General features: G+C 44.4%; 62 protein-coding genes and 3 pseudogenes (1 of these 65 running past the window's edge). 44 read left to right on the top strand and 21 right to left on the bottom strand.

The genetic code is table 11. The features are described 5' to 3' along the window. Positions 1-246: transposase (locus L1D11_RS14440; protein ID WP_239833705.1), on the top strand; the 246-nt coding region annotated here is incomplete at its 5' end. Positions 247-661: 415 nt separating this feature from the next. Here L1D11_RS14440 and L1D11_RS14445 read toward each other — a convergent pair. Both L1D11_RS14445 and L1D11_RS14450 read right to left on the bottom strand, forming a co-directional pair. After that, a complete protein-coding gene (locus L1D11_RS14445) occupies positions 662-1,885 on the bottom strand; it encodes a biotin/lipoyl-binding protein (RefSeq protein ID WP_239833706.1) in 1,224 nt (407 codons plus the stop codon). Then, a complete protein-coding gene (locus L1D11_RS14450) occupies positions 1,879-2,229 on the bottom strand; it encodes a hypothetical protein (protein ID WP_063523845.1) in 351 nt (116 codons plus the stop codon). Before L1D11_RS14450 ends, L1D11_RS14445 begins: the two co-directional genes overlap by 7 nt. 133 nt (positions 2,230-2,362) lie before the next feature. On the opposite strand from L1D11_RS14450, the gene L1D11_RS14455 reads away from it, so the two are divergent. Next, positions 2,363-3,370: an AraC family transcriptional regulator gene (locus L1D11_RS14455; protein WP_239833707.1), complete on the top strand. Its 1,008-nt coding sequence runs from the start codon at positions 2,363-2,365 to the stop codon at positions 3,368-3,370. Positions 3,371-3,377: 7 nt separating this feature from the next. Here L1D11_RS14455 and L1D11_RS14460 read toward each other — a convergent pair whose 3' ends face one another. Together L1D11_RS14460 and L1D11_RS14465 are read right to left on the bottom strand one after the other, a co-directional pair. Then, positions 3,378-4,268 carry an urea transporter gene (locus L1D11_RS14460; RefSeq protein ID WP_239833708.1) on the bottom strand — a complete coding sequence of 297 codons (891 nt, stop codon included), beginning with the start codon at positions 4,266-4,268 and terminating at the stop codon, positions 3,378-3,380. A gap of 82 nt (positions 4,269-4,350) precedes the next feature. After that, positions 4,351-5,010 carry a pyridoxamine 5'-phosphate oxidase family protein gene (locus L1D11_RS14465; RefSeq protein WP_239833709.1) on the bottom strand — a complete coding sequence of 220 codons (660 nt, stop codon included), beginning with the start codon at positions 5,008-5,010 and terminating at the stop codon, positions 4,351-4,353. A 90-nt stretch (positions 5,011-5,100) separates the two neighbouring features. On the opposite strand from L1D11_RS14465, the gene L1D11_RS14470 reads away from it, so the two are divergent. Beyond that, positions 5,101-6,561: a PLP-dependent aminotransferase family protein gene (locus L1D11_RS14470; RefSeq protein WP_239833710.1), complete on the top strand. Its 1,461-nt coding sequence runs from the start codon at positions 5,101-5,103 to the stop codon at positions 6,559-6,561. A gap of 15 nt (positions 6,562-6,576) precedes the next feature. Here L1D11_RS14470 and yjeH read toward each other — a convergent pair. Next, positions 6,577-7,843 (bottom strand): annotated as a pseudogene (yjeH, locus tag L1D11_RS14475) (L-methionine/branched-chain amino acid transporter). Positions 7,844-8,081: 238 nt separating this feature from the next. On the opposite strand from yjeH, the gene L1D11_RS14480 reads away from it, so the two are divergent. From L1D11_RS14480 to L1D11_RS14490, 3 genes are all read left to right on the top strand, one after another. Continuing rightward, positions 8,082-8,543 carry an Lrp/AsnC family transcriptional regulator gene (locus L1D11_RS14480; RefSeq protein WP_239833717.1) on the top strand — a complete coding sequence of 154 codons (462 nt, stop codon included), beginning with the start codon at positions 8,082-8,084 and terminating at the stop codon, positions 8,541-8,543. After that, a complete protein-coding gene (locus L1D11_RS14485) occupies positions 8,537-9,457 on the top strand; it encodes a LysR family transcriptional regulator (protein WP_239833711.1) in 921 nt (306 codons plus the stop codon). Before L1D11_RS14480 ends, L1D11_RS14485 begins: the two co-directional genes overlap by 7 nt. Before the next feature lie 113 nt (positions 9,458-9,570). Further along, the gene (locus L1D11_RS14490; RefSeq protein WP_239833718.1) at positions 9,571-10,185 is read left to right on the top strand and encodes a LysE family translocator; all 615 of its coding nucleotides are present in this window, start codon (positions 9,571-9,573) and stop codon (positions 10,183-10,185) included. A 92-nt stretch (positions 10,186-10,277) separates the two neighbouring features. Here the strand turns inward: L1D11_RS14490 and L1D11_RS14495 are convergent, their stop codons facing one another. Together L1D11_RS14495 and L1D11_RS14500 are read right to left on the bottom strand one after the other, a co-directional pair. Beyond that, positions 10,278-11,441: an alpha/beta fold hydrolase gene (locus L1D11_RS14495; RefSeq protein WP_239862599.1), complete on the bottom strand. Its 1,164-nt coding sequence runs from the start codon at positions 11,439-11,441 to the stop codon at positions 10,278-10,280. A gap of 47 nt (positions 11,442-11,488) precedes the next feature. Next, positions 11,489-11,719, bottom strand: a complete 231-nt coding sequence (locus L1D11_RS14500; protein WP_008217274.1) for a hypothetical protein — start codon at positions 11,717-11,719, stop codon at positions 11,489-11,491. 273 nt (positions 11,720-11,992) lie between these two features. On the opposite strand from L1D11_RS14500, the gene hcp reads away from it, so the two are divergent. Then, positions 11,993-13,654: a hydroxylamine reductase gene (gene hcp / locus L1D11_RS14505; RefSeq protein ID WP_239833713.1), complete on the top strand. Its 1,662-nt coding sequence runs from the start codon at positions 11,993-11,995 to the stop codon at positions 13,652-13,654. Between the two features lie 101 nt (positions 13,655-13,755). Further along, positions 13,756-14,811: a hybrid-cluster NAD(P)-dependent oxidoreductase gene (locus L1D11_RS14510; protein WP_239833714.1), complete on the top strand. Its 1,056-nt coding sequence runs from the start codon at positions 13,756-13,758 to the stop codon at positions 14,809-14,811. 179 nt (positions 14,812-14,990) lie between these two features. Here the strand turns inward: L1D11_RS14510 and L1D11_RS14515 are convergent, their stop codons facing one another. Further along, entirely contained in the window at positions 14,991-16,427 is a 1,437-nt protein-coding gene (locus L1D11_RS14515) for a glyceraldehyde-3-phosphate dehydrogenase (RefSeq protein ID WP_239833715.1), read from the bottom strand. 855 nt (positions 16,428-17,282) lie between these two features. Between L1D11_RS14515 and L1D11_RS14520 the strand changes: the two genes are divergently transcribed. Beyond that, positions 17,283-19,871, top strand: a complete 2,589-nt coding sequence (locus tag L1D11_RS14520) for an ATP-binding protein (protein ID WP_239833719.1) — start codon at positions 17,283-17,285, stop codon at positions 19,869-19,871. 74 nt (positions 19,872-19,945) lie between these two features. On the opposite strand, the gene L1D11_RS14525 is transcribed toward L1D11_RS14520, so the two are convergent. From L1D11_RS14525 to L1D11_RS14535, 3 genes and pseudogenes are all read right to left on the bottom strand, one after another. Beyond that, positions 19,946-20,182 carry a hypothetical protein gene (locus L1D11_RS14525; RefSeq protein ID WP_239833716.1) on the bottom strand — a complete coding sequence of 79 codons (237 nt, stop codon included), beginning with the start codon at positions 20,180-20,182 and terminating at the stop codon, positions 19,946-19,948. A gap of 162 nt (positions 20,183-20,344) precedes the next feature. Continuing rightward, a pseudogene (locus tag L1D11_RS14530) lies at positions 20,345-20,659 on the bottom strand (hypothetical protein); the annotation flags it as partial. 401 nt (positions 20,660-21,060) lie between these two features. Then, positions 21,061-22,431 (bottom strand): L-serine ammonia-lyase, encoded by a 1,371-nt coding sequence (locus L1D11_RS14535; RefSeq protein WP_239833765.1) that lies wholly within the window; start codon positions 22,429-22,431, stop codon positions 21,061-21,063. A gap of 338 nt (positions 22,432-22,769) precedes the next feature. On the opposite strand from L1D11_RS14535, the gene L1D11_RS14540 reads away from it, so the two are divergent. Next, on the top strand, positions 22,770-23,645 hold the full coding sequence (locus tag L1D11_RS14540; RefSeq protein ID WP_239833764.1) for a YdcF family protein: 876 nt from the start codon (positions 22,770-22,772) through the stop codon (positions 23,643-23,645). Positions 23,646-23,767: 122 nt separating this feature from the next. Here L1D11_RS14540 and L1D11_RS14545 read toward each other — a convergent pair whose 3' ends face one another. After that, entirely contained in the window at positions 23,768-24,022 is a 255-nt protein-coding gene (locus L1D11_RS14545) for a DUF333 domain-containing protein (protein WP_239833763.1), read from the bottom strand. Positions 24,023-24,327: 305 nt separating this feature from the next. Here L1D11_RS14545 and L1D11_RS14550 point away from each other — a divergent pair, with 305 nt between their 5' ends. Continuing rightward, positions 24,328-24,846, top strand: a complete 519-nt coding sequence (locus L1D11_RS14550; protein ID WP_239833762.1) for an NUDIX hydrolase — start codon at positions 24,328-24,330, stop codon at positions 24,844-24,846. A 30-nt stretch (positions 24,847-24,876) separates the two neighbouring features. On the opposite strand, the gene L1D11_RS14555 is transcribed toward L1D11_RS14550, so the two are convergent. Continuing rightward, a complete protein-coding gene (locus L1D11_RS14555) occupies positions 24,877-25,947 on the bottom strand; it encodes a tyrosine-type recombinase/integrase (RefSeq protein WP_239833761.1) in 1,071 nt (356 codons plus the stop codon). A gap of 133 nt (positions 25,948-26,080) precedes the next feature. Between L1D11_RS14555 and L1D11_RS14560 the strand changes: the two genes are divergently transcribed. The 3 genes from L1D11_RS14560 (at position 26,081) to L1D11_RS14570 (ending at position 29,026) form a co-directional block, all read left to right on the top strand. Continuing rightward, entirely contained in the window at positions 26,081-26,461 is a 381-nt protein-coding gene (locus L1D11_RS14560) for a hypothetical protein (RefSeq protein WP_102444965.1), read from the top strand. Between the two features lie 162 nt (positions 26,462-26,623). Beyond that, positions 26,624-28,285 carry a TaqI-like C-terminal specificity domain-containing protein gene (locus tag L1D11_RS14565; protein WP_239833760.1) on the top strand — a complete coding sequence of 554 codons (1,662 nt, stop codon included), beginning with the start codon at positions 26,624-26,626 and terminating at the stop codon, positions 28,283-28,285. 3 nt (positions 28,286-28,288) lie between these two features. Continuing rightward, the gene (locus tag L1D11_RS14570) at positions 28,289-29,026 is read left to right on the top strand and encodes a PaeR7I family type II restriction endonuclease (RefSeq protein WP_239833759.1); all 738 of its coding nucleotides are present in this window, start codon (positions 28,289-28,291) and stop codon (positions 29,024-29,026) included. Positions 29,027-29,087: 61 nt separating this feature from the next. Here the strand turns inward: L1D11_RS14570 and L1D11_RS14575 are convergent, their stop codons facing one another. From L1D11_RS14575 to L1D11_RS14595, 5 genes and pseudogenes are all read right to left on the bottom strand, one after another. Beyond that, complete coding sequence (locus L1D11_RS14575; protein WP_108092042.1) at positions 29,088-29,582, bottom strand: hypothetical protein; 495 nt, start codon at positions 29,580-29,582, stop codon at positions 29,088-29,090. Further along, a pseudogene (locus tag L1D11_RS14580) lies at positions 29,583-29,666 on the bottom strand (bacteriocin); the annotation flags it as partial. It abuts the gene before it with no gap. A 179-nt stretch (positions 29,667-29,845) separates the two neighbouring features. Further along, on the bottom strand, positions 29,846-30,766 hold the full coding sequence (locus L1D11_RS14585) for an HNH endonuclease signature motif containing protein (protein WP_239833758.1): 921 nt from the start codon (positions 30,764-30,766) through the stop codon (positions 29,846-29,848). 3 nt (positions 30,767-30,769) lie between these two features. Further along, complete coding sequence (locus L1D11_RS14590) at positions 30,770-32,137, bottom strand: hypothetical protein (RefSeq protein WP_239833757.1); 1,368 nt, start codon at positions 32,135-32,137, stop codon at positions 30,770-30,772. After that, positions 32,134-32,754 carry a phage repressor protein CI gene (locus L1D11_RS14595; protein ID WP_239833756.1) on the bottom strand — a complete coding sequence of 207 codons (621 nt, stop codon included), beginning with the start codon at positions 32,752-32,754 and terminating at the stop codon, positions 32,134-32,136. Before L1D11_RS14595 ends, L1D11_RS14590 begins: the two co-directional genes overlap by 4 nt. Positions 32,755-32,844: 90 nt before the next feature. Here L1D11_RS14595 and L1D11_RS14600 point away from each other — a divergent pair, with 90 nt between their 5' ends. The 10 genes from L1D11_RS14600 (at position 32,845) to L1D11_RS14645 (ending at position 38,756) form a co-directional block, all read left to right on the top strand. Then, on the top strand, positions 32,845-33,057 hold the full coding sequence (locus tag L1D11_RS14600; protein ID WP_004742462.1) for a hypothetical protein: 213 nt from the start codon (positions 32,845-32,847) through the stop codon (positions 33,055-33,057). Between the two features lie 114 nt (positions 33,058-33,171). After that, on the top strand, positions 33,172-33,711 hold the full coding sequence (locus L1D11_RS14605) for a phage regulatory CII family protein (protein WP_016793057.1): 540 nt from the start codon (positions 33,172-33,174) through the stop codon (positions 33,709-33,711). Between the two features lie 11 nt (positions 33,712-33,722). After that, positions 33,723-34,016, top strand: coding sequence for a hypothetical protein (locus L1D11_RS14610; RefSeq protein ID WP_239833755.1), 294 nt, complete (start codon positions 33,723-33,725; stop codon positions 34,014-34,016). Positions 34,017-34,126: 110 nt separating this feature from the next. After that, positions 34,127-34,633 carry a hypothetical protein gene (locus L1D11_RS14615; protein WP_239833754.1) on the top strand — a complete coding sequence of 169 codons (507 nt, stop codon included), beginning with the start codon at positions 34,127-34,129 and terminating at the stop codon, positions 34,631-34,633. After that, positions 34,630-35,082: a DUF3850 domain-containing protein gene (locus L1D11_RS14620; protein ID WP_239833753.1), complete on the top strand. Its 453-nt coding sequence runs from the start codon at positions 34,630-34,632 to the stop codon at positions 35,080-35,082. Before L1D11_RS14615 ends, L1D11_RS14620 begins: the two co-directional genes overlap by 4 nt. After that, positions 35,079-35,480, top strand: a complete 402-nt coding sequence (locus L1D11_RS14625) for a hypothetical protein (protein ID WP_239833752.1) — start codon at positions 35,079-35,081, stop codon at positions 35,478-35,480. Before L1D11_RS14620 ends, L1D11_RS14625 begins: the two co-directional genes overlap by 4 nt. Continuing rightward, positions 35,480-35,710: a hypothetical protein gene (locus tag L1D11_RS14630; RefSeq protein WP_239833751.1), complete on the top strand. Its 231-nt coding sequence runs from the start codon at positions 35,480-35,482 to the stop codon at positions 35,708-35,710. The genes L1D11_RS14625 and L1D11_RS14630 overlap by 1 nt, the downstream gene beginning before the upstream one ends. Further along, entirely contained in the window at positions 35,707-35,892 is a 186-nt protein-coding gene (locus L1D11_RS14635) for a hypothetical protein (RefSeq protein ID WP_239833750.1), read from the top strand. Before L1D11_RS14630 ends, L1D11_RS14635 begins: the two co-directional genes overlap by 4 nt. Continuing rightward, positions 35,892-38,423 (top strand): replication endonuclease, encoded by a 2,532-nt coding sequence (locus L1D11_RS14640; RefSeq protein WP_239833749.1) that lies wholly within the window; start codon positions 35,892-35,894, stop codon positions 38,421-38,423. Before L1D11_RS14635 ends, L1D11_RS14640 begins: the two co-directional genes overlap by 1 nt. A gap of 111 nt (positions 38,424-38,534) precedes the next feature. Then, positions 38,535-38,756: a hypothetical protein gene (locus L1D11_RS14645; RefSeq protein WP_239833748.1), complete on the top strand. Its 222-nt coding sequence runs from the start codon at positions 38,535-38,537 to the stop codon at positions 38,754-38,756. Here the strand turns inward: L1D11_RS14645 and L1D11_RS14650 are convergent. Continuing rightward, entirely contained in the window at positions 38,753-39,004 is a 252-nt protein-coding gene (locus L1D11_RS14650) for an ogr/Delta-like zinc finger family protein (RefSeq protein ID WP_239833747.1), read from the bottom strand. The two genes, L1D11_RS14645 and L1D11_RS14650, sit on opposite strands and share 4 nt — an antisense overlap. A gap of 320 nt (positions 39,005-39,324) precedes the next feature. Between L1D11_RS14650 and L1D11_RS14655 the strand changes: the two genes are divergently transcribed. Both L1D11_RS14655 and L1D11_RS14660 read left to right on the top strand, forming a co-directional pair. Then, positions 39,325-39,945 carry a hypothetical protein gene (locus L1D11_RS14655; RefSeq protein ID WP_239833746.1) on the top strand — a complete coding sequence of 207 codons (621 nt, stop codon included), beginning with the start codon at positions 39,325-39,327 and terminating at the stop codon, positions 39,943-39,945. Between the two features lie 286 nt (positions 39,946-40,231). Continuing rightward, the gene (locus tag L1D11_RS14660; RefSeq protein ID WP_239862601.1) at positions 40,232-40,636 is read left to right on the top strand and encodes a hypothetical protein; all 405 of its coding nucleotides are present in this window, start codon (positions 40,232-40,234) and stop codon (positions 40,634-40,636) included. 513 nt (positions 40,637-41,149) lie between these two features. Here L1D11_RS14660 and L1D11_RS14665 read toward each other — a convergent pair. Both L1D11_RS14665 and L1D11_RS14670 read right to left on the bottom strand, forming a co-directional pair. After that, positions 41,150-42,169, bottom strand: coding sequence for a phage portal protein (locus L1D11_RS14665; protein WP_171762919.1), 1,020 nt, complete (start codon positions 42,167-42,169; stop codon positions 41,150-41,152). Between the two features lie 4 nt (positions 42,170-42,173). After that, positions 42,174-43,952 (bottom strand): terminase family protein, encoded by a 1,779-nt coding sequence (locus tag L1D11_RS14670; RefSeq protein ID WP_239832713.1) that lies wholly within the window; start codon positions 43,950-43,952, stop codon positions 42,174-42,176. Between the two features lie 176 nt (positions 43,953-44,128). Between L1D11_RS14670 and L1D11_RS14675 the strand changes: the two genes are divergently transcribed. The 18 genes from L1D11_RS14675 to L1D11_RS14760 form a co-directional block, all read left to right on the top strand. Further along, positions 44,129-45,004 carry a GPO family capsid scaffolding protein gene (locus L1D11_RS14675; RefSeq protein WP_239832710.1) on the top strand — a complete coding sequence of 292 codons (876 nt, stop codon included), beginning with the start codon at positions 44,129-44,131 and terminating at the stop codon, positions 45,002-45,004. Further along, positions 45,005-46,015 carry a phage major capsid protein, P2 family gene (locus L1D11_RS14680; RefSeq protein ID WP_239832707.1) on the top strand — a complete coding sequence of 337 codons (1,011 nt, stop codon included), beginning with the start codon at positions 45,005-45,007 and terminating at the stop codon, positions 46,013-46,015. A gap of 9 nt (positions 46,016-46,024) precedes the next feature. Further along, complete coding sequence (gene gpM, locus L1D11_RS14685; RefSeq protein WP_171328119.1) at positions 46,025-46,741, top strand: phage terminase small subunit; 717 nt, start codon at positions 46,025-46,027, stop codon at positions 46,739-46,741. Between the two features lie 129 nt (positions 46,742-46,870). Then, positions 46,871-47,290, top strand: coding sequence for a head completion/stabilization protein (locus tag L1D11_RS14690; protein ID WP_102455143.1), 420 nt, complete (start codon positions 46,871-46,873; stop codon positions 47,288-47,290). Further along, positions 47,287-47,778 carry a phage tail protein gene (locus L1D11_RS14695; RefSeq protein WP_065682351.1) on the top strand — a complete coding sequence of 164 codons (492 nt, stop codon included), beginning with the start codon at positions 47,287-47,289 and terminating at the stop codon, positions 47,776-47,778. Before L1D11_RS14690 ends, L1D11_RS14695 begins: the two co-directional genes overlap by 4 nt. Further along, on the top strand, positions 47,762-48,418 hold the full coding sequence (locus L1D11_RS14700; protein WP_239832706.1) for a virion morphogenesis protein: 657 nt from the start codon (positions 47,762-47,764) through the stop codon (positions 48,416-48,418). The genes L1D11_RS14695 and L1D11_RS14700 overlap by 17 nt, the downstream gene beginning before the upstream one ends. A 15-nt stretch (positions 48,419-48,433) precedes the next feature. Continuing rightward, positions 48,434-49,555 (top strand): DUF2586 domain-containing protein, encoded by a 1,122-nt coding sequence (locus tag L1D11_RS14705; RefSeq protein ID WP_016793040.1) that lies wholly within the window; start codon positions 48,434-48,436, stop codon positions 49,553-49,555. A gap of 2 nt (positions 49,556-49,557) precedes the next feature. Continuing rightward, positions 49,558-50,013: a phage protein gene (locus tag L1D11_RS14710; RefSeq protein ID WP_016788149.1), complete on the top strand. Its 456-nt coding sequence runs from the start codon at positions 49,558-49,560 to the stop codon at positions 50,011-50,013. Positions 50,014-50,039: 26 nt separating this feature from the next. After that, positions 50,040-50,258, top strand: coding sequence for a TraR/DksA C4-type zinc finger protein (locus tag L1D11_RS14715; RefSeq protein WP_083994932.1), 219 nt, complete (start codon positions 50,040-50,042; stop codon positions 50,256-50,258). Next, a complete protein-coding gene (locus L1D11_RS14720; protein WP_239832705.1) occupies positions 50,255-50,677 on the top strand; it encodes a DUF5675 family protein in 423 nt (140 codons plus the stop codon). Before L1D11_RS14715 ends, L1D11_RS14720 begins: the two co-directional genes overlap by 4 nt. A gap of 3 nt (positions 50,678-50,680) precedes the next feature. After that, positions 50,681-51,265 carry a 3TM-type holin gene (locus L1D11_RS14725; protein WP_239832704.1) on the top strand — a complete coding sequence of 195 codons (585 nt, stop codon included), beginning with the start codon at positions 50,681-50,683 and terminating at the stop codon, positions 51,263-51,265. Beyond that, a complete protein-coding gene (locus tag L1D11_RS14730; protein WP_065107107.1) occupies positions 51,266-51,502 on the top strand; it encodes a hypothetical protein in 237 nt (78 codons plus the stop codon). Then, the gene (locus L1D11_RS14735) at positions 51,499-51,762 is read left to right on the top strand and encodes a putative phage tail assembly chaperone (RefSeq protein ID WP_016798804.1); all 264 of its coding nucleotides are present in this window, start codon (positions 51,499-51,501) and stop codon (positions 51,760-51,762) included. The genes L1D11_RS14730 and L1D11_RS14735 overlap by 4 nt, the downstream gene beginning before the upstream one ends. A 41-nt stretch (positions 51,763-51,803) precedes the next feature. Further along, complete coding sequence (locus L1D11_RS14740) at positions 51,804-51,947, top strand: hypothetical protein (RefSeq protein ID WP_016788155.1); 144 nt, start codon at positions 51,804-51,806, stop codon at positions 51,945-51,947. Positions 51,948-51,974: 27 nt separating this feature from the next. After that, the gene (locus tag L1D11_RS14745) at positions 51,975-54,089 is read left to right on the top strand and encodes a phage tail tape measure protein (RefSeq protein WP_239832703.1); all 2,115 of its coding nucleotides are present in this window, start codon (positions 51,975-51,977) and stop codon (positions 54,087-54,089) included. Beyond that, positions 54,089-54,421, top strand: coding sequence for a DUF2590 family protein (locus L1D11_RS14750; protein ID WP_016788158.1), 333 nt, complete (start codon positions 54,089-54,091; stop codon positions 54,419-54,421). Before L1D11_RS14745 ends, L1D11_RS14750 begins: the two co-directional genes overlap by 1 nt. Continuing rightward, positions 54,414-55,601: a baseplate J/gp47 family protein gene (locus L1D11_RS14755; RefSeq protein ID WP_239832700.1), complete on the top strand. Its 1,188-nt coding sequence runs from the start codon at positions 54,414-54,416 to the stop codon at positions 55,599-55,601. The genes L1D11_RS14750 and L1D11_RS14755 overlap by 8 nt, the downstream gene beginning before the upstream one ends. Positions 55,602-55,620: 19 nt before the next feature. After that, positions 55,621-55,796, top strand: partial view of a hypothetical protein gene (locus tag L1D11_RS14760; RefSeq protein WP_016796839.1) — the 5' end (the start) only. It continues 325 nt past the right edge of the window; the window shows 176 of its 501 coding nt (coding positions 1-176); its start codon is at positions 55,621-55,623; its stop codon lies off the right edge, out of view.

The following is a 55,796-nucleotide window of genomic DNA, read 5'->3' on the forward strand; positions in this document are numbered from 1 at the left end:
GGGCTCTGGGAGGTGTGGTGGGCACAAGTACAGGAGAGTGGAATTAAGCCATTGCAAGAGTTCGCACGAAAACTGAGTCCTTATCTTCACGGCATTATCGCATCGGCAAGTTATCCGCTTAACACCTGCACATTGGAAGGGATAAACAACAAGATAAAACTAATCAAGCGAATGGGATATGGGTATCGAGATACAGACTACTTCTTCTTGAAGATAAAAGCGGCTTTCCCCGGAAAGCCGCGATGAACCAAAAAAATAGCCAATCGCAATAATCGCAATTGGCTTATATATTTTGTGAACAAGAGTAGGTTCACTAACAACGTCAGTTGGCTAGGTGACCCTCGGCTTAAGAAGGGTCAATATACACAGAGCAGTTAGTGTGCCAACTTTTAAAACCACGTAAAACGGCAGTTTTATAGCAATCTGGTGCGTATTTGAACGTTTAATTTGCGTTTTCGTAATGCTTTATTGCAAAATGCAATTGCGATTTGCAACTTTAGAGTATTGCTCGGGAATAAAGTTAATAGCACTGAACGCTGCATGCTGATTCGTTTTTCGAATTTGTGTTCTTTCTGGCGACGAATAGTAAAATTGGAATAAACAAAAAGCCCGTGTGATCTAAGAGCGCACGGGCTTAGTATTGTTTCACCAATGGGAAGTATTAGATGGAGTAGAAGAAGTACAGTTGAGACTTCATTCGAATGATGATCCCGCGTATGATATCTAGGAACGCCATAAAGCTAACCGGCTTCTCACCACTAACCCAAGCAAGCCCTACTGACCCGACAGGGATGTCGTAACCTTCTGTTTCATCAATCTTCAAACGAACAAAGTGGTGCTTGTTCTGAAGGTTTCGACCTGTGGTTACTCGAACCTGTTCATCGATACCTAATAAACTGGCTTGTGCCTCCCCCGTTGCTTCCACAATCCCTTCAACTGTCGCAGAGAAGATTTTCCCTGGGTATACCGCTGTTGCAAACTCCGCAGGCAGACCTACTTTGATGTTGCGAATAGCTTGGTGGTTGACTCGCATTAACACGTATTTCTCTTGGGTATACATTTGTATACGAGGCATCATTGAAACACGTTGACCTTCACGAAGAATAAAGTTGGTAACAAAGCCATCTGATGGCGCCGTCACTTTTGTACTATTCAAGTCCCACTGTGCCTGTGTCAATGTGGCTTTTGCAGAGTCGACCTCGGTTTGCTTCTTACTTACATTGGTTTCCGCTTTGTGGATGTTTAACTTGGCGTTCTCCGCATCCACCTCTTTCTTACTCAACTGAGATTCAAGTGTAGTCACATTATGAGTCGCTATTTCCACCTTTGCGGTTTGTTGGTCGATATCAGACTCTGTAATGGTGTGTTCAACCACACTGTTTTGCTTTTGATAACGATCCAGTGTCTTAGACTGCAAAACTAAGTCGGTCTTTGCTGACTCAATTTGTGTTATCGAAGTTTTGATGTCTTCAAGCGCTGATTGGTAGCTGACTTTTGCAATGCTGACTTCTTGGCGAGCTGTGTCTAACGCTACCTCTGCTGACTCAAGTTGGACCTTCGCCTTATCTCGAGCGATCACATATTTGGTGTCGTCAATCTCATAGATCAACTGACCTTCAGCTACGTCTTGGTTTGGGTGAATATGAACTTTCGTGGTTTTTCCCGTCACATTGGTTGAATCTGGACGCAATTGAATATGGGGCGATTGAACCACAGAGCCCCCAGAGAGATCCATCGGCGTGAAGTTAATCAGTCCTACCCACACAAACAGCAACCAAGAAGTACCACCAAGGTACGCAAAGGCTTTTGTTCCTTTATTCCAAGGCATGCCAATCAGCCTCAGTAAATAGATGAACAGTGCCCAAATAGCTAAGCCTTCTAACATGCTTGGTTCTCCTCGTCTTTGTTATCAGTGTTGCTGGTTTCTTTCGGTGTTGCGGGGGCTTTCCATGTGTCCCTGAGGTTGATGATTGCTTTTTCCATATCAACGAATGCCAAAATGACTGCGAGTACCCACACCCAGTGCCATAAAAAGCCAATCCAAGTGAGCGCGGTGATCAAACCGAGTTGTTGATGCTCTTTACTGTGAGCCTTGTTTATTGGTAGTTCATGGACACGCCAGAACCCGTAACATGCAGCTGCAATCGTTGCGACGAGTACAACACCTGCGACCACATGTAGCGCTGTGTCAGCGCCAGTTCCAACAAATGGGACACTTACTAAACTCATTGATATACCCTAGGTTAAATTAAGCGCTGAGTGTGATTGATATCAGATTTATAGGTTGCAAAATTACTAATTACTTTAATAATGGCACCTATACGATGTGATCTGTAATTGTGTTGGCAGGGATTTGCGACGAATGAATAATTGTAACTTCTTAAGATCATTAGGAATTTTAGGTATATACCAGTACGCAGCGGCGAATCGAGAGCTAGATATGGATTCTTTAGGTATTCCCAAATCAGTATTTGCTAACGCTATGAACCTGATTCCGGTCAATGAAGTGGATAAGTGGTATGGCTTACTTGAGCAGAAAACGGATGAGCCAGACATCATCTTAAAGCTTGCTGCTAGAGTCGATATAGAGAAGTTAGGCCCGCTTGCTAACTGGTTTTTCTCCGGACATGACCTAGCTTCGACCATTCGACGCGTTAACATCGGGCTGCATTGTTTGCAGTCCGGCGCTTTCTTATATGGCGCGCAAGTGGGTAACCTGATTAAGTGGTGTTATGACAACCCTGAATACTCTGAGACTGGCAGGGTTCACGATTCAGTGCGTGTCGCGATCTTTATGATGAAGATATTAAGGCGTTATCTTGGGCCTGATTTCGTGCCTTCTGCGGTTTCTATTGCTGGATATCGAGAAAATACTGAGCTGTATCACGAGTACTTTGGTTGCAATATTCAATGGGGACAACCAAGAACTGAGGTATGGATACCGAGTAAATCTAGGCTATCTGTGAATCACTCGCCGTCAGTCGGGAAAATGAGTTTAGCTATGAATTTCAATGATTTAGATAACTATCTCAATATGCCAGACGCAGGTGATGAACATAAGGTGACCTATGAAATGATCAATTATAGTCGCCACTTTGGCTTGCCGACGTTGAACAAGGTGTCGAGTTTACTTGGTTTGTCTGAGCAACAGTTTCAGCGACGACTGCACAAACTCGGGGTGAACTTTTCCACGATTATGGGTTACGCGTTGAGTAATATTGCTGTTGAGTTGCTGAGTTATTCATTGCCCGTTGAAGAAGTGGCGAGACGTCTTGGCTATACCAACGTGGCAAGCTTTACGCGAATGTTCAAAAAGCACCGTGGCTTGACCCCAAAGCAATATGTCGAAAGGTTTAGAACTGACTTATAGAGCGTTATCAGGTGTGCCGTTTGCTCGATAAGTACACCATGGCCCAAGTGCTGAGAATGAAAGGTGCGGTTAGCGGCAGTAAGCTAAGAGTGTAGAATATGAGTGTAAAGAGGCAACTAAACACACCGCCTAATATCACCCAAACCCACGAAACTCTTGGATAGAGAACCAGTGCGAGTGTTGCTAGCACGGCGTTGTATCCATATAGCCCTTGAGCGATCAGTTCGTCATCTGCGCCAATTACCTCGCTAAACAGAGTACTGACGGCTACTGCTAACACTACCCAAAGAGCGTGTTGGATGTTGTTAAGCATGATCGCCACTAAAATAATCAGCCCCGTCCACGTATTGTTGATAAAGCTGACTTGGCTGACTCCTTTTAGCATGGTCACGATAAAAGGGGGTAGGTGAGCCTCTAAATTTGTCGCTATGTGGGTGTGTGGAGCTTGCTCAACGGCAGAAGGAGAAAATACCGTTATATCCAAGCTCCACTGAGCCACATAAATCCACCAAGATGTTATGACGAAAGCGCTGGTATAGCCGAGGTACTTTTTAAAGCCAAATACCACGGTTGCTATGGGTACAGTGAACAATGCACCTAAGAAAGTAACCATCACTAAGACGGGTGTTATCTCGAGCATATTTCCGATAAACAGTGCGACGAGTGCACCATTCAACGCATACATTCCATTATAGATATTGTCGATTGGCTTTCTGGTATAGCAAGCAAATACATAACTGCTCGCTGCACCGAATAGTGTAAGGGCTGAGAGGGAAAAGGATTCGACTGAGATAGCAATCAGAAATAAAACAGACGTGATGATTGTTGGAGTGAAGTAGATTTGCCCAATACCATTGAGCAAGCCTTGATGTTGTTGAAAGTCCTTATTCGTCTGCATCGCTCGGCTACGTTATTTACTGATGTTAATTTTTTGATAACCAGATTGTATACAATTTTAACGTGTTGACCATTTCGGTCTGTTAATTTTGGTACCAGCGTTCACCATAAGCTTGTTGATAATCTGGCTTTTCAATGAGCCCCTCTTGCTCGGGTACAGTTTCTAGTGGCCCCACAATGGTTCGATAGGGAAGTACACCCGCCCAAACCGGGATATCCATATCTGCTTTGTCATCATTCACACCATGCTTACCAATTTTTACTGATGCTTCGGTTAGCGGTATCGCCAATAACTCAGTCGCAGTGAGCTCTTTTTCATTGCTCAGTCTAACCTCGTCGGTTCTCCCTGGGGCTATCTGCTCAATGAAGATATTCAGCAAGCGATCCTTTTCTTGATTGTCGTCGATGACTGAAAATGATCCAAGCACCACAGCTGAACGGTAATGGGCGCTATGATGAAAGGCTGAGCGAGCCAGGACCCAGCCATCAAATAATGTGAATGTTAAACAGGTTGGCTCTCCCTTCTTAAGCCCTTTTAGTAGGCGGCTGTTTTTGGCGCCATGGATATAGACCATGTCATCGACTCGCCAAGCGAGCATCGGTATCACCATCGGGCCTTGTTCACCTTGTAGTGCAATGTGCGCGATTAAGCTTTCATCAATGATCTGATGCAGTTTCTCTTGTTCAAATACGGCTTTGTGAGCCCCTTTTTTAATCGTGGTTCTTTTCGTGTTGGATAACATAATCGCTCCTTAATCATTGCCTTTTGATTAATGTAGCGATTAACTGGTCTATTAAATAGAGCCACTTTTAAACACTATTTGGATCCAGTTATGCAGCCTATCGATGTCGGTGACCTACAACTTAGTGAGCAACATGACACGCGTCAAACCGCTTTATTCCATGTGATCAGAGAGAAGATCGTTCAAGATTTATGGGGCAAAGGCAGCAAGTTACCTTCAACACGTAAGTTGGCTGTTGAGTTGTCGGTGAGCCGAAATACCGTGATCTATGCGTATGAGCAGTTAGTCACGGAAGGCTATATCGAAAGCCGAAAAGGTTCCGGTTTTTATGTGTCGGTCGAGCAGCCGGAACATTTCTTGAATTCCTCTCAACCTAACCTTGTTCAAAAGACTAGTCAGGTGACTGCGCAGGCCGAGGTAGCACGTAGGAACATAGCGACAAAGCTAGATATCAATAGTGGCTTCGCCCCTGGAGTGCCTGATCTCAACGCTTTTCCTTTCGCGAAATGGCAAAGGCTACTGCAGCGACATGCAACGCGTCAAAACATTGCAGGCAACCAAGACGTCCAAGGAAGTGTGGCCTTACGAGATGCGCTCACTGGGTATCTTGCAAGTAGCCGATCTGTTCGTTGTCATGCTGATCGAATTATTGTCACGGCGGGGGCGCAACAAGCGATTTCCATTGGTTTGATGGCAACGCTGATGACGGGGGACGAGCTATTGATGGAAGAACCTGGGTATCGACAAGTCCATAAAATTGTTGATCTGTTAAAGCTCAAATTAGACGGTGTGGCGGTGCGAGAAAAGGTTGGGCTTGATATCGATAAAGTTCTCTCCAGTAAAGCCAAGGCTTTGTATGTCACCCCAAGTAATCAATACCCGATGGGGACTACGCTTAATACCGAGCAGCGCCTAAAACTGATTGATTGGGCGAACAAAAACCAATCTTGGATCATAGAAGATGACTATGACAGTGAGTTTCAGTTCGCGCACCGACCATATACTAGTATGCAAGGGTTGGCAGGCAAGCTTGGTTTGGATGACCGAATCATCTATGTCGGCTCACTAAGCAAGGTGATGTTCAATGGTCTTCGTTTGGGGTATTTAGTGGTCCCAGAGCACTTGGTTACTAAGTGTCTCGAGATAAAAGATGCGCTCAGTGGAGACACCGCAAGCCATACGCAAGAAGCACTGGCTGATTTTGTTCGTGAAGGCGATTTATTACGACATATTAGGAAGATGCGTCGTTCGTACAAACTCAAGTACGAAGCGATGATCGATGCTATTGAAAGTGAATTTAATGGCGACCTTGAGGTGATAAGCCAAGCGGCGGGACTGCATGTAACCGTCAAATGGAATGGTGGCATTTCTGAACATGAATGGAGCCGAAGAGCTGAGCTCGACAATATTATTATTCGCCCATTTTCTTTTTACGAATATGGCTCGAGTGTTGAGCGTGATTGGAATGGAGCGTTATTAGGTTTTGGGAATGTTCGTTTGGCAGAAATAAAGCCGAAGATCAAAGCGATCGCTCGGCTTTTTTATCAATAAAGGTATCGATAGAACTTATAACTTATCGATAGAAACGGGTGGGTTTACCAAACCACTTTCGCCAGGGGAGTGACAATGTCACAAAAATCATCACAGCATAGAGCATTGACCAACTTAGACAGATAAACACGATAGTGCAGATAACTAACGAAAGCATCGCAGTGTATTTAGAAGTACCTTTCAGAAGTCGGCAAGCGGCTAGCATTGCGAGTAGATAAACCAGAACAAAAATACCGTTAGCGAGCTTTAGAAAGAACTCAAGATCTAGATTAGAAAGCTCGCCAATCACACATGAAATCAGTGCGATAACGCCGATTGCTAACGTTGGGTAGAGTGGCACTCCGTGGCTATTGAGTTGTGCCATTTTGCCATCAGGTCGGTGTTGACGAGCCTGAGCCCAGACCATTCGTGACAAGCTTTGGGTGTATAGATTCAGGCTAGCGAAACAGGCAAAGAAACCAAGCACACTGATAACTGCTTTAAATCCATTACCAAACAGCTGTTCAGTTACCCATGGGATTGATGCGGCATCAAACTCCGCTGAGCCGTACGCGCCTAGCTTGAGGATCACTACCGAACAAGCCCAATACACCAAGCCAGCAACGAAACAACCAACTACGATAGCAATGGGAAAATCTCGTTGAGGATTCTTGAATTCTTCCCCCATATGAGCAAAAGCTTCGATTCCGACAAAGCACCAAAACATCACGGCCAGTGCGGCGCCGATAGACCACACAGAGTCAGAGGATAGGCTCGGTATCGCTATATCGGAGACAGTGATCTCTGCCTTCCAAACGAAAGCGCTGACTAAGGCAAAGATCGAAAGGGCAATCACGGTTTGCAGGCGGCCTGAAGACTTACTGCCCATCAAGTTAACCACAATCAGTAGTGCTACGGTAAAAAATTGAGCGCCGAGTTGTGTGTCGAGCGGAGCTGGTAATAACTGTTGGGCAAAGCCGCCAGCTAACGCGATAGCTGCTGGAATACCTACGGGTACTACACTAACAAACAACCAAGCGACACTCGTTTCCAACCTTTCACTAAACGCTTGGCGAACAAAATAGGCAGTGCCTCCCGCGTTCGGATAGCGTTTACCTAGCGCGGCGAAAGTGAGAGCAATAGGGCAAATGGCGATAAACAGGATTAACCAGGCTAACAGTGATAATTGACCTGCAATACCTGCCGCGATAGCGGGAATCATAAATAGCCCAGTACCAAGCAAGGTCGTTGAAAGTTGCCCGATGCCGGACATTAGCGTGATTTCTTGTTTTAGCTGGGTCATTCGCTCTCCTAGCTTGTGACGATTTTGATCTGGGAATGGAAAAGAGTGTGAATGAAAGCATACATTGTCGTCATCAATAATACAGCTAGCGAAACGTCGTAAGCCGCCGCCATTTTAACGGTATTTCTTGGATTAACTGTCAAAGTGTCGGCTGACGTAAACGGCGACTGTTATAAGTTCAAGAGTTGTGTCAAATTAGGCGTGATAAATAGAACAATAAATGGGAAGAATCAAAAGCATGGATAAATTTGATCGCCAAATTTTAGATATTCTAAAAACTAATGCTCGTTGCTCAGTGAGCGATATTGCAAGAGAAGTGAGCCTCTCTCGTTCGGCGGTGAATGCGCGAATTAAGAAGTTAGAAAGCGACAAAGTCATCAAAGGTTACTGCGCTCTTGTCGATCAGCCCAACCAAACGAAAAACGTATGCGCCTATATCTCGTTGAAGTTTGACCTGTCGAGCAGTGACCATAGCTGTGAGTCTTACGCGAACCAAATTCATAGTATTGACGGTGTGCAATGGTGTCACTCTATTAGTGGGGAAACAGACATGATGTTGTATGTTGAGGTTGAGAGTATGGAACGTCTAAATCAAGTTCGCGACCAGCTGCAAAGCTATCCAGAGCTTCGCCATCTAATGACTCATACCGTGTTGACCGAGTTTTTTAACAAGCTGAATCCGACGGTACATTCATGTTAGGCAATATCAACTTAAACCTACTTCGTTCATTACATGTCCTTCTTGAAGAGTGTCATGTGAGTCGAGCCGCGCAACGCCTGCATATCACACAATCAGCGGTGAGCCGCCAACTTAGTCAGCTACGAGATTTATGTGGTGACCCTTTGTTAGTGCGTGATGGCAATAAGCTGGTGCCAACCAATCGAGCTATTTTGCTTAAAGAGAAGCTCGATGACCTACTCGGTGAGTTTGACCACTTGCTAGATGACAAACCATTTGAACCGCATGAGTGGCAGGGAGAGTTTGTGTTGTCTTCTAGTGACTATGTTGCTCAGTATATTTTGCCTGTGATTGTTGCCGAGGTATCAGCAGATGCGCCGAATATCAATTTGGCCTACCGTTTGTGGCAGCCTAACTACCTTGAATCACTCAATGAATCGGGAATCCACTTGGCTTCCAGCATGTTTCCTAAAAAGCCGGAGCATGTCTCGAGCATCAAGCTTGGAGAGGACAAATCGGTGTGTTTAATGCGCAAATCACACCCATTGGCTCAGAAAGAGGCGTTAAGTTCCGAAGATATTGTCCAGTACTCTCATATCAAGGTGACTGGAGGAGGGGACAAAGACAGCTACGCCGATATTGCATTGAATAAGCAAGGGCTGAAACGCAGAGTGGCATTTAAGGTTCCTTTCTTTTCATCGGCAAGCAACGTGTTAATGCAAGACGATTATTTGATGATCGTACCGGAACACATTGCCTATAACCTAGGTAGGCATCTTGAGGTTAAGTATTTTCCATTGCCATTCGAAACCGAAATGCACACCTATTGGTTAATGTGGCACCCGAAGTACGACAACGACTCAGCACATAAATGGGCTCGAGAAAAGGCGTTCCAGGCAATGCAAAAGTCGAGTTACAATATCAGTATGACTTGAAGTCATGGCTATGATGATTATCTTTGATTTCAAATAATATCAAGTGGTAATTATGCTAACTATCAATGGTAGAGCGTTCAACAAGAACGCATGGTTTGACTAGGAATGGAATGATGACGGTAACAATTTGGTTTTCTTTATTGGCGATTTGCCTCTTGGGAGCAATGTCGCCAGGGCCAAGTTTAGCAATGATCGCTAAACACAGCTTAGCTGGTGGTCGTATTAACGGTCTTATCGCTGCTTGGTCACATGCTGCGGGTATTGGTGTTTATGCGTTTGCAACCATCGTAGGCTTGGCAGTGGTATTGGAGCAATCTCCAACGTTATTTAAAGGTATTAGCTTGGCGGGTGCAGCTTATCTGTTGTACTTGGGAGTCAATGCTCTGCGTTCGAAAGGTGGTGTAGCTGCCAAATTAGAAGCAGGTGAACAGATGAGCTACATGCAGTCTGCTCGTGAAGCTTTCTTGATCTCTATCTTAAGCCCTAAGATCGCACTGTTCTTTATCGCTCTGTTTAGCCAGTTTGTCGCGCTCGGCAATGAGCTGACCAACCAAGTGATTATTGTCTCGACTCCGCTGATTGTTGATGGCCTTTGGTACACCTTCATCACCTTGGTGCTATCTAGCCCTCTCATTGTTGAACGAATCCGTTCAAAAGCGCAGTTGATTGATCGACTTTCAGGTATCGTTTTGATCTTGCTTGCTGTGCGTGTGGTGTGGACCATATAGCGTTAGGCAGCTGACTCCCGAAAAAGATATGTATTAAAAAAGCTCACAGCGAATCGCTAGTGAGTTTTTTTCGTTTTTATGAGTTTGTCTGGCTAACCTGCCGAGTTTAGCACTGAATCTAGTTTGGCCATTGAGTCGGAAAAGTAAGGGTTATACGTTAGACGAGCGTGATTTTTTCCTTCTTCACGGTATCCCCATGCTGAATACCACACTTCGCTGTTCGCATTACACTTATCTTCAAAGCCTTCTTCTTGTCCATTCGAGCAGATTTTTTCGCTACCATTGATACCGTAATACGGATTATTTGGTGAGAACAACAAGCCCATGTGAGAACCGTTTGAGATACGTTGCTCCGGGATCTTCATACTGTATTGAACAGCGCGAGGGTCATCGAGCGCAGTTTCTCCTTGCCACACCAAAACGTTATTCGGATTGGGCATATACTCAGTAAACGCCTGCTGAACAAAGCTAGTGTCAATCACACTGTCGCCTTCACTCATCATAATGAACACTGGCTTATCGAATTGTTTCTCTCTTAAGTCATCACGAACGATTTCTGAGGTCTCGTAGTATACCGATGCACCGTTCATTGGCAGTGAGTTATAACGCAGTATGTTGTCTTCAGGATCTTGGTCTGCCCAAGTCACAAAATAGCTCGCTAGCCCAGCGTATTGCACGGCCGATGAATTCGGTTGAAATGCCGGAGAAAACAGCAGTAACCCGGCGATCTTTGGATCCTTCATCGCTTGTGAAGTCACAAGGTTTGCACCGGTAGAGTAACCACCTAGCCATACTGAATCGTACTCTTGCTCAAGTAACTTAGTATGGTGAGCCACCACGCCTTGCCAATCTTCGAGATTCGGTTGCATTAAGTCACCTGAACGACTGCCATGGCCTGGAAGTAGCACGGTTCTCACCAAGTAACCTTGATCGGCTAGATGTTCTGCAATGTCTTTAAACGAATACGGCGAGTCACCTAATCCATGAACCAACAGAACTGCTTTACCATTAGGTGAGGTCGGTTTGTACTCAGTGGGTGAATTAAGTTGAACCTCTAGTTGCTTGTCTTCGGTGATGAACACTCGGTTTTTTAATAGCCAGTCTTGAGTTTCGGTCACATAGTCATCGAAGCTGTCTTGTTGATATTCAGGCAGGCTTGGCGAAGCTTCGTAAGCTGGAGTGATGGTCTCGTTAGAGCAGCCAACGAGACCTAAAGTCGTAATAGCGAGCAGAGTTAGAACGGTCTTTCTGTGCATTGTTTGGTGTAGTTTCTATCGTTGTTGTCTTGAAGCAAAAGCTTAGATTATTTTCTATTTGAAAGATCTTCGTATTCGCCTTCGATAACACCAGCATCAGATGTTGATGAGTGGTGAGTGTTCATATGAGCTGCGAAGCCTTGTTTCTTCATTTGATTTTGAATGCGCTTGCCTGTGATTAATGCTGCGATAGCCAAAGGAATAGCAAGGATCAAGCTAGTAAATAGCGCCAAAAGGCCGGTAAACAGCGCAACAATCGTAACTAATATATTTTTCATATTCATTCCTCTTTTTCGATGTTGTTACTTTATCGGCCCTTTTCTGAACGAAACATGAACGCCGTAAAATAATTGCCGAGAGTCACTATGACACATGTGTGTTTGCTTTGGCTCGTAAAATGTAGTCATAATCACGCACTAAAATCATGGGATATGATTAATCCCTTAAAAATCAAATAATTAAAAGTTGGCACGCTTGATGCTCTACAGGGTTTGGAATAAGTCACTGTAAGCGAAGTACTTACAGCTAATAAAAATTACTGGAGCCCCTATATGTTCTGTATTCAATGTGAACAAACTATTCAAACACCCACTGTAAAAGGCTGTTCTTTCGCACAAGGTATGTGTGGAAAAACATCGGAAGTATCCGACCTTCAAGATGTGTTGGTGTACTCTCTTCAAGGTGTTTCTTTTTGGGCAAACTTAGGTCGCACTTGCGATGTTATTGATACTGAAATCGATGAGTGGGCGCCAAAAGCGTTCTTCGCAACACTCACGAACGTGAACTTCGACCCTGCTCGTATCATTGAATTTGCTCAGCAATCTCACGAATTTAAACAGCGTCTAGAACAGAAAGTTCGAGCAGCTGCGACTTTAATCGGCTTCGAAATTCCAGCGCTTTCTCCTGCCGCGCAATTCGATCTTCCAACGGACTCTTCAGAGCTATTGGCGCTTGCACCACAAGCTGCGGTTAACCGTGGTCATGAATCTCAACATGAAGATGTGATTGGTCTTCGTCTTCTTTGTCTATACGGCTTAAAAGGTGCAGCTGCGTACATGGAGCACGCTCGCGTTCTTGGTCAAACAAACAATGCTATCTTTGCTGAATATCATGAAATCATGGCTTTCCTAGGTACCGATCCAACCGACTTAAAACAGCTATTGGATACATCAATGCAGATCGGCTTGATGAACTACAAAGTAATGGAAATGCTAGACAAGGGTGAGACAGACATCTTTGGTCACCCGCAGCCTACAACGGTGAATGTTAAGACTAAGAAAGGTCACTGTATTCTTGTTTCTGGCCATGACCTTCATGACTTAGAAAAGATTCTTCAGCAAACTGAAGGCAAGGGCATCAACGTTTACACCAACGGCGAGATGCTACCTGCACACGGTTACCCTGAACTGCACAAATACCCACACCTTGCGGGTAACTACGGCAGCGCTTGGCAAAATCAACAGAAAGAGTTCGCGAACTTCCCTGGCGCAATTGTAATGACGTCTAACTGCTTGCTTAACCCAGATGTTGGTGCTTACGCTGATCGTCTGTTTACGCGTAGCATTGTAGGCTGGCCGGGTGTTGCTCACCTTGAGGGGGAAGATTTCAGCGCGGTTATCGATTGTGCATTAGCGCAAGAAGGCTTCAAGCATGATGAGATCGAGCAGATGATCACTGTTGGTTTCGGTCGCAATGCGCTCATGGAAGCTGCACCTGCGGTTGTTGATCAAGTGAAAGAGGGCAACATTAAACACTTCTTCTTGGTCGGTGGTTGTGACGGTGATAAATCAGAGCGTAGTTACTACACAGACTTTACCGCTCAAGCACCAGAAGATTCAGTTATCCTAACTTTGGCGTGTGGTAAATTCCGTTTCAATAAAAACCAATTTGGCGACATCAATGGCATTCCACGTCTATTAGATGTGGGCCAATGTAACGATGCATACTCAGCGATTCAGCTTGCTCTTGCGTTGTCTCAAGAGTTTGACTGTGGCATCAACGAGCTACCGCTAACACTCGTCCTATCTTGGTTCGAGCAAAAAGCGATTGTGATCCTGCTTACCCTGTTTGCACTGGGTGTGAAAGGCATTTACACAGGTCCAACAGCGCCAGCATTCCTAACGGAAAACCTGCTTAAGATTATTCAAGATGAGTTCGACATGCGTGCTATCTCAACGCCAGAGCAAGATCTTAAAACAATCTTAGCGGCTTAATGTAAGCCCACTCCCAAGCCTCGTTGTTGCTGTTCTCTTCGAACGTGCAGCTGCGGGGCTTTTTAGATTTAATTCTTTAGTATCAGTAAGGTGTGTGAACTATGTATGCATGGTCGGATAGCGATTCAATCAATTTAGTATGCTTAAAGAAATGGCACGAGACGCCAGATACGGTCAGCTTCGAGCTTGGCAGTATTCCACAAGACCTACATTTCAATTTTAAGCCAGGCCAGTTCATCACGTTGGGCTTGGATATGCCGACAAAAACCGATTATCGCGCTTACTCGGTGGCTTCTTGTCCAGAGGACAATCACTTAAAGCTTACGGTTAAGCGTGTTGAAGGTGGCTTGGTGTCTAACTTTATTGTCGATGAGCTTGATGAAGGCGATGAAGTTGCTGTTTTAAAACCTGCTGGTGGCTTTAACTGTATTGATTGTATGCCGACTGAGAGCAAGAAGGTAACATTAGTCAGTGCAGGTTGCGGTATCACACCTGTTATGGCGATGGTGAAGTATTGGCTGAGTCAAGATAGCGGCGTTGAGATTGACTTCATCCATATGGCGCGTAATAAGCGAGAGACGATTTATTTTGAAGAGCTTCACCAACTTGATGAAACTCACTCTAATTTTAATCTCAAGCTATTACTCAAAGACAATCAAGGCACCACGGCCTCTCAAGGTCGATTGGATAAGAATTGGCTGGTCAGTCTAAGTCCTGATATTTTAGATCGCACCGTCTATCTGTGTGGCCCAGTTGGTTTCATGCAAGACATAGAAATCTATCTAAAAGAACTTGAGTTCAACATGGATAACTTCTATCAGGAAAGCTTTACACCGGCTACTCAGAACGCTCATTCAGAAGAGCCTGAAACTGAAGTTGCTGACAATGTGAACAGTGCAGTCAAAGTATTTATTCCAACGTTTGGCAAAGAAGTGGAAGCAGAAGCGGGTACGCCGCTCGCTGATTCACTAGAGCAAGCAGGTGTGCCGATCATTATCGCGTGTCGCAGCGGTATTTGTGGCTCATGTAAATGCAAAGTGACCAAAGGTTCGGTGGAATCTAGCAGCCAAGAAACTCTGACAGCAGAAGAGATTGAGCAAGGTTATGTACTGGCATGTTCAAGCACGATTCAGTCTGATGTTGAGGTAGAGCTTTAGAAGTGATTGTGTATCAGAACTTCTGATATAAAAAGGCCACTCAGATCCGTTAGAGAGAGCAGATCTAAGCGGCAACCCTTCTGTTTATACGGGGGAGTAAAGCAAAAGGGGTTGCGAAGCCTGAAACAGGCTTCGCAGATATAGTTATTATGTTGTGGAGCTTGTTTTACTCTGAGATATTAAACCTCTGGGTAAGTTTTGTAGCGTACGCCCATCATTTGTTCCATACAGTGAACAACTTGGCAGCTGTAGCCAAACTCGTTGTCGTACCAAATGTATAGAACAGCGCGGTTGTCTTGTGCGATCGTAGCAACACCATCAACAACGCCAGGGTGACGAGAGCCAACTAAGTCTGTAGAAACAATTTCAGTTGAGTCTGTGTAATCAATTTGAGCGGACAGGGCAGAAGATAGTGCCATTTCACGTAGGTACGTGTTCAGCTCTTCTTTGTTAGTGCCTTTCTCAAGGTTTAGGTTTGCTACTGCCATTGAAACATTTGGCGTAGGTACGCGAATCGCATTACCTGTTAGCTTACCTTCCATTTCTGGCATCGCTTTTGATACTGCTTTTGCTGCACCAGTCGATGTCAGTACCATGTTCAATGAAGCAGCGCGGCCACGACGGTCACCTGAGTGGAAGTTATCAATCAGGTTTTGGTCATTGGTGAATGAGTGAACCGTTTCGATATGACCAGACAGAACGCCAAACTTGTCGTGAACTGCTTTCAACACTGGTGTAATCGCGTTCGTTGTACAGCTTGCCGCAGAGATGATGGTGTCTTCAGGTTGAATCACATCTTCATTTACACCGAACACAACGTTTTTGATGTCACCTTTGCCAGGTGCAGTAAGCAGTACTTTGCTTGCACCGTTACACGCTACGTGTTGGCTTAGGCCTTCTGCGTCGCGCCACACACCTGTGTTATCAACAACCAGTGCGTTATCGATGCCGTAAGCCGTGTAATCCACGTTTTCTGGTTTGTTTGCGTAGATAACTTGGATGAAGTTACCGTTAACGATGATTGCTTTGCGTTCTTGGTCTACAACAATGCTGCCATTGAATTGGCCGTGTACAGAGTCACGACGAAGTAGGCTAGCACGTTTTTCTAAATCACCGTCTTTACCACCACGAACCACGATTGCACGTAAACGAAGTGGGTAACCTGGGCCGCTTTTCTCTACAAGAATACGAGTTAGCAGACGACCGATACGACCAAAACCGTATAATACGACGTCGCGAGGTGTGGTCATCGCTTCGCCTTCTAATGAACCCATCAGAGCCGTTTGAAGGAAATCATCAATCGCGCTGAGATCTTCGTGGTTTTCCCAGTACTGAGCTGCTAGACGACCAACATCAACGCGGCAAGGTGACAAGCGCATTGATAGAAGATGTTGGATAATTGGTTGAGTTTGTTCTGTGGTTAGCGGTGAGCCTGTGTAGCGTTTTGCGACGCGGTGAGCTTTGATGATGTCGATAGTTGTCGCGTTAACTAAGGTCTTACCAAAGAGGATAACTTCTATGCCTTTTTGACGGTATAACTGACCTAAAGTTGGAGCGATGGATTCAGCAATAGTTTGACTAGTTTGCCAGTCTAGGAGGTGCTTTTCGGGACTCATCTTTACTCGGGACCTTTCACGTTAAGTTCTGCAGTCATGGCGATTGTAGGGAAGCCAATCAGCATAGGGGGTTGAGCTATCAAGCGGTGGTCTTTCATGCCACTTAAATGTGCTTGATATGCGTTGTGTGTAACTTGTAACTTGTGATTTTGATGTGGCAGGATTGTAAGGTACGACTGGTTATTCTGCTAGGAAAAATAAATGCAGACAAATTATCTATAACTTGGTGTGATATTAGTCATAAATCAAGTTTTATGCGTAAGTAAAGGCTATTGACTTTAACAATCTGTAGCACTTAATTTCCGCCAAAAAATACTTAAATCAAAATATGATATGTAATTAAAGTTATAGTGTTCAGTAAATCTGTGATCATCAATGCAAGTTACACGCAAATGGTAAACAATAAACAAGCCAATCAGTCTGTTTTGTTGTTTGACCTTGATATAAGCCATCGTTGCGTGAAAAAAACGCAGAGCGCAAACGATTGGATCTCACAAATTGAACCTTAATTTAGTAATTTGTTCGTACCTAGCACCGTGACTTGCTTCCTTTCTGACCTGACAGCGTGACTTCTTTACTTGTTATGCGAGCGATAATAACTCTTTCTCCGAAATGAAACGTTTCATTAATTTGCTATTCTGACATCAGCGTTTGCTTTGTACACTGCACATTATTTGCCTTTCTGGACTCAGAGTATCATTTGTTCATATCCAATTTGATCAATAACCGCTGTTAATGTCCTATTCTTTACTTGGGCTAGGTTAAATTACTTTCGGGAAGGGAGTAGTTATAAAAATGATAAATATGTCAATTAGATGGCGTCTAATTCTTCTTACCACTGTGTCTGTAATCATCATGTTTGGGTTTACAGTCAACCAGGTGAACAAGAACGATACGAAGATGAAGAATCTTGAAACTACACGAATTAAGGTTGAAGCACTTCAATCTTTTAACACGGTTTCAAGTGATGCTTATCGATGGTTAGTCTTGTCTAACGACTCCCTTGAGAGAGGTCAGCTGCTTTTAAAGCTGAATGGGGAATTGGATAGGCTCGCTCAGTACGAGGAACGACTGCAACAGCTAGACAATTGGAGTGCTGAGTCACAATTGGTTGAGCTTAAGGAGGTTTTAGCTAACTTAGCTAGTGCGACCTCAAATATTAATAACACCGCAACATTGATTACTGACAACAACACACAGCTAACAGAGCAGGCCTTTGATTTATTGAAAGAAGTGTTAATGGAGCTATCTGAATATCGCTCTAACATAGTGGATGAAAATATCGGTCAAGTTGATGTGATGTTTATAAACCTTACTCACTATGTGTTCTGGACTCAGCGAGAAGCGTGGTTGAGTTACCTCTTGTATCGTTCCCCAGAGCTGATAGAGCAATATTCATTGAGTTATGTTGGTACGTTAGAAAGGCAGCAGCAGTTATTAGATAGGCTTGTCCGGTCAGGGAGCCGCTTGCCTGAAATTAGAAAGTTATTAAGTACAGTTTTAAAAGATGAATTTCAAAACCGCTTTACAGCTCAAGTCCTTAAAAGAGATTTTTCGTCACCTGAAATATATGACCACGTGCAAGGCTCAGAACAAAAGAAACTGGCGATTTCAAATGCGGTTGGTGCTTATGCCAAGCAATTACAGTTTAACCTGACGAGAAATATTACGCTGCAAAAAAGACAAACCTTGATCATGACAGTTCTGATTCTTACTGTATTTGGTGTTTTTTTATGGCTAGGTGTAGCGACGCTTCTTCACCTAAATAGAAACCTTTCGATTATCTTGAAAGGAGTCTCTGAATACGCACATAGCAACGGCAAGCCAAAGGCAATTCATATTAAAGGGAACGATGAGCTTGCCGAGTTAACTGAAACTCTAAATCGAGTGATGGAGCGCAACTATCAACATAACAAAGAGCTAGTAGAAGCAAAAGAAGATGCGATTTCGGCTAACAAGGCCAAGAGCGCATTCTTAGCGAATATGTCCCATGAGATACGAACGCCACTCAACGGGATTATTGGGATGGTTGAGATTTTATCTCAAAGCCAACTGAGCGTGAATCAACAAGAAGTGTTAGGAGATATCGAATCGTCTTCTCACTCATTGCTGGTTCTGCTGAATGACATTCTTGACCTGTCCAAAATCGAGTCTCGCAACTTAGTGCTATCGCTACATAATGCAGATCTGAGAGAGGCGGTATACGACTCAGTAAGTGTGATTTTATCTAAAGCGATAAGTAAGGATATCGAGCTCGACATCAATATCGATTCTAAAACGCCGCGACAATTGCTTTTCGATGAGTACCGCGTGAGGCAGGTACTGACTAATCTATTATCTAATGCTATTAAGTTTACCTCAAAGGGCACCATCACAACGGATATCGCGTATACGCCAGTGTCTATGGGCAGGGGAAAACTTGAATGCAGTGTCTCTGATACGGGCATTGGTATAGAGCCAGAGAAGCTAGCATCCATCTTTGAGCCTTTTACGCAAGAAGATGGCAGTATTACGCGTCAGTTTGGAGGTACAGGGCTTGGGTTGGCTATTTGTCGACAGCTTGTGGACTTGATGGACGGGTACATTACCGCTCGTTCGGTTAAAGGAGAGGGCTCGACCTTTACGTTTTGTTTGTATGTCGATGTGGTAGAAGTACAGGTTCAAAGCTTTGAGAACTTAGGGAACGCGACGATTGTATCGAATTCTTTTAATTACCTAGATCAACTCGTTAAAGAGTGTGAGCGTCTGAATATACAGCCGAAGGTGGTGTCATCACTATCCTCACTAGATGAAGATCTTAAAGGGAGCGACTTTGTTCTTTATTGCCATACTTTGCATCATTCCCTTCAGAGTGATTTAGCGGCTTTGAAAGACCGCTATCCCTTAGAACGTGTGATTGTTTGTCAGCACCACTTGTTTAAAACCAACCAAATTACAGAATCTGTTCATTCCATTCATACTCTGCCTTTCTTGGGACGTCGCTTCTTGAACAGTCTATTGTCATTGGATACGAATGAAGAACCGGTAGTTGAGGAAGAGTCAGAAAAAGAAGAAGTTCGTTCTTTGAATCGACGTATTTTAATCGTTGAAGATAACCTGATGAACCAGAAAATAGCGAGCTTCTTCCTCGAACAAGCCGGTTATGAGTATTTAATCGCCAGTAACGGGCAAGAAGCCGTTGATGTGGTAACTCAGGGCGCTCAGTTCGATGCCGTTCTAATGGATTGCATGATGCCTGTAATGGATGGCATTACCGCCACCAGAGCCATTCGAGAGTGGGAGCTTAACCAGCAAACTACGCCACTTCCTATTATTGCCTTAACGGCGAGTGTGCTAGAAGAAGACATTAAAGATTGCTTTGATGCGGGCATGAATGCCTATTTACCAAAGCCTTATAAATCTCACCAGCTCTACGATCTGTTTAGTAGCCTTGATATTGTCTAGCGGGTATCTAGTTAAAAGCTCAACAAGAGCGTTGAGCTTTCGTACGTTGAACTCTAGGGGTAGCCTAGCGGTCTTTAACGTACTTCCATTCCAAGGTTGTATTGTGCAAGACAGCGACCGACATAACTGATTTTAACGAAGGCTGCCACGATGATGGTGCTAATATGTGCCACAATCTGAATCGGCAATGAGAAGTGATTCGCCATAGGGTAAGCGATGATAATACTGAGTATCATAAGCAAGGTGGTAATCCCGAGGCTGAAGTTACATACAGAAAGTAGAGTTTGAAAGCGTTGAGTCATCGTCTTCATATTGAATTCCTAGTTACTATTAATTTCTTTTGATATTTAGTAATAGCAATTAGCGATTCAATATTTAAAGTTTTATTTATCAGTTATTTAAATTAATTTATAGATAAAAACAGTCAAATTGACTTTTATTTTTGTCGTGTCAATTTGACATTTTAGTGTCACTTAGCTCCACCTAAAGCCACACGTGTTAATATGAATCGAACACCAGAATATAACTCCAGACCAACGTTGTTTTTCTGGCCAAACTCAGCGTCAATCTTTTGGAGTTTTACATGTAGTTGTTCGCAAGTAATGTCATTGGCTAGAACTAGGTCCAAGGCGCAGAATTCTAAGTGTTTACTTCGCAGTGCACGCCGGGTTGTTGATTATAGATTTGAGTATGCTCACCCGATGTAAAGGTATGCTTTGGGTAATGCCAGCATCTTTGAGTTGCTGTCCTATTTCTCGAACTCTACCTTCTGCGTGGTTAAGCAGCATCTACTTTCAAATTCTGCAGGGTAGGGTTTGAAGATGAGATTCTACTCAGGAGCCAGTCGGTGGAGAGTGTTGAGCAAGAAATATCGGACATTCTGATTGCCTATAATCTAGTACGTCTTGAGATTAGTCGGATAGCAAAAGAAGCCAATGTGTCACCACTCAACATCAATTTTATGATAGCACTTCGTGACATTCAATATGAACTAATGTGGTGTGCTATCGCCTCCTCGGGATCAATCCCGAATAACTGCGAGCCATGAGAGAGTATGTGAAACGTTATATTTTGTCAGAAAAACAAAAACGGCCCAAAGCTAGGACCGTTCGTATTGGTAAAAATCGCTACAATGTACGTTCTAAGCACCTTAAGTAATAGGTGTTTTCACCACTCGTGTTCCTGTCTGTTATTCACAAGGTGGTGCCATGTGGATTACGGCTAGGCCGCCTAGAGAAGTTTCACGGTACTTCTTGCTCATATCTTTACCGGTTTGATACATGGTCTCGATAACCTTGTCTAACGAGATAAGGCACTTGCTGGTACGTTTCAACGCCATGCGTGATGCATTGATCGCTTTGATTGCACCCATAGCATTACGTTCAATACATGGTACTTGTACAAGGCCACCGATCGGGTCACACGTCATGCCCAGTGAGTGTTCCATAGCAATCTCAGCGGCAATACATATTTGCTCGTTGCTACCGCCTCGCAGGGCAGTAAGGCCTGCTGCTGCCATTGAAGAAGATACGCCAACTTCACCCTGACAACCAACCTCTGCGCCAGAAATCGAAGCATTGGTTTTGTATAAGATGCCGATAGCGCCAGAGACTGCCAAGAAGTCTTTAAGCTGCTTAGTGTCTAGCTCTTTGATGAAACGATGGTAGTACATTAATACTGCAGGAATAACGCCAGCAGCACCGTTAGTTGGTGATGTCACTACTTGACCACCTGCCGCGTTCTCTTCACTTACTGCAAAGGCAAATAGGTTAATCCAATCCATGATCTCCATTGGATCGTTTTCAATCGAGGCATTCGCTTCCAGCTTTTTCAAAAGCGCAGGAGCTCGACGCGTTACTTCTAGGCCGCCATCAAGAATGCCCTCAGTGTCAAAGCCACGTTGCATACACAGAGACATCACCTTCCAGATTTGGTCGGCTTTCTGGTCAATTACATCCATATCTTGGAATGAAACTTCGTTGCGCAGGATTAAACCACCAAGGCTAAGCCCTTGTTGCTCTGATAGTTCAAGTAACTGGTCAGCAGAAGAGAAGGGGAACTCAACTTGTGTTTCTGCTTCCTGCTTCCCATTTTGTAGTTCATCAGCGGTTGCGATAAAGCCACCACCAATCGAGTAGTAGGTTTCCATATCCAGAAGAGTGCCACTTATATCAAAGGCTGAGATAGTCATGCCATTCTCATGCAGTGGAAGGTTCGTTTTGTGGAAGAGCAGATCACTTTCTACATCGAAATGAATTTCATGGCTACCGCTCACCAATAGAGACTTGTTTTCAATCGCCCTAAGCATTGCTTGGTTAGCACTGGTAATTTTAATGGTGTCGGGGCGGTTACCAAGCAGGCCTAACAAGGTCGCTCTGTCTGTGTGGTGGCCAATACCCGTCAATGATAACGAGCCGTATAAGTCGATTTGAATGCGCTTTACTTGTTTAAGCTGAGCATCAATTTTTTGGGTAAAGTTAAACCCAGCGATCATTGGTCCATTTGTGTGGGAGCTGGACGGCCCAACCCCAATTTTGTAGATATCAAAAATAGACAGCATAGTAACTTCCTGTGAAGACGGTTCGATGAACGAACTCTGTGTAAAATTTGTATTTAGTTAGTTTCACCTCTTTGAGTGATCCTATTCTAGATTAAGCTTATTCATTGATTGAAACGGCTCTTTTATCGACCTGTGCTAACAAGCATAGAGCGATGAAATACAAGAGCGTGCTATGTTTGCTTTAAAGCGACACGTCTATTCTTGTATGATCTTAGATGCCGCTATCAATAGTGAGCATTATTGCGAGCAACATATAAGAATTTCAAATTACTTTTGTTGACAAGTATTGTATACATAATTCACTCCATCTAACCTCCAAAACGAGACTTGAACATAAAATGAGCATTAATCACCTCCTTATTGTGCTGGGTAAGCGACTTAATGAGAATAAATTGACTGATGAAGGAATCAGTCGAGTTGATGCTTTGGTTGAGTATCTTGCGGAGCCTTTGGTCGAAGAGTCGAACCAGCAAACCGCCGTTGCATTTTGTGGTGGGGTAACAAAAGGCCAAACTCTCTCTGAAGCGGACGCAATGCATCAGTATTTTAGAAAGCTCGAAAATCAGCGAGAACATCCGTTTTCCTTAGGGGCTATTTTACTTGAACAGCATTCGACTAACACTGTCGAAAACATTCAGAACTTGGCTTCAGAGATGATTGCAAGCGGGCTGTTTACTCGTGGACAGAGTGTGCAGGTGACATTCGTTTCTAATGACTACCATTTACAACGTATATTCGAGATTCAATCGCTCATGGACGAGCAAGGTTTGCTTAAAGTTCTCGTCGAGAAGTGTTCAGCACTTGGAGTAGATTTACAGATAGAGTGCCAGTTAGAGGATCATGTTGCGGCACCATACCCTCATCAAAGTGCTCAAGGGCGGTTGTTTTTATTGATGGATGTAGTGACGACCTACCGAGTTTATCTTGAAGGTGTTTGTGCGGGCGTATTTCGAGATTTGGAGTTGGTTAGGCGGGAGCCAGAAAGGCTGTCTTTGGAAGCACTGATAACGGCAAAGGAACTCGTCGGGCGTTCATCAAACTTTGAAATTGTAGACAGTTTACTCCCAGTATTGGAGAGCTGTATCCAGAAGACGTCAGTGGGTACTGACATAAAAAAAATCAGGGGATACCTAGCTCTACTAGATACTAACCTGACTTTATTGAATCGTTGTTTAGATCCGGAATCGGATCACACGCATCGCTGGTGGCGGTAGGTAGTGAAAGAGCGCTAAAATTAGCGACATGTCGATAACCAAAAGTTGTTGTGTGTATAAAATTGATGTGTATACACGGTAAAATGCCGTTTAATAGTAGGCAGCTTACGTAATGTCATTGGCTAGTTTTCTTCTTTTTGAACATGATTATTGCGGTAATATTCCCATTGTTCAACGCGCTCACCGTCATCGAATACACAGTAAGTTGTACGTTGATTGTTTTCAGTAACCGTGTCTAATTCACCGTCCTGTTGAACACAATAAACCGCTGCTGGGTTAGCGACTGAAACACGTTGGCCTTCGCTATATTCTGCATAGTCGTTTGCACAACCGCCTAATACAACGGCACATACAGCCATCAAACCAATTTTCTTCATGTCTATCTCCTACGTGATAACTCTATAATCGAATGCGTTAAGTTCTACAGAACCAAATGAGAAGCTCTATGAAATGAGTATATTTTAGATTTCAGAAAAGGTTGTCCTAATTTGGTCAAGATATTGAAATAGGTTGATATTTCTCCATGTTTAACTACTTTTTGAGTGTTAGATCAAGCTAAGTGGATTCGAGTTACCGTTGGAATATCCCCGTCCGATAAGTTCTTGTTGTTGACGATTGTGAACCTCGAATCTATTGATGATTATGATATGATGCCGCCAAATTCAGTAGAGCAGTCACAATCATGAGACACCTAAAAACAACCATCCACCCTGATATCGACCATCTAGACAATAAAACGGTCTATAAGCGTAACGCTGCCCGTGCCATTGTGTTAGATGGGGAAGATATTCTGATGCTTTATACAGAGCGTTACCACGACTACACCATTCCCGGTGGTGGTTTGGATGAAGGGGAAGATGTGATCGCAGGCATGGTTCGTGAGCTAGAAGAAGAGACCGGCGCTAAGAATATCCATAGCATCAAGCAGTTCGGTATTTTTGAAGAGTTTCGCCCTTGGTATAAAGACAATGCGGATATGATGCACATGATTTCTTACTGCTACTCATGCAAAATTGATCGCGAGCTTGGTGAAACGGCTTACGAAGACTATGAAGTGAAAAACGGAATGAAACCGGTGTGGATTAACATTCATGAGGCAATCGCTCATAACGAGAAGACCATGGCCGAGAGCCCTAAAAAGGGCATGAGCATTGAGCGGGAAACGTTTCTGCTGCATTTAGTAGCGAAGGAAATGCTATAGGCTAAAAACGTTTGGAAGCTCTTTTTAACGCTAAATAACATTCTCTGTCGCCACTTTGTCGCCACTTTTTGGCGGCAAAGAATTCAGAGGATTAAAGTGAATAGCATCGCTCAGGTGGCTCGGTGCAAAATGTGAGTAACGCATCGTCATTGAAATATCGGTGTGACCTAAAATGTTTTGCAACACCAAAATGTTCCCTCCATTCATCATAAAATGACTCGCAAAGGTATGGCGTAAAACATGAGTTCCTTGCCCATTGGGTAAATTAGGCAACGCTCGAGTAAGCCATTTGTAGACAGTGCTATATGCACAGCCAAATAGGCGGCCTGATGTATCTTTGTGAATCAGATGATAAAGCTCTTCTGATATAGGCACCGTCCTATTTCTTTTTCCCTTGGTGTTGATAAAGGTCACTTTGAATTTAGAGAGTTGAGATCCTTTTATCTCGATAGCTTCTCGAATCCTTGCCCCTGTTGCTAGGCACAGTTTTATTATGGCTGTGAGTTCTTCACTCATCGGACTCTCTTTTACTTCATCAAGTAGGTGATTGATCTCATCGACGGTTAGAAACGCTAATTCTGGCTCTGAGGTTTTAAGTTTTCGGAGATCAGCAATTGGGTTTAGGCCCTTCCACTCCTTCAAGCGAATAAGTTCGCTAAACATACTTTTGAGCCAGATGAGATCATGGTTATGTGTGGCTATAGAGATAGGTTGATTTGTAGCGCGCTTCTCTTTGTTACGACCGTTATAGAGGCGCTTTGCGCGGTAGTGAGCAAGCATTCGTTCATTGAGCTGATTCGCGATAGGGTCATTTAAAGCTTCACATACGATTTCCATTCTTCGCTTCGCCCTAAGCCCTGATTTGGTGTTTACACCATGTAGTTGGTACCAGAGCTCAATAAGTTGAGACAGCCTACGGTGATCTGGTTTGTCTCCCATCCATGGCTTATCGTCAACTTCCTTCATCGTATGAAGCTCAAAAGCCTTGGCTTCGCCTTTAGTCGCAAATTTCTTACGAACACGCTTTCCCGCTCGCCCGTTTGGGTAACATTCGCAGATCCAAGGTTTGGTAGAGCCATCTTTTAAATTGCGGATAGACATAATAAAGCCTAAAATAACTGTATATAAAAACAGTATAAGTCGAGCTGAAACGGAGAACAATGTTTTATATCGGACAAAAAGCACAGGTTAGATACCTTTCTCAAAGTGCTAAGAAAGCTAATAGGTTTTTGCTATGTACCAATCAATTCATGTGACTGCTGGTTACAGTCACTTCAAAATCAACAGTGATGGTCCAATTGGGGTAAGTAAGAAGAACCAAGGGGTGATTGATGCGCTGTTGAAGCTAGGCAATCGCTTTACGGCGCCATTTGGTGGGTTTATAGAAGCAGAGAACGTAGTGGGTTTGAAATGGGTAAAGCTGGTCGATATTAAGTATCTGTGCACTGATGAGGAAGCCGAAACTATCGAATATGTGATACAAAAAGACCACTATGTAGTGGGTACGTATCAAGACCAGAAGTTGTACATTTTGTTGTTTGGTGGGGAGCCAAAGCACCACCAGATTAAAGGCCTTGAACAAGATGGGAAAAACAATGTGTTCGGATTGTTTTAAATACAACACAAAGAAATGTCCATGATAGATAATATGAACAATTTATTAATTTAAACAATGAGTTATATAGTTTTCGGTTGCTTTTCTTAAGAATATTTAAGGAGAGAAAATTGTTCGCATTTCTGGTAGCATTACTTAAAATTTCATATTACCGACCAAAACATGCAATTAGCCTTTCCAGAGATTGAAAATCATTTAGACTCCTTAAATTGGGGCGCCTCAGATCAAGAAAAAGGCGAGGTTTTTACCAACCCCCAAATTGTTAGTTTCATGCTAAAAACCTCAGGTATTGCTGATGCCCTCAACTCGAAGAACACTCGTATACTAGAGCCGTCATGCGGGCAGGGTGAATTTGTTGTAGCGATTGCTAAGCTTCTGGTTGCAAATTTAGCAGATAACCAAGAACGCTATTCTATAGACTTTATTAAAAGTCTTGTTCAGGCTTTCGATATTTCCGCTGAAAATATTTTGATTGCTAAGCAGAGAACCAGTGAAGTATTAATGCAATCTCTAACAGCTGATGAGGCTGACTTAATTGTTGAAAGCTGGTTTTATCATGGCGATTTCTTATTAACTGATTTCTCTACGTGCTTCAGTCATGCAATTGGTAATCCACCATACGTTCGAATCGAGAACATCCCATCCCCTTTACTCTCTGCGTATCGCTCTCGCTACCACACAATGAAAGAACGTGCAGATTTATACATAGCGTTTTATCAGAAATGCCTGGAGCTACTCGAGGCAAAGGGGGTGTTGTCTTTTATTTGTACGGACAGATGGACTAAGAATAGTTACGGTTCTTCATTACGCGGTTTTATATCAGCTAGCTATCAACTCGACCTATACGTAGATCTTTATGGCCAATCAGCATTTCAATCTGATGTTTTAACGTACCCTGCAATTACTCAGTTCTCAAGACAGAAACATAACTCAACAAAAATACTGCATAACCCAGAGATAGATTCGGATCTTTCAGATACAGTTTATTCAATACTTACAGGTCAAGAAAAGTGCTCAAATAAACTAACTGAAAGGAAGGACATTATCGATGATGAGAAGCCTTGGTTGTTTGGGTGTGCAGACGAACTAAATCTAATTAAAAGATTAGAGAAAGACTTCCCTACAATGGAAGATGTCGGTTGCAAGGTCTACATTGGGGCTGCAACGGGTAATAATAAAGTTTACATAGTTGGCGATGATGCGGTGCTAGAACCAAGCCGTAAAGTACCTTTGGTTACTGCAACTGACATTCGCACAGGCACACTGATTCCCTCAGGGAAGTTTATCGTGAACACTTATGATAATAATGGTGTAGTCGAACTGAAACACTTTCCAATGCTCGAAAAATATTTAACTCAGTTTCAAGAAGTTTTACAAAAACGACATGTTGCTAAGAAATCACCACACCATTGGTTTAAGACCATTGACCGGGTTTATCCAGAGCGTGCGACCCAAGAGAAGCTTTTGATACCTGATATCAAGTCTAAGTTGACCACTGTATATGACTCTGGTCAGTATCACCCAAATAATTCCATTTATTATATCTGCTCATCTAATTGGAATTTGAGAGCTTTACAAGGTGTTCTAATATCGGGGATCGGACAGCTTTTCGTTGAGAACTACTCAACGAAAGTCGCCGGGGGTAATTTGAGGTTTCAAGCTCAACATTTAAGACGAATTTGCTTACCACGGTGGGAAGATGTTGACTCTGATTTGGCTACAGCTCTTTCAGAGGTGGCTATAAATAATGACATTGAGAAATCGATTCTCTTAACATCCAAACTATATAATTTAAATAAACAAGAAAGACAGTTGCTAGGTTAATAAATGAATGAATTAGTAAAAAGTGCTGTTAGAAACTTTTGGGCAGTAAGAAATGGTGGCACTGGAGTATTAGGTGGAAAAACGCTAGATGGATTTATTGCTCTAATCAGCCAAGTTGTTGAGTCTTCGAATCTTGAAGATTTTCAAATCCACACAGGGAAAAATACCTCCCAATTGCCTGGCTACTTCAGGCCTCATAAGTCATGGGATATTGTTGTAACTTCCAACGGTTATTTAGTCGCAGCTGTTGAGTTGAAATCGCAAGTAGGATCAATCGGTAATAACTTTAATAACCGTACAGAAGAGGTTCTGGGGAGTGGATTAGACCTTAGCACCGCTATCGAAGAAAACGCATTCTTACCAGGCGTACGCCCATTTATGGGGTATCTTATTTTAGTTGAAGATTCAGAAACTACGAGGCGTTCTGCTCGAATCAGTATGGATCATTTCCCTGTGATGCCGGGGTTCTTAGCTGATGAAAATAGTAGGGATACACACTACCAACCAGTAAATGGCAAATATCCGCAAGCTGCTGGTGTTTCTTATCTAGAACGTTATGAAATTTTGTGTCGTAAACTTATGGCTAGACGCATTTATGATGCGGCGGCGGTTATGGCAGCTTCAAGCGAAAACTCAAGTTCTGGTAACTATCGAAATTTGAGTGGTGCAACAAGTGTTGAAGCATTCGTGCAACAACTAACAAACCACTGTAACCTTTTCGCCAGTTTTGGGCGTACCTAAGCGAAATGGTAGTGTTTTGGGCCACGCCTTTTGTGTGGCCTGAACTTACAGGAAAGACATGTTATAGCTGAACTGAAACTTGCCAATTCATTGACTTAGCTCTTGCTAATAACTCGGGGATAGATGACATCACGATGTTCTCTGTCCTTTTGTTTACCAGCGCGACCTTGTGGCGCTCTCCTAGTTGTTCAGCTGCGTGAAGTTCACCTTCAGTAAAAGCAAAAAAATAGCCTGTAAAATCCTCTTTAACTGACTCTTTGTTTGTCGTTTTTATCTCAATGAAATTCATCAGAGCCAGGTTAGCTTTAATCGAATCTAAACAATTAAAATTAATGGAAACGCCTTCAGGTAGCTCTATCGCATCAAAACTGGTCCGTTTAATATTAATGCCGCAATCAGAGAGCAAACTGAGTAAATTATTAAGCTCTTTTGCTTTTGGCCTCTCAATCCACTGTTGTTTTTTTTGAATCGCTAAGTTTTCACCTTGCGAACCGCTAGTGCTTGAAAGTCTGTCTACATGTTCCTTTCTGAGTTGGAGGATATCGATTATATCCATCTACTTCTTCTCCATAACCAAAGTAACTCTACCCACAACTCTCACTTTATCTTCTTCGACTGTTAGAGCCGAGACGTTAAAGCTAAAATGTTATTGGCCCGAAGTGTGTCAAACTTGTTGATATTAAGTACCTGTGTAGACGTTATCAAATATGCAATGCAAAAAGTCCATTAAGTTGTCGGAACATATCGAGCAAACAATCTATACATTTATTTTTCTAACAACAAGTTGGCTGAAAACGCCCCGTACTGTGTAGCTTTTTATTAGAATCCGTATATTTTTCTATGCCGACTTAAATAGAAAGCATGCTCACTCGTGAGCCCTATTATTTCAGTATTTTCATTGATACCAAATGCATTAAGAGTATCAATAGGTAGAGTGGAACTAACTAGCAACTTACCATCATCAGCGAACGAAATTAGTCCCTTGTCGAATAGTTTGTCAGCATTTGGAGATAATGGCAGACCGTTGTAGCCATCTATCTTTTCTTCGTCATCACTTAAAGCCCAAGATACAATATGCGAGGCAATAAGTAGTTCAGGGATAGCAACATTGGTAACCGGGCATGTATCGTTCCATATATCGAGCACCTCATCACGAAATGCTCCCTGACCAATACGAGCATTTGATCGTGCTTTTCGAACCCCACCTTTTGTAGCTTTACGTTTTTTTCTACGTTTAGATCCACTCTTAGCTTTAGAGGGCTGTTTTAACTCATCTAAGTTGACGCTATCTAAGCTAGATAGAACAATACTGGCTACTCCTTCTGGAATCGCTACCATATAATTCTGTGTAGCATTGCCTTCAATATTGAAAAGCTTCGGCTCACATTGCTCATTAAATCGTTCAATGATGTGATGTTTAAATTCATCGGTAGGAACTGGGCGATCTAATACAATAAGGTTTACGTCTACCTTATTGCCATCTTTCTTCCATTCATCGTAGGTTCGACTTTCTGGTCTAGGTGCAGGGTAGGCATCGGCCATAGCTTGAGCTACGTATATAATTCGTTTGTTCTCGTGACAAATGATAACGTCATCTTTCTTGATGTTTGGAACGTGGCCCCATCCTGCTTTAACAGTTTTTTCACCGCTTTTTGTATATGAATGAGATGGAGCCCAAAGGAATTTGTAGTCTCGAACTTCTTTGTATGAGACCCCAAGATTTACCCAGTAATATGACATGATCTACTTTGCTTTCTTGTTTTTTAGTACAGCATCGAATACACGATCGTAGCTAGATTGAGTTTTATCGACAGATGATGCATCTACAAAGTGATCATCACCATTGAAGTAGTGTTTTGCGAGGTCATTTTTTGCTTTGGTTCTTTCGTCTTTTGCATGTTCTGCGAAATAGCCATCAATGGACGCAAGCTGAATGCTTTTCTGATTGTAGCGCCGCTCGTCGGTACGATGGCGAGCTGACTCTCGAAGCATATAAAAACCTGGCGCAGAACAAAAAGCCACGAAGAACCCACGCATTATGAGCATTGTGTACATAGGGTTACCTTCCGGGTCTAAATAATCTGAGACATTAAACCCTTTACCTATGAAGTACCAAATTGTTGCAAGTAGCCAAGCTATACCGTAAATTCGCAACCAGTTAGCTGTGCTTCTTTCTTGGTCAGCCTGCTTCTTACTACTGTCGGCTAACTTGTCACTAGCGATATATGCAAGGGATTTTCTGAGTTCAGCGTTCAGACCTACAAACTCATCTACTTCTTTTTGAACTCTTTCGGATAGCTCATTGACTTGAGTTTCTACGTCTTGTGCTTGTGAGGAAGTCTGTTCATGGAACTGCGCAACAGACGCTTCAAGTAGAGACTTGCTGTAGGAAGTGATCTCTTCTCGAATTTCTCTCAAAATCTGAGATTTTTCAGTCTCGTTGTGGCTAGATAATGTAGCCAAGTGGTCATCTAATTGTGTAACGAGGGAGTTAATCCCTTTAGTTGTTTCTCGTCTGATTTTGTTTAGTTGCTCTTCCCCGTCTGAACTGATCTGAGATAGTTTGTTCTTTGCTTCTCTGTTTACTTCCGATTGGCGTTTTTCTAATTGAGCAATTTGCCCTTGAAGCCTATCGTTCTTATATGAGGGAAGGTCGACGTTGAAGGTATTATTTTGAGGGGCTACACGATGTGATTCTAGTTCTAGATACTCAGGAGTAAAAAGTCTACTTATGAGGCGTTCTTCTTTAGAGTACTCTGAGAAGACTGACTCAACGTGCTCTCTACCCAGTAAGTTTTCTACAGATTTCTGACCTCTTAGAAGTTGAATAAACTTCCAAAGTTCGAGTATCGCAGGCCCTTTTGATAGCTCATTGATAAGGGGGAGTCTTTCATTAATGGAAACAATGAGCTTGTCTACTAGAGTTATGTTATAGCGAGTCCAATTAACGTCGATACAATCACGTTCTAGCATAGATATTTGTTCAATAAGCTCACTATCGTTTTTAGATTGTCTTAATGCATGAGCTGGCTTCTTAGCTACTCTGACTAGATAGGCCAATTCTGCGCCTTTTGCTTGCGTTAGCTTTCTTGATAATGTTTCAGACATCATTTCTTCTCCATCACTAACGCAACTCTACCTACAACCCTCACTTCATCTTCTTCGACTGTTAGAGTCGAGCCATTAAAGCTGATTGCTAGCTTCTTGCCTGGCAAACGCTGAATGTCATTGAGTGAGAGTAGGCCGTCCATATCCACTAGGTAAGTGCCGCTTACTGCTTGGTGAACTTCTTTATCGACAATGAATGTAGTCCCATCGTGCTCGATGCCCATTACATTCAGAACCCCAAGTTTGTCTAAGTAGCTTTTATCAAAAGCTATCGTTTCATTGCCAACAAGTTGGCCGTTTGAAAGTGAAAAGAGATCAACATCGAAGAGTTTTTTTACTTCGTTTTTCTTAGATGTATGGGTTTTCTTTTCATCAAACGGTTCACCTTCTCCCAAGGCTAGATATTTGATAGAAGCTCCAGTCCTCAAATGAAGTCTCACAATCACTTCGTAAGGGGTTAACCCTCTCTGGTGCCAAGTCGATATCGTGCCTTTTGACACACCTAAGCACTCACCAAGCGACTTAAAGTCACTTGTTTTTGTGACGAGCTTCATCCTTTCTGTTACATCCCTACCGCCGATGTACTCAAAAGAGGGTATTTTTTCTTGATATTCACTCATAAAAAGTCTAAATTTTCACTCAACGGTTAACCGCGAGGTGCAACTCGCTAGTCCGGTACAACACATTCAATAACATAACAGGATATCACTATGCTCTCATATCAAGTAGTCCTAAATACGCCTTTCATGACGTACGACCAATACTCTCAGTTCTCTGGAATGCCTAAGCGTACCATCATGGACTGGGTAGCCGATGGTCGCTTACCTATTAAAACTAAAGCGAAAGGTAAAGAAACTCCTCTCATCAATATGATCGCCTTAGTAGAAATGGCGACTCGTGAAGCTATGGAAAAGTTGGGGTAGGCCGTCATGCGTTTATCTTCCCTAATTCCAACCAAAGAGTATTGCCCCTTATGGCTCAATGTTCTTGGTTGGGGCTTCGTTTTCGTCCCGTTTGTCTTCAATTGAGTATTGGTTATGAACGAAATTGACTCAATGTGCGAATTCCGTGGCTCTAAACAAAAGGCATTTAACGAAGCGTGTTGTGCATTTGCGAACTCGGAGAACATGACCAAGTTAGCAAAGGCCGTGGATATGAATGCCACTATGCTGCGTAACAAGCTCAACCCAGAGCAGCCGCACATCCTTACCAGTGTAGAACTTGTGATGATCACCAAGGCGAGTGGCAACTTCACCATTCTTAATAGCCTTTTGCTTGGCCTCGGTGTGGTGACCGCACAAATCCCCAATGATGCGAGTGAAGAAACCTTCATTAAGCGCGCATTAGAGAACGCGATGCACTCTGGTGACCTGTCTCGTATGGCTTTAGAACATGCAGGACAAGATCGCCTTAGTCGCACTAACAAACACGTCATTATCCAAAAGGCACAAGCGGGTATTAGCAACCTTGTGCTCCTTATCAACGATATAGAAAGCCGGACAAAAGGCGTTTCCCCATTCTTAGCTATGAGTGTGGATTTGGTCGCCAATGGTTCGGCTATTCCCGGCTTAAGTTAGAGGAAAATAGTATGTCAGTTGCAACAGTCGAACATTCACACCTAGATGTACCACCACTAGAAAACCCATGCCCTGATTTGCCTTGTTGGTCTTTGAACCGCGAGCAAAAGGAACGCGGCCTAACGTTTTTAGAGCGAACAAGGAAAGAGCTTGGCGAACGCCAATTGCAGCCACTTCGTTTACGTCGAGCAGAGCTACAAGCTCAGTACACCAAGAGTGATTGCAACGCAGAACGAAAGCGCCTTTCACGTGAGATTAACCGAATTGATGCCAACGCGAAGGATGTACTTTCGCGCTGGTCATAACCGAGTTACACCCAAGCCAACCTAGCCACTAGGCATTTTGCCTATAACCCTTATCCCTCTTTGATTTAAAGAGGGAGGGTTTTTTATATCCAAAATCTGAGGAATTGATGATGAGTGAACAAGTTTTAGTAGAAATCAGAGACTCGCTAAGAGAGATAAAAGCGTTGGCATCGTCAGTAATGGTGATGAACTCTGACTCTTTCACACCTGCGCAAGAACAAGACTTGGAAGAGAGCCTCAGCCAAGTTCGCGGGGGTCTGTTTGTTGCTTCACAACCTGCCGAAGTGTTGGCATTAAAGCAAAAGTTAATGAATGGCCTAGATGCTGATCGTGAAGTGTTCGATATCGTTCACGCGATTAATGTATTGGCTATGGCTAACGCAGATGTGATTCATATTTTTACTCGTTATTCGGCTCATGTGAATTGCTTGTTTGTCAATGTGGAACCAATGGACTCTGATTACTCTAGCGTCAAGCGAAAATACATATACGCGGCTGATGTGGATATTGATAAAGAAGAAGCTTTGGAACAGCTTCTTTCGATTGAAAGCAAGCTGACTGAGCTAATTATTGAAGCGCGTGAAGAAGCTGAAACAAATGTTGAGGTGGAAGCATGAGTACTTTCAAACTTCATGAGTTAAAAACCCAATCTGTCCATTTCACTGAAGTGTTAGCAGGCCGTAAAACTAACGAAGTTCGATTCAATGATCGTGACTTCCAAGTTAACGACTGTTTAAACCTGCGCGAAATTGACGAAAACGGCGATTACACAGGGCAGGAAATGAATGCCCAAATTTGTCACATCCTACATGGTGATCAGTTCGGTTTAGAAAAGGGGTGGTGTGTACTTTCACTTACGAACGCTACCCACACCAAAGCGCAAACATTAATTGAGTACCTGCGTGACCGTTTACAAGAAACATGCGATTGCATTGAAGCGGGTTATGACATTGTGCGCTCTTCTGGCCACACCATTGATGATTCTCAAGCAACTGTTGAAGATGGTCGAGTGTTCATTGAAATAGCTAACCAATACCTAAGCACTATTGCAGAGGTGGAAGCATGAGCATCATTACCGTATTCCGAAAAGATTTAGAGCACGGCCTTCGTGGTGAAGGCTTTACCTCTCGAAAAATTGAGCAGTTCGTTCGTGTATTCAATAGCGTTGATTCAAGCCAAGGCGTAATGCTTCAACTTGATTCTACTCGTGCCATGTTGGTGAACGTGAACGGCACTGAGCAAGGGCTATGCCTTGAAGACTTCATCACTGCTTGGTGGGTTTTCTGGGTTGTGGTGTTCAACCAATCAACTGATCCCGTCACTCATAACCAAGCACTTGGCGCAATTCGCGCACTCTTCTTTGTTTCTGCCTGCACCAAAAGCACTAGCCAAAACGCAACTATGCAAATGTGGTGGCGTGACTGTGAGCCTGTTCACGGCCACCCAACTTTGGAGGCTATTTGATGCTGAGCTATGTAGCAGTTGCACTTAATAACGGTGGCGGTGTTGTGCGCCATGATGAAACCAATGAAGTAAAGAACGTGTTGCTGGGTGAGTTTGACTCACCAGAACCAGCGATTGATACGGCTTGCGAGTTGTTCAACTGCCAGCACGTTTTGAACGGGGTAATTATCAAAGGCAACCATACGGGTGGCCACATGATCATGGATACACAGGAGCTAGCTGCGTTATGAGCGAAGCACAGAAAGTTGCGACTGAAGCTCCTGATTATGTTGAAACTCTAGTAGTAGTAATGCTGGAAGGTGATCACCTAGATAATGAAGTGCTATTGGGTACTTTGCTATCAGGTGATGAGTCTATCCAGGTTCAATTGAAGATCACTCGTAAGCCCACAGATTTTTTGGATGAGTGTTAGTGACATACTATCAACCAGTTAAACCATTAAATCGCTTTTGGTTATGCCCTTTACCTGCCATAGATGAAGGGCTTATTTGTGTTCCTGCAGGTTACGAACCCGCTAATTTAGAACCTGAAAATCTTTCAGTTGTTGAGCGTAAGTTATATGAAGTAAACCCTGCAGACAAAGACTGGCTTTCTGGACACTTTTCTGGGCTTCCACACTACCTAACTAAGTATTTCGCAAATCGCTATGTTTCTATTTTTAAGAAGCAAGGCCGCTTTGCCGCAAACACTTTCATTCGTGAAAAAATGGTGCCCGCGCATAGGCGTGTTTTGTTGGTGCTAGAGCAATACAAACAACTTCCTACTACTTCTAAGGTTGCTTTGCTGAGTGGTGCTGTCGACGATGATAGCAAGCCTCAGCAAAACAACGTTGAACAAGCGAACCAGCAAGCCTGTTTCGACTTCGACCAAGCCGAGAAAAAGCGTAAACCTGTTAGAAGCAAAATCATTGCCGAGCTAGTTGAAGATGAACTTCGAGAAATGGCATTCAAAATTGTGTCTATCTTGATTCGCTATCAAACGGCACTGACTCAGGCCATAGAATGTGAAACTGAGAACGGTGAGAACATCGCGGCATTAATGGTCTACAAACAGTGTGTTTCTTTGGTACGTAGCTTTGGGGTAAAAACACCAAGCGATGACAAGAAGATTACGCCTGAAAATATCATGTCGTCTATCTCTAAACTGAGTTGTGAAAAATGGTGGTTTAGACGCTTAAAGCGCATTCGTAAAATTATGCGCGAGCACTTAGCTATTGCTATGGGGCAGGTGTCGGCGAAGGCGTCACCTTATGCTTCATGGGATTGCATTCAAGAACATAAAGTTCAGCAAAAGAAGAACTGGGATTTCATTCAAGGCCAGCTACTTAGAGAAGAGGCCACTGGTGAAGAAGTTGAAATGGAAGAAATGGTGTTGAAAAGCATGTCAAACCCAGCCATTCGTCGTCATGAGTTAATGGTTCGTTGCCGTGGTTGTGAAGATATCGGCAATGAACTTGGCCTACAAGGTTTGTTCCTAACACTGACAGCACCATCGAAATATCATAATAGCTATAAGAAAGGTGGCTTCATTCCACACTGGAACGGCGCGAGCCCACGTGAAGCACAAACCTATTTGAATAAGGTTTGGCAGCGTATTCGTGCTAAGTTAGGTCGTGATGAGATTCGTTGGTTTGGTATTCGAGTTGCTGAGCCACATCATGATGGTACTCCGCACTGGCATTTGCTGATTTGGGTTAAGCCTAAGCATGTGGCCAAGGTGCGTGACGTGTTTATTCGCTATGCGGTCGATGAAGACAAAGAAGAACTTTACCCGTTCTTCGATCGCAACGAAAAACGTGCAGCCAAAAAGCAGTCTATTCAAGGTCCATTCAATTATCAGCCTCGTTGTGACTTTGGGTATATCGACCCAGAAAAAGGCACAGCAACGGGTTACATCGCTAAGTACATTTCTAAAAATATTGACGGCTATGCCATGGGTGAAGAGGTTTCGAAAGAGACCGGGCAATCTGTGCAAGCGATGGCCAAAAACGTCAACGCCTGGAAGAGTCGTTGGGGTATTCGTCAATTCCAATTCTTTGGTGGGGCGCCGGTTACCACTTACCGTGAACTGCGCCGACTAGCTAGCCAAAACAAGAAAGCCTTTATGGAATACGTTTTTAAGCAAGAACGTGAAGAGCTAGCTTCTATTTACCTAATGTCGATGTACCGTTTGGTTGGTCCCTTTAAGCCTGCGCATGTCATGACGAATGCTGAATTAGTGGCTGTGATTGCTGAGAACTATGAGGCGAGGGCTGATACTGACCAAGTGAATGTCGCAGGAACAATGAAAGCGGCCGACCACGGTAACTGGAAAGGCTACATCATGGGGCAGGGTGGGCCATTCGTTAAGCGTGAGGATTTGTTGATCACGAACTCTTATGAAGTGCTGCCGTTTGCTTCTCCGCATGGCGAAGACGTTCGCAAGATAGAAGGCTTTGTTGCTGCAGGTGAGTTGGTTAAGACACGTCTTAAGACCTGGCAGATAGTAACAAAAACAGAAAAGAGCGGTGAAGCTGAAGCGGGGGCTTTTGATCTTGCTCTTTCTGGAATCTCCGATTCCTCTCGGAGTTCTGTCAATAACTGTACGCTACCGCAGAAAGTACAGGTCAGCGATCAGCTTAAGCGATTATTAGAACCTTACTCAGTAGGTGGTGGGTTACCGCCAAACATTGATGGCTCAGCTCTATTCGCGCTGCAACAAGGAAGTTCAATTCGAATAGATGATGAAACGAGTATAAGAATTCGTCCTGCGGAACATCTACCATGCGGCACGGTTCGCCCAGCGCAGTTGGTTGAAGAGTACCAACCCAAACCAGATTTAAGCTGGTTAGATGATTTTGAGGCAAAACAGCCTAGACCTTTAGCTGGAGAAGATGACGACTATGAATATGAACAGCCTAATTTGTCGTTCTTTCCTGAAACCGCTGAATGGCCGCTGATATGAAGCTCAGATTAGTTATCAGAATGAGGGGTGAATCTCGCTTCATAAAAACACTGTATGAATATTTATAAAAGTACTGTATATTTATCCAGTATTTTGGTTTGGAGTAGAGCTATGTCATTAAAACAACAGGACATATTTTTACAAGCGATGGAGTTCATTATAGATGCTGTAGCACTCAGCACTGAAGGTGAAAGCAGAGCTGATATAGGTATTTATTTGATGGGTTTATTGGTTGCAGACCAAAGAGAAGAGTTGAAGCCTGAAAAGTTAGCCGCAATGAAGCAGCTAATTGAAATGGCTGATGGTGGAGATAGCCCGGAATTTAAACTTTAGAGGATTGATAGCTGTTGTTTTAGTTCTTGGCGCTGATCGGGTGCCAGGGCTTTAACCATTTCAAAAGCTAACTGAGAAGTCGTTTTAGCCGAAGGGCTAAGAGTATGGCTGAAGGTTAGGTTCATCACAAAGGAATGACCGCATTCGGGGTCACTACAACTACAATATAAGTCGCTATAACCCGCTGAAATACGGTTTGATTTTTGTATGCGGGCTTTCTCGCCACACTCCTGGCAAATTACTCTCATATGACACCATGAACCTATCGAAATGATAAGCCCATGGTACTAAATTATGGTGAGGATTTATACAGCCCTCAGGTTTTTGAGGATGTCTTTTTGTTTTTTCTAGGGGGCGTGCTTACCTAGATGAGCCACAGTTGTTGGGTTATGTAAAAGATTCTGTATTTATATACAGAATCTTTATGCCTGGTAAGGCTGTTAGAGCGCCAACTCATAATAATTTAGACTATATGCACTAAAGTGCTTTAAATTTAATTATATATGAAATATGGTATTGGCCCAGGTAATTAGTACTTAAAAAAGCATCAATCAGGAGAATTTAACAAGTGGAAACGACTAACGTTAATCCAAGCGCAACTAAAAATACAAAAATTTTAAATAAATTCGGTACTATCGCATTCGGTCTTATCGTTATTGGTTCATTCTTACCTGTACTAAACACATCTTTTTGGGGCAGTTCCGCTTCAATTACAGGTGCTGACGCCTACGGATTTTTTGTCGTATTCCTGATGTTTACCGGTGCTGCTAGTAGTGCTATGGGTTTACCCAAAATTTTAGCTAAGGGTATTGCCGGTTTCTCTCTTGCCTACCTTTATTACTATCTATTCGGTGCTATCAGTGATCTGATTGATATGGCTTCAATGTTTGGTGGCCGCCGTTCTAGTGGTGTCGGTTCATTAATCGAAATAGTTGTAAATGTATTCGGCATAGGTGCGTTTGTCTTACTCGCAGGCTTTGTGTTACTGAACCTTTTTATGTTTAAATCATACCGTCTTCATCCACGATTTGAAGCACTTGAAACTTTGTTAGAGCACTATACTTCTCAAGTGGCGGAAAAAACAGCAACGAAATCAGCTGAAATTAAGAAAGCGGCTGAAGAGAAAGCGGCTCAAGTTAAAAAAGAAGCTGCAGATGCCAAGACAGAAGTCAGCTCCAAAGAGCAATAAAAGCCAGAAGGTAATAAAGGTTAAGCTAGCGAAGCAAACCGTCATTAGCCGAAAGTAAGGCTTGACTGAAGTGATATGGAGCGTTTTATTCGCTCCTTTTTTTGTATCTGCCATATTATCCACCCAAATCACACCCACCCCCCCCGGAAAACGCTCTGGAAAACAGATTGTTAGTGATGTTCTCGTTAATTAATGATTTATATGATTAATTCTGTGAATGGTTATTGTGTTCTGTCTCTTTTTTTGAATAATAGTGTTTCCTTTAATATGCAAAAGTATTTATAAAATGAAAATTGTTAATTTTTTTCTATCAACAATGCTACTTGTTGGGACCGCTCACGCCAATGACGTAGTTCAGCTAATTGGCCCTTACAATGTATCTTTTGAAAAGGCTCAAAACTCTGTTGTGAATTTCTATTTGCCTCAGGGGAGCATTGGAGTTGTTGGCCTTACTGGTGGGGATGAGTTTTCTGAAGCACAAGCTCCTGCAGGGATTTTTGAGACCATATCAAAGAATAAGAAAACTATATTTCTAAAAACGAAACAAGATGAAGGCGAGTCTGCAAGTTCAGGGATTAGTACCAAGTGTGGACTGACCTTATCCGTTGTAATTCATACGATAGCAAAGACCTCTGCTGAAGGAACAATTAAGCCTAAACTGTCTATTAATACACCAGCTAACTGTATTTAGTGTTTTAACTTAGTATCAAGCTTTAAGTAAAGTATTTCTTCTAGCCACCGCTCATGGTGGCTTTTTTACGCCTGTCACACAGCCCCACCTAAAACACAACCAACCCACGGAAAACGCACTCCTCCTCCCCACCTGAAGCGTTTTCGATCTCATTTTTTCGCAATTCTATTTTAGTGAAATTCTTGCGCAGCTATGGAAGGCTAACAAGCCGCTAGCCCTTTAGGAATAACGGGGCTTGCCGCAAGTTAACAGTGCTCAAAATGGCTTACAGAGCGCCTAGTAAAATTGCGAAGAGTGCAAAAAATTGCAAGGAATTGAAATTTTGATGATCAATGATGATCTGGTTGGTTTTATTAAGCTATTGAAATTATGGGGTTTTTGTATTTTAGGTCAGTTTTTTAATGATCGTTTGTATTTTACGACGATCGTTTGAGTTGTTTCTCAGCCCTTATGAGGAAAGGGCTGAGCGCAAATTGAAGATAAAAACGTAATTGCAAAAAAACATCACGCCACTTAGGCCGCCACATTGTCCAAATTGAAGGTTAAATGCAGGTGTTTGGGTACTTCTGGGTCGCTGTTCACTGCATCCATGAACATTTCGCAAGCGGGTATCACTTCATTTTTACAGTAAACGTAATCGAATTTAATCGGGTCACCACGAGTGCCACCATTGGGAATTATAGCGGCCAGTTCAACAGGGAAGCGGTGACCGGTGATCACCTCTTGCGCGGTGACGTTTTTAATTTTCTCGTACTCATCTTTTGTCGCAATGTCGCCAACGGGTATCAATTGAATCCCTTTCTCGTTGCCGTTTGGAATGTTGATGAACATCGAGCGGAAGTTCCCCACGCCACGGCTTGAAGCCATCTTCTGCTTTAGGTCTTCCTCATCGTCTTTACTCAAGTTCGGGTCAGTCGCATAGAAGATAAAGCCCATGTGCAAACCGTTTTTATAGTAACGGCGACGGAACGTGGTGGAGTCCTGGCTAAGCAAAGCAGATTGAACACAACCAAGGTAATCCGGTCCACCGTAGACTTGCTGCACTGGGTCATATTGTTTGATGAAAATGATGTCTTCTTTCTTGTAACTCTTCTGTTTGTCGTCTCGCTCTAAGAATGCGAAGTCACCGTTCTTACGTTTACGTAAATACATCGTAGGGATAGGCCATAGCCCTATGACTTTACCAAAGTAGTTACGAAGCTTAAGCAGGGCAGTGTCACCAAATTCTAAGAAGTCATGTACGGCTGATTGCATTTGTTGCTTCTGCATTCCACCTTGGGTGTAACGGCCCGCAATCATGTTACGGCGAGCCATTAAGATAGAACCGTGATAAGCGTTAGCCCGAGTCAGTTTATTCAAGCCCGCTCTATCGAGTGGCGGTTCCCAGTAGTTCCCATCCTCGTTGTAGTAAAGCTCGTTGTATTCGTAGTTGGTGAAATCACGGTCCATGATTTCTGGCTCACCAAAGCTAAACATCAAGCTTTCATCATTAGCGGATTCTTTCGTGATTATTTCTGTTGTCTGTTCAGTCATTGATTTACATCTGCCAAGTTGATTTACGTTTTTCAGAGTGATCGAGCGGCTCATTAATGCAGGCATGGGAAATTGCCCAAAAGGCATCGGCATGTCCGGTTAGCTCGCTGCGTTCTGCTTTGAAGGTCATGTTGTTACCGCTATTGGTGGTCGCTCGCTTGATGGCCATGAATGCCATGGCGATGTCTTTGTGTTCTGCATCAAACTGAATGCGGTTGGCTTCGACCACATCTATCATCTTCATCACCAAGCGGTTCTTACTTTCATTACTGTATTGAATGGCCACGGTTTCTCGCGGGTGTTTCTTGTTAATCAAGTCATAGACACCCGCGCCAATCCCCGTTGTATCAATACCCAAATAGCTCACGTTATAACGTTCAAATACTTTTGATACTTGCTGCGCCTGGTACTGAAAATTCAACCCTCGCCAGTAGTGCTTTTCAAGTACCCTGAATTTTTCAACGGCAACAATCGGCGGTGCTACGACAACTAAGCAAGCATTGTCTCGAGTTCGGCTGGGGTCGTAACCTAACCAAACTTCACGGCGATCGAAGGGGTCTTTGTCATTGGGCTTGAAGTCTTGCCACCGGCTAATGTCCACCATGGCTTTTTCAAGGGCTGAGAACTTGAAGACGGAGCTGGCGCCATCAACGAAAATACACATAAACAGGTTATCAAAATCGTCTTTGCTGTATTCGTCGCGCAGTTCATCAATATCAAAAAGCTCACAGCCGCCTGCAGCCGCATCTTCAATCGTGACTATGTAACGCCATTGCTTATCTGGGCAAATTCGGCCGCCGTCTCGATATTCGTCAAAGGTAGGGAACTCAATATTGGTGCGAGTATCACGTCCTCTGCGCCATTGGTCACCGGTCCAAAATGTGTAAGCCTGGTGCGTTTTAGCGGAAGGGGTAGAGAAGTAGGTTTTACGCCAGTTCTTATGGGTCGCCATAGCGGAAGCGAGCTTGTTGAGTTCATCGAATTTCGGGATCCAGAAATACTCATCCACATAAACATGGCCATGATAACTTTGCGCGGTTTTTGAGTTGGTGGATAAGAATCTAAGCTCAGCTCCGTTAGAGAGAATGATCGGGTTACCCGTCAATTCAACACCTAAAAATTCTTCACCAATCGCAATAATGTAGCTTCTGAATACTTCTGCCTGGGCGCGAGAAGCGGATAAGAATATCTGGTTATCGCCAGTCAAAATCGCATCTTCTAACGCTTCGCCACTGAAGTAATAGGTGGCGCCAATTTGACGGGATTTAAGAATATTACGTGTACGTTGGTGCAGGTTGTTACGCATCGTGTGCTGATATTCAAAGAGTGATTCATGCCAGGTCGCGAAGTTCTCTTTGGTCAGCTCAGCAATGTTGTTCTTCTTTTTACTTTTCTTTTTCGGCTTGTCGTCAGACTTATTTGAACGCGAGCTCTTACCGTTAGTTTTAGCCACAGGTTCAGTTGCGTTAGATGAGTGTTTATCTCCAACTGGCTGAGCTTGAGCATGGGATTTTTTAAGTTGTACGTGGTGCTTGATGAGCCTATCAAGCATATCGAGCTGGCCTTTGGTCGGGTTTTCCAGCTCAAGCAGGGTTTCAATTCTACGCGCTATCGATTCATCAATCGTTTGCTCGCGCAACATATCACGCCATCCAAATTTGTCAGCCCAGTGATAAATGATTCTGGTGCTGTTCAAACCTAGTTCGGAAGCGATTTCATTGGGCGTCCAAGCCTTTAAATAAAGGGAACGGGCCGCGTGTCGTGTTTCAGGAGAATATGCCATGAACCAATCATACGCCGAGGTAACAGCCTAAATTGCATAGCAAAATTCGGATGGCTTCGGATACGCCCTGTATCCGAATTGGTCGGAATTGAAGTGGCTGAAACGGGTAAATCAAACGCGTATTGTGAATGCCAGAAACACCTAACTGACAAATTAATACTAGGTAAAAAACTCAAATGGCAAAAACCAGTGATTGGAAAATTGTAGCAACAGAAGGGCCGACGGTTGATGGTCGTAAGATCACCCGAGAATGGCTCATGCAGATTGCAGAAAATTATGCCTTGAGTGAATACACCGCTTTGATTTGGCCTGAACACAAACGCTTTGCAGGTTACGGAAGTAACTGGGGCAAAGTGCTTGCCGTAAAAGCTGAAGAAGTGGATGGAAAAATGCGCTTGTTTGCCAAGCTTGAACCTAATCAATATCTACTTGAAGCCAATAAGCTTGGGCAGAAGCTGTTTACCTCCATAGAACCCAATCCAGACTATAAAGGGCAAGGAAAGTGCTACCTGATGGGATTAGCCGTGACCGATTCCCCGGCGTCGTCTGGTGTTTCATTACTTCAGTTTTCGCGACAAGAAGGTCAAACCACAGAGCTGAGTTGCAGCCAACTGGAAGAAATCAGCCTTGATGAGTGTTACTCAAAAACAGACCGATTCTTTGCCTTGTGTAATGCCTTTTTCAATTCTGGTGATGAACAACCAGAGCCACAACCTGATCCTGAACCAGAGGAAGAAGAAGTGACCGAAGAACAATTCAAAGCTGCGATGAAAGAGCAGTTCGGCATTATGAAAGGTGAGCTAAAGGATGAACTCAAACAAGAGTTTAACCTGCAAACGCAAACACCTAACGAACCCGAAGCCAAACCCGAAGGTGAAGTTCAAACGTTCTCTTTGGAGCAGTTCTCTAGTGAATTAGAGAAGCAGCTTGCTCCTGTAGCCGAGCAAGTACAAAACCTTGAAACCCAGTTCGCAAAGCTTAAGCAAGAAGTCCCTGGTCAAAAGCCTGGTGAAGAAGGCAGCGGCGGCGAATCAACAGTGGAGGTCGTGTAAATGCTCAATGCAGTATCGACTCAATTTTTAGATGAATATTGCCAAGCCGTAGCAAAAGCGGGCGGCGTTGTAGATGCGTCTAAGCAATTCAATATCACGCCTGTGATGGAAACCAAGCTTCGCCAAGCCATTGTTGAATCGGACTCTTTCTTAAACCGTGTTTCGAATATCTCGGTTGACCAAATTAAAGGTCAAGTGATCGATGTGGGTGACAGTGGTTTGCTGACAGGTCGAGTTAAAGACGGTCGTTTCATGGGCTCTCTTGACCAAAGCGGCAATACCTACGAGCTAACCGAAACGGACTCAGGCGCTCATATCAACTGGATTACGATGACAATCTGGGCGAACTCGGGTGGTAAAGGTCAGTGGATGAAGCTGATGAACAACGCCATTACGCGTAATTTTGCTTTAGATAAGCTGCGTATTGGTTTCCACGGCACCTCCATTGCGGGTGAGAGTACGGATCCTAAAGCAAACCCAATGGGTGAAGACGTTAATAAAGGTTGGCTTCAACTCGCAAAAGAGAAGGCACCGGCTCAAGTCTTACCTGCGGTGAAATTGGATTCGACAGGGGCAACCGAGGGTTCATATCGAAACCTGGATTCACTGGTTAACGATCTGATTAACACTACTATTCACGAAGTGCATCAAGGCGACCCTGATTTAGTGGTTTTGATTGGCCGCAACTTAGTGGCCGCGGAGCAGCATCGTTTATTGGAATCGGCTGAAGTACCCACCGAGCACAAAGCCGCGCAGAGCTTGGCTAAGACCGTTGCAGGTAAAACGGTGTATACACCGCCATTTTTCCCGCCAGACATGATTTGGGTAACGAACTTAACCAACCTGCAAATCCTGACTCAAAAAGGAACGCAGTGGCGTAAGTCTCGTAATGAAGAAGACCGTAAGCGCTTCGAAACGTCATATCTTCGCCAAGAAGGTTATGCGGTGGGCAATTACCACAAGTTTGCAGCGATTGAAAAAGTCACTGTCGTTGTGCCAGCCGCAGGTTAAGGGGAAGACATGGCCAGTCCATTAGCGAAGTTGCGCCAAGAAGCCTTGGCAAAACAGCAAAAGCAATCGACACCTGAGAAACAGTCTGTTGCTAATCCTAACAGCCTTCACCTGCTTTTAGCTGAACTCGAAAGTGATTTGAAGGTGCTAAAAACCTTCAATCGTAAGGATGAAAAGGTTAACCACAAACGTGAAGTTTTGGTCCCTAAATATCGTGAAGCCATTGAAGCTTACCTAGCCGGTGACGAGCAGTTCGATAACCCGTTATTTACTCAGATGGTGATTTGGCTATTCGATATCGAAGATTTAGAAACCGCCATCAAGTGGTGTGATATCGCTATCGAGCGCGGGTTAGATACACCAGAACGATTCAAGCGTGATTTTGCCACCTTCTGTGCGGATGAAGTCTTGGCCTGGTCAGAGCGTATGGCAGACAAAGGACAATCGATTGAGCCTTACTTCTCCCAGGTATTTGAGAAGGTCACTGACGACTGGAGCATCAACGAAAAGCCCACGGCTAAATGGTTGAAGTTCGCGGGCCTGTACCTACTGCGTAACGATGAAGGTAAGCCTCATGCGGCCTCTGTCGGAGATGTGCCGACGTTACAGAAAGCTCGAACTCATCTTCAAAACGCGCATGAGCAATACAGCGCGATTGGTGTTAGCACCATGATCGATAACATCGACCAACGTATCCGAGCATTAGAGAGTGGCGACAACCTCTAGCTTAAAACAGCTCCTATGCCACCGCGCCTCGACTGACGAGGAAGAGCAAGTGATTCATCACCCTGCTTATTCCGTCGACTCAGTGGCTAGAGGCGCCCTAATTAACTGCAGTAGCAAAAAGGTTGAATCATGAGCTTTGGCGGGAAAGTGGATAAAACGAGTGACCAAGCCATACCTGGTGAAGGTTGGCCAAGCTTATCGACCGATGAGTTTCGCCAATTGCGCCGTATTCCGCATACGTTTGATAACGACTCTATTGCTGCGGCCATCACGATTGCTGCGCTGAATATTCAAGAAAAGTTAGATCGCTTGTTGGTTGATGGTATTCCGCCATCAATGAGCAGTGCCAAAACCGCATTGTATAAACGTGCGGTGTATGGCCGAGCTCACTCTGAATTGTTACCCGAGTTTGCGACGCAAGACAGGCGTAAAGAAGGGGACAACGCGGCGATAGATGAGCCACAACAGGCGGCGCGTTTCCTAGCTCAAAGTAATAAAGATGTTTCTCAATTGCTCGGGCGCAGTGCCAATGGCATTGATTCGATATGAGCGACACGGTTTACAACAAAACCAAGCTTGAGCATTTAACGGGTTACATCGTTAGTCACCTCAATAGCAATGTGCTCGATAACAAGATTGATGCGTGGCAAGAAAACGGCTCGATAGTGCCTAGTGGTGAAGACCGTGGGAATGGTGGGTATATCGCCTGTTTCTGGAAATACAACGCGGTGATCTCGGTTGAGGAGTTTCCTCACCAATTACTAGACCCACGCTGTTTGCTGGCTCTGATTGCTTGCTGGCTAAGTGACCATGAAGAAGAGCGTAACGAGCAAGAGCTTGAAGACCCGACTTTATCAGTGGATGTGATCAGCAGCGAAGCCGCCGATGTGAGTATTGAACTTGAACTGATGGAGCCGATAGAACTGGTACCTGATGAAGCAGGAATGATCACTTGGCGCGGGACTCGATACCGAGTTCAAGCCGTTGAGATTTATACCGCTGAAGAAGCGGAGTTGGTGAATGAAGCCGACAGTTAATGTGAATCAAAGGGATGTGCTCAACCTGCAAGAAAAGCTTGCCATGTTAGCGCTTCCCCCCAAAAAGCGTGTTTGGATATTGAAAACCCTAGGGCGCTGGGAAAAAGCCAAGACTCGAAAGCGCATTCAGCAACAAAAAGACATTCACGGCCAAGCCTTAGCACCGAAGAAACGGAATAAGCGCGGAAAAGTCATGCGACGTATGGCCAAGGGGTTGACCCCCTATGTAAGAAACGCCAATACGCTCGACCTAACTTGGAGCAATCCGCTCACCGCAAAAATTGCAGCCAGGCATCACCTTGGTCAAAAGCAAAAAATGACCAAGCGCCAAATGCAAAAGCGGTGGGGAAAACCAAACTATTCTGCGCCTTGCTCTAAAGGGCAAGCGAGAAAACTGAGGGAGCTGGGTTACACGGTCCCGCGTAAGAGTGGTAAGGGAAGGAAGAAACCCACACTCAAGTTGTTGATGGCCACCGTAACCCACGGGCAAGCAGGACAAATTATTCGTGAGTTGAGCAACCAACCGAGAGTGTCGGCTTGGGATATCCCTTTAAAAGAGCGCCAGATATTAGGCAGTAAAGAACGCGAAGTCACCCGCCAACTCATCACCATTTTTGAGCAGGCCAGAAAGCGAAAATAAGCGAGGAAATAACCAATGGCAACCGGAAAGGTAGAGGTTAACAACCTCAATTTAGGGCAAGGCGGGATCCCAGAAATTGAACGCCACCTGCTTTATATCGGGCGCACCGATAAAGCTGAATTGCAAGGCAAAGTCACGCGTGTGAATAACATGACCAACCTTGATGATGTCGTAGCCGATGACGTACTGGGCGCTAACCTCAAAGCGGCGCAGCTCAATGGGAAACAGAACTGGACGGGCGCCGTGTTTGGTCTCGCTGAAGGTAAAACGTGGCAGGAAGCGGTTGATATTGCCAATCGCACGGACTCGTTTGAAGGGGTTTGTGTGGTGGACATCGTGACCAGCAAAGCAGACTTTCAAGCGATGCAAAGTAAAGCGACTGAGCTCACCAGCAAGCTTGGCCGTTGGGTGTTTTTCTTAGCGGCGTGTCCTGGCATCGATAAGAGCAAGCAAACTTGGGCGAAATACGAAACCAGTCTATTGGCGTTAGTGAAAGATGTGTCGGCCAATATGGTGACGCCTGTGCCGATGCTCAATGGCAATAACATCGGTGTATTGGGTGGGCGCTTGTGCGATCGAGCGGTGACCGTCGCCGACAGTCCAATGCGAGTAGCTACGGGCAGCGTGTTGGGGCTTGGTGAAATGCCTATTGATAGCGCAGGTAAACCACTGGAAATGAGCACCATCGCAGTGTTAGCTGATGCTCGTTATTCATTGCCGCAATGGTATGCCGACATGGAAGGGGTGTATTGGACAGACGCGACTACGTTGGAAGCGAAGGGCGGGGACTATCAATATCTAGAATACGTTCGTCCGGTTCACAAACTGAATCGCCGCGTTCGCATCAAAGCGATCCGCCGCATTGCTGACCGCATTCTGAATTCAACGCCACCGAGTATCGAACTTAACCGCACCTATTTCAGCAAAGACATGCGCGATATGTCGAAGACCACGGAGATTGGTGGCATTCCGTTCCCTGGTGAAATCATGCCACCGAGCGATCAAGACGTCACCATCACGTGGCAAAGCAAAACAAAAGTCGTGATTGGTTTGATGGTCACGCCACACAACTGCCCGAAACACATTGTTGTGAACATTGGGCTTGATCTCTCTAACCCTGCAGATACGGAGGCGTAACCATGAGCATGCGTATTTCTGGCAAGAACATGCACTTTTCAATGGGTGACTACAAGCTCACCGCGCAAAAGGTCACGCTGTCGATTGAAGACAATTCTGCCGTCAACAAAACCAATGGTGTACCTGACGGCTATGTCGATGGTGATGTGGCCGCCAGTGGTGAAATGGAACTGACCACGCAGCAATTTAACCGATTAGGCAAAGCCGCCAAAAGCGCCGGCTCTTGGCGTGGTATGCCGGACTTTGATGCCTTGTTCTACGGCAAAATTGATAAAGACGAATTGAAGATTGAAGCCTTTGGTTGTCGTCTGAAAATCTCTGACTTACTCGATGCGGATTCCAATGGTGGCAGTGCATTAGTTCATAAGTTGCCGTTCGAAGTGACCAGCCCAGACTTTGTGAAAATCAATGGCGTTCCATATTTGCGCCCAGATGAAACCGAAGATTTGGTTCAGTAACGTTTACTCAGTAAGTAGGGATTGAAATGTCTGATGTTATTGACCAAGCCAGTGGCTTTGAAACCCAATTCACGGAAGTGGCGCTTACCAACCAGTTGGCAAGGGCTAAGCAAGTTAACCAGCGGGAAAGCGCGCAGGAATGCGGCGAATGCGGTGTTCCCATTCCAGAAGCTCGCCGCCAACACATATCAGGGTGCCAATATTGCACTCAATGCCAAAGCGAATTGGAGCGAATGAAACGATGAAACACTATTTGATGAAACGCCGTTACTTTGAACATGGCACCTATTCGTATCTCTATCGCCCTGATGGTTCCAAAGTCTGTTGCGTGGTTGAACGACCAATGCTCAACAACAAGCCTAGTGAATCTTGCATTGTTGAAGGCACTTACGACCTTTTACCGCATCAATCGCCACGCTTTGGCCACTGTTACGCAGTAGAAGAGCCAATGTTAGGCGTCACTCGCAGCGGGCCAAGCCTTCGAACTCATGTGCTGATTCATAAGGCCAATAAACCGAGTGATCTGCAGGGGTGTTTAGCACCCGGTGTCGATTTTGGTTTCGTCGGAAATGAATGGGCCGTTGTCAATTCTGGTCATGCTTTCAAAGTGTTGATGACAGAGCTGAACGGCAAACCAGCCAAACTTACCATCGTTAAGGATTAAAATATGTGGGACAAAATTAAATCACTACTTGGTAGCGCAGCGCCACTTATTGGCACTGTTATCGGTGGCCCTGCGGGAGGCGCGGTTGCAGGAATGGTCGCCAGTGCGCTTGGAGTGGACAGCAGCCCCAAAGCCATTGAACAGGCACTTATCAATAACCCAGAAGCGTTGTTGAAAATTAAACAGCTTGAGTCTGATGAACGGGTAAAGCTTCGTGAATTTGCCTTTCAAAATGCAGAACTGGAAAGTGAAGAACGTAAGCTTGCCATAGCCCAACAAGCCTCAACAATGAAAGTCGAAATGGCGAGTCATGATCCATTTGTAAGGCGTTGGCGTCCTACTTGGGGTTACACCTTGTGTTTGAGTTGGGCGCTGATGTTCTTTGGACTGTTTGTTGTGATGATTATTGAGCCAAAAGAAGCGGCTAATGTCGTCAATGCCATTGTCGCGCTGACACCATTGATTTCTGTTGCTCTGGCTGTACTTGGTGTGAACATCCACAAACGTTCCGTAGATAAGCAAATCACTGCGGGGCAAAAGCCGCTTAGCCTAATTGGTGGACTAAAGCAGGCAGTAAAAGGGGGCTAGATGGACCCGACTTGGTTATCTGCGCTGGTCGCCCTTGCCACCTTGTTGGTGATGTTGATAGGTGCATTGATTAGCAAACTGTTTTCTCTTTCGAAAGAGCTTGCTGATTATAAAACCCATGTGGCGGAGAGCTACGCCACTAAAGAAGAAGTGAAGGATGGTTTTGAGAGACTTGAGCGTCAACTTGAAACCGGGCTCACCCGAATTTATGAATCATTGAAGCGAGAAGTAGCATGACAAAATCCATTGTTTTAACCGTTGGCACAACCGACCTTGAATTCAACCCAACACCGGCGGAATACGACGAAGCGCAAAACACCACGATGCAAGGTGATATCAGTAGTGCCGCGCATAACTTCTTGATGAGTTGCGTTAGCGATAAATCGAAAGATGCACTACGTGAAATAACTAAGGAAAACGCGGGTGCAGCAACGCAGATTTATGGCTTTGTTCTTAAAGAGTACACACCGAAGCTTGCTATCTCAGTAAAAAAATAGATGCGCTTGTCGCGGCCATTGATGGCAGTGACAGGCAAAAGATGTATGCGTGGCGGCGTAAGTGGCTACCCGATGCCCCTGATACTGACCAAAATCTTGCCTATGCGATTTGGTTAGAGAAGAACCATTGGGAAAACATGCAAGCCGTTACTGCAAGTGGGGTGGCCAAAGCCTTTGGCGCCTAACTCTAATCAGCATAAAGAGAGTGGTTGATGTTACCTGAAGCGCTCAGATTTCAAGTTGGATTGATTGACCAGATATCAAAACCTCTGGGCAACATTCAGCGCCAAATATCCGATGTCACGAATACCTACAAACAAGGTACTCAAACGATGGTTTCGGGCGCAGCTGGCATGGTAGGCGCAGGTTTTGCCCTGCAACAAGCGTTAATGCCAGCCATTGAAATGGATAGAAAGCTCGGTGAAGTCAAGTCACTCGGCGTTGCTGATGACCAACTCAAAACCCTTGCTCAAACGGCAATGAAATTCTCTGTGGATTATGGCAAGTCAGCGACGGAGTTTGTGGCCGCTTCTTATGACATCCAATCCGCGATTGCTGGATTAGGAGGTAATGAGCTTTCTGAGTTTACGAGAGCGTCGGGTGTCCTAGCAGCTGCAACGAAAGCGGATACTGGAACCATCACCAATTACGTTGGGACCATGTATGGCATTTTTCAAAACTCGGCCAATGAAATGGGCAAAGCGGATTGGGTGAACATGCTGGGTGGTCAAACGGCCAGAGCTGTGCAGATGTTCAAAACGACTGGCGCTGGTATGTCTTCCGCGTTTACCTCTGTTGGAGCCGCGGCGACCTCTGTTGGTGTCGGCATGACCGAGCAAATGGCGATTCTCGGTACGTTGCAAGCCACGATGAGTGGCAGCGAAGCGGGCACAAAATACCGCTCGTTCTTGGCGGGTACCGCAAAAGCTCAAGAAGCATTGAACATGCAGTTCACCAATGCTCAAGGGCAGATGCTGCCGATTGTCGATATTCTTAACCAAATAAAAGGCCGTTACGGCGAAACGATTTCGGTGGCAGAAGCGGCAGAACTGAGTAAAGCGTTTGGTACCAAAGAAGCCTCAGCCATGATCCAGCTGCTGATGCAAAACACGGATGGTCTTGCCAACTCCATTTCTGAACTTGGTCAAGTTCAGGGTTTAGATGTCGCCGAACAAATGGCTGGTGCCATGACCGACCAATGGGAACGACTAGAGCAAGGCGTGTTTGCAGTGCGAACGGCCTTTGGCGCAGCATTGTTGCCCGCGCTTTTACCTGTGGTTTCAAGTTTGTCTGATGGCGCGATGGAAATCATCGAATGGACACAGATGTTCCCAAATCTCACCAAATACATTGGCTTTGCAGGTGTGGCTCTTTTGGGTTTGGTGGCTGCCGGTGGCTTGTTGACCATGATATCTGGCGCTTTGAAAGTAGCATGGGCAACGATGACTTTAGGTGTTGGCGTGACCAAAACCGTCACGGTGGCGATGTGGGGATTATCAAAAGGGGTGATGGGCGCTACGTGGGCATTCTTGAAACTATCGGTGGCGTTACTGGCTAACCCTATTTTCTTAATTGCTGCCGGTGTTGTGGCCGCCATTGCAGCGGTTGGGGCTCTGATTTATTACTGGGCCGACCTCAAAGCGTCGTTTGGTGATACGACCTGGTTTCAAGTGTTAGAGGGCGCAATCGCGCTAATTACGCTGCCATTTAGAACCCTGTTTGAGTTTATCAAAGCCGGTTGGCAATGGGTGATGAGCGGCTTTACCGATACTAGTGGTTTTACGTTTATTGGTCAGATGGTGGATTCGTTAAGCAACGGATTTAAAAGCTTGGTCTTTGGTTGGCAAATGCTGAAAGTAGAAATGGCAGATATTTGGTGGTTTTCCGTGATTTCAGGGGCGTTAGAGCTGCTGACGCTGCCATTTCAAACGCTGTTTCAATTCCTGTCTGCAGGTTGGCAATGGGTGATGAGTGGTTTTACTGATACCACTGGCTTTGTCTTCATTGGACAAATGGCCGACTCGATGCGAAATGTGTTTGGCAGTGTCTTTAGTTGGTTTACGGATAAGTTGGCGGGGATTTGGGAAAACCTAAAAGGGCTTGTTGATTGGCTACCTGGCTTTGGCAATGAAAGTGATGAGTTAGAAGTGAAATCTAAGTCAGTGCAAAGCGCAGCGCCTCAAGCTCAAGTCCAGCCAGGTGGCGCGGCCAAGAGTATTGCTAGCTACCAAACGAGTTCAACCAATTACGGTGGTGTTGCAATTTATCCCACTTACATGAGTAGCCCACAAGACATGGCGAGCGAACTAGAAATGGCAGCGGGCTAATGGCGGAGTTCTTTTATCAAGACATTCTCATTGAAAACGGTGACGTGGTACTCGATGCCGGCCGTAACCCAGTGTTGATTCATGATCGTGCGGTGATTGCTCAAGACATTAAACACGCGATTATTGAAAGTAATGTCGCGATCCATTTGATAGCAGAACGTAGCCCCGCGAAAAAAGCGGACGCGCGCACGCAACTCGAACTGTTGGTCGAAGAAGACGTTCGTCTGGTACCTGGTACGGTTCGCATTGAAGAAGTGAACGATGGACAAATTTATATTTTTGCAGAAACAGTGCGCTTTGGCAGCGTAAGCACAGAGGTGAACTTTGACTGATATCCCGAAACCGAACTTTACTGAGCTTGCTGAAAAGGCGGGGTTACCGCTCGAAGCGTCAGAGTGGAAAGCGACACTCAAAGAGGAAGCTCGAAAGCAAGGCAGTACCATCGCTAACGATTCTCAGTATTCTCCATTTTGGCGCTTAATTGAAACCATGGTGATTGGTCCAACAGTGTGGCTGGTTAACCGATTTCTGGTTGGGTACGTGCTGCCCAATATGTTCGTGGCGACGGCAAAAGACAAATGGCTCGACTTGTGGGCGTGGCAATTCAACGTGAAGAGAAAGCCCTCGACCAAAGCGGCAGGGCAAGTGGTGATACACCGAGCCGCGAAGCTAGGGCCGGCCATTGTTGTACCCAAAGGCACGGTGATACAAACCGACCCCATTAACGGCAAAGTTTACCGAGTGATATTAAGTCAGGACACGACACTGCAAGAGCATGAAACGTCAACGGTTGGCAAGGTGGAGGCCGAGCATGAAGGCGCGGCCTTTAATCTGGGCGAAGGGTATTTTCATGTCTTAACCACGGCGGTTCCAGGTATTAGCCGCGCTGTGAATACTGCCGATTGGCTAATCAAAGCGGGCGCCGATGAAGAAAGTGACGATCAATTAAGGGTGCGCATTCGCAATCAATTTAGTGGGGTGGCGAAATGGCACATTGATGCGGCTTACCGTTCATTACTGATGTTGCGCGCCGGTATCAACAGTGAAAATGTTTACTTCAAGCACAACGCGCCCCGAGGTCCAGGTTCGGCTAATGCGTTTATTCTCTTGGATTCTGGGGAGCCATCGCCTCAAATGCTGGCGGATTTAAACACGCACATTAATCACGAAGGTAATCATGGTCATGGTGATGATTTAAGAGTGTATGCCATGCCAGGCAATACCATCACAGTGAAGTGTCGAGTGTGGATTGGGCGAATACTGTCGGTAGAAGAGAGCGCGCAGCTTGAAACTAATATTGCGCTTTTTATTGGCTCGGCCTTTAGGCAGAACACCGATTATAACGTGACGAAAACCAAGCCTTCTTCGCGCTTTAGTTTTTCGAGATTAGCCCAAGAACTGCACGGTGAATTCTCCGTATTAGAATCGATTGAATTTGATAATGCTGACCTAACCAATGGCATGGAAGTGCCAAGAATGGGCCATTTGGAGGTCAGTATTGAAACGGCCTAACTTTACGCTCAAGCATTGGATGGGTAAGGGCGAAATCTACAAACTAGGACAGGCTTTGCTTGGGTATTGGTCGCGAGTTCAAGACGTATTGGAGTGGCCGCTTAGGCAGTTAGACCCGATGGTCGCCCCTATCGAATTTGTTGATTTGATGGCTTGGCAACGTGACATCGAACGTCTGCCTAAAGAGCCTGAGCA

The sequence above is a fragment of the Vibrio sp. Isolate32 genome (assembly GCF_022397955.1).
In the GTDB taxonomy this organism is placed as follows: Bacteria; Pseudomonadota; Gammaproteobacteria; order Enterobacterales; family Vibrionaceae; genus Vibrio.

Bases quoted from the DNA above. Each gene is read 5' to 3' on its own strand.
- L1D11_RS14445 (WP_239833706.1), bottom strand. From the start codon at position 1,885: ATGTTAGAAGGCTTAGCTATTTGGGCACTGTTCATCTATTTACTGAGG.
- L1D11_RS14450 (WP_063523845.1), bottom strand. From the start codon at position 2,229: ATGAGTTTAGTAAGTGTCCCATTTGTTGGAACTGGCGCTGACACAGCG.
- L1D11_RS14455 (WP_239833707.1), top strand. From the start codon at position 2,363: ATGAATAATTGTAACTTCTTAAGATCATTAGGAATTTTAGGTATATAC.
- L1D11_RS14460 (WP_239833708.1), bottom strand. From the start codon at position 4,268: ATGCAGACGAATAAGGACTTTCAACAACATCAAGGCTTGCTCAATGGT.
- L1D11_RS14465 (WP_239833709.1), bottom strand. From the start codon at position 5,010: ATGTTATCCAACACGAAAAGAACCACGATTAAAAAAGGGGCTCACAAA.
- L1D11_RS14470 (WP_239833710.1), top strand. From the start codon at position 5,101: ATGCAGCCTATCGATGTCGGTGACCTACAACTTAGTGAGCAACATGAC.
- L1D11_RS14480 (WP_239833717.1), top strand. From the start codon at position 8,082: ATGGATAAATTTGATCGCCAAATTTTAGATATTCTAAAAACTAATGCT.
- L1D11_RS14485 (WP_239833711.1), top strand. From the start codon at position 8,537: ATGTTAGGCAATATCAACTTAAACCTACTTCGTTCATTACATGTCCTT.
- L1D11_RS14490 (WP_239833718.1), top strand. From the start codon at position 9,571: ATGACGGTAACAATTTGGTTTTCTTTATTGGCGATTTGCCTCTTGGGA.
- L1D11_RS14495 (WP_239862599.1), bottom strand. From the start codon at position 11,441: ATGCACAGAAAGACCGTTCTAACTCTGCTCGCTATTACGACTTTAGGT.
- L1D11_RS14500 (WP_008217274.1), bottom strand. From the start codon at position 11,719: ATGAAAAATATATTAGTTACGATTGTTGCGCTGTTTACCGGCCTTTTG.
- hcp (WP_239833713.1), top strand. From the start codon at position 11,993: ATGTTCTGTATTCAATGTGAACAAACTATTCAAACACCCACTGTAAAA.
- L1D11_RS14510 (WP_239833714.1), top strand. From the start codon at position 13,756: ATGTATGCATGGTCGGATAGCGATTCAATCAATTTAGTATGCTTAAAG.
- L1D11_RS14515 (WP_239833715.1), bottom strand. From the start codon at position 16,427: ATGAGTCCCGAAAAGCACCTCCTAGACTGGCAAACTAGTCAAACTATT.
- L1D11_RS14520 (WP_239833719.1), top strand. From the start codon at position 17,283: ATGTTTGGGTTTACAGTCAACCAGGTGAACAAGAACGATACGAAGATG.
- L1D11_RS14525 (WP_239833716.1), bottom strand. From the start codon at position 20,182: ATGAAGACGATGACTCAACGCTTTCAAACTCTACTTTCTGTATGTAAC.
- L1D11_RS14535 (WP_239833765.1), bottom strand. From the start codon at position 22,431: ATGCTGTCTATTTTTGATATCTACAAAATTGGGGTTGGGCCGTCCAGC.
- L1D11_RS14540 (WP_239833764.1), top strand. From the start codon at position 22,770: ATGAGCATTAATCACCTCCTTATTGTGCTGGGTAAGCGACTTAATGAG.
- L1D11_RS14545 (WP_239833763.1), bottom strand. From the start codon at position 24,022: ATGAAGAAAATTGGTTTGATGGCTGTATGTGCCGTTGTATTAGGCGGT.
- L1D11_RS14550 (WP_239833762.1), top strand. From the start codon at position 24,328: ATGAGACACCTAAAAACAACCATCCACCCTGATATCGACCATCTAGAC.
- L1D11_RS14555 (WP_239833761.1), bottom strand. From the start codon at position 25,947: ATGTCTATCCGCAATTTAAAAGATGGCTCTACCAAACCTTGGATCTGC.
- L1D11_RS14560 (WP_102444965.1), top strand. From the start codon at position 26,081: ATGTACCAATCAATTCATGTGACTGCTGGTTACAGTCACTTCAAAATC.
- L1D11_RS14565 (WP_239833760.1), top strand. From the start codon at position 26,624: ATGCAATTAGCCTTTCCAGAGATTGAAAATCATTTAGACTCCTTAAAT.
- L1D11_RS14570 (WP_239833759.1), top strand. From the start codon at position 28,289: ATGAATGAATTAGTAAAAAGTGCTGTTAGAAACTTTTGGGCAGTAAGA.
- L1D11_RS14575 (WP_108092042.1), bottom strand. From the start codon at position 29,582: ATGGATATAATCGATATCCTCCAACTCAGAAAGGAACATGTAGACAGA.
- L1D11_RS14585 (WP_239833758.1), bottom strand. From the start codon at position 30,766: ATGTCATATTACTGGGTAAATCTTGGGGTCTCATACAAAGAAGTTCGA.
- L1D11_RS14590 (WP_239833757.1), bottom strand. From the start codon at position 32,137: ATGATGTCTGAAACATTATCAAGAAAGCTAACGCAAGCAAAAGGCGCA.
- L1D11_RS14595 (WP_239833756.1), bottom strand. From the start codon at position 32,754: ATGAGTGAATATCAAGAAAAAATACCCTCTTTTGAGTACATCGGCGGT.
- L1D11_RS14600 (WP_004742462.1), top strand. From the start codon at position 32,845: ATGCTCTCATATCAAGTAGTCCTAAATACGCCTTTCATGACGTACGAC.
- L1D11_RS14605 (WP_016793057.1), top strand. From the start codon at position 33,172: ATGAACGAAATTGACTCAATGTGCGAATTCCGTGGCTCTAAACAAAAG.
- L1D11_RS14610 (WP_239833755.1), top strand. From the start codon at position 33,723: ATGTCAGTTGCAACAGTCGAACATTCACACCTAGATGTACCACCACTA.
- L1D11_RS14615 (WP_239833754.1), top strand. From the start codon at position 34,127: ATGAGTGAACAAGTTTTAGTAGAAATCAGAGACTCGCTAAGAGAGATA.
- L1D11_RS14620 (WP_239833753.1), top strand. From the start codon at position 34,630: ATGAGTACTTTCAAACTTCATGAGTTAAAAACCCAATCTGTCCATTTC.
- L1D11_RS14625 (WP_239833752.1), top strand. From the start codon at position 35,079: ATGAGCATCATTACCGTATTCCGAAAAGATTTAGAGCACGGCCTTCGT.
- L1D11_RS14630 (WP_239833751.1), top strand. From the start codon at position 35,480: ATGCTGAGCTATGTAGCAGTTGCACTTAATAACGGTGGCGGTGTTGTG.
- L1D11_RS14635 (WP_239833750.1), top strand. From the start codon at position 35,707: ATGAGCGAAGCACAGAAAGTTGCGACTGAAGCTCCTGATTATGTTGAA.
- L1D11_RS14645 (WP_239833748.1), top strand. From the start codon at position 38,535: ATGTCATTAAAACAACAGGACATATTTTTACAAGCGATGGAGTTCATT.
- L1D11_RS14650 (WP_239833747.1), bottom strand. From the start codon at position 39,004: ATGAGAGTAATTTGCCAGGAGTGTGGCGAGAAAGCCCGCATACAAAAA.
- L1D11_RS14660 (WP_239862601.1), top strand. From the start codon at position 40,232: ATGAAAATTGTTAATTTTTTTCTATCAACAATGCTACTTGTTGGGACC.
- L1D11_RS14665 (WP_171762919.1), bottom strand. From the start codon at position 42,169: ATGACTGAACAGACAACAGAAATAATCACGAAAGAATCCGCTAATGAT.
- L1D11_RS14670 (WP_239832713.1), bottom strand. From the start codon at position 43,952: ATGGCATATTCTCCTGAAACACGACACGCGGCCCGTTCCCTTTATTTA.
- L1D11_RS14675 (WP_239832710.1), top strand. From the start codon at position 44,129: ATGGCAAAAACCAGTGATTGGAAAATTGTAGCAACAGAAGGGCCGACG.
- L1D11_RS14680 (WP_239832707.1), top strand. From the start codon at position 45,005: ATGCTCAATGCAGTATCGACTCAATTTTTAGATGAATATTGCCAAGCC.
- gpM (WP_171328119.1), top strand. From the start codon at position 46,025: ATGGCCAGTCCATTAGCGAAGTTGCGCCAAGAAGCCTTGGCAAAACAG.
- L1D11_RS14690 (WP_102455143.1), top strand. From the start codon at position 46,871: ATGAGCTTTGGCGGGAAAGTGGATAAAACGAGTGACCAAGCCATACCT.
- L1D11_RS14695 (WP_065682351.1), top strand. From the start codon at position 47,287: ATGAGCGACACGGTTTACAACAAAACCAAGCTTGAGCATTTAACGGGT.
- L1D11_RS14700 (WP_239832706.1), top strand. From the start codon at position 47,762: ATGAAGCCGACAGTTAATGTGAATCAAAGGGATGTGCTCAACCTGCAA.
- L1D11_RS14705 (WP_016793040.1), top strand. From the start codon at position 48,434: ATGGCAACCGGAAAGGTAGAGGTTAACAACCTCAATTTAGGGCAAGGC.
- L1D11_RS14710 (WP_016788149.1), top strand. From the start codon at position 49,558: ATGAGCATGCGTATTTCTGGCAAGAACATGCACTTTTCAATGGGTGAC.
- L1D11_RS14715 (WP_083994932.1), top strand. From the start codon at position 50,040: ATGTCTGATGTTATTGACCAAGCCAGTGGCTTTGAAACCCAATTCACG.
- L1D11_RS14720 (WP_239832705.1), top strand. From the start codon at position 50,255: ATGAAACACTATTTGATGAAACGCCGTTACTTTGAACATGGCACCTAT.
- L1D11_RS14725 (WP_239832704.1), top strand. From the start codon at position 50,681: ATGTGGGACAAAATTAAATCACTACTTGGTAGCGCAGCGCCACTTATT.
- L1D11_RS14730 (WP_065107107.1), top strand. From the start codon at position 51,266: ATGGACCCGACTTGGTTATCTGCGCTGGTCGCCCTTGCCACCTTGTTG.
- L1D11_RS14735 (WP_016798804.1), top strand. From the start codon at position 51,499: ATGACAAAATCCATTGTTTTAACCGTTGGCACAACCGACCTTGAATTC.
- L1D11_RS14740 (WP_016788155.1), top strand. From the start codon at position 51,804: ATGTATGCGTGGCGGCGTAAGTGGCTACCCGATGCCCCTGATACTGAC.
- L1D11_RS14745 (WP_239832703.1), top strand. From the start codon at position 51,975: ATGTTACCTGAAGCGCTCAGATTTCAAGTTGGATTGATTGACCAGATA.
- L1D11_RS14750 (WP_016788158.1), top strand. From the start codon at position 54,089: ATGGCGGAGTTCTTTTATCAAGACATTCTCATTGAAAACGGTGACGTG.